The organism is Veillonella sp. T11011-6, from assembly GCF_002959755.1.
GTDB lineage: Bacteria > Bacillota > Negativicutes > Veillonellales > Veillonellaceae > Veillonella.
On record NZ_PPCW01000003.1, the window covers coordinates 1 to 57,671 of the forward strand.

The window sequence follows — 57,671 nt, forward strand, 5'->3', positions numbered from 1 at the left end:
TAAGTAAAGATTTTAAGGGCGTACGGTGGATGCCTTGGCGATATCAGCCGAAGAAGGACGCGGTAAGCTGCGATAAGCTACGGAGAGGTGCAAGCAACCTTTGACCCGTAGATTTCCGAATGGGGGAACCCGGCAGTGGTTATGCACTGTCACCCATAGCTTAGACTATGAGGAGGGCACCCGGGGAACTGAAACATCTAATTACCCGGAGGAAAAGTAATCAAACGAGATTTTCTTAGTAGCGGCGAGCGAACGGGAAAGAGGCCAAACCGGAGCGGGCAACCGCACCGGGGTTGAGGACAGTCATCAAGTGTAAATGAGGTAGAAGAATCGAGTTGGAAAGCTCAGCCGCAGAAGGTGAAAGCCCTGTAATCGAAACCTTGCATACATGGGACTGTATCCAGAGTACCACGAGACACGTGAAACCTTGTGGGAAGCAGGGGGGACCACCCTCCAAGCCAAAATACTGATATCGACCGATAGCGCATAGTACCGTGAGGGAAAGGTGAAAAGAACCCCTGGCGGGGAGTGAAAGAGAACCTGAAACCGTATGTCTACAAACAGTCGAAGTCTGTATATATATCAGGACGACGGCGTGCCTATTGAAGAATGAACCGACGAGTTACTGTTGCTAGCGAGGTTAAGTGGAAAACACGGAGCCGCAGCGAAAGCGAGTCTGAACAGGGCGTTTAGTTAGTAATAGTAGACCCGAAACCGTAGTGATCTATCCATGGCCAGGTTGAAGCACAGGTAAAATTGTGTGGAGGACCGAACTCGTGAGCGTTGAAAAGCTTTGGGATGAGTTGTGGATAGGGGTGAAATGCCAATCGAACACGGAGATAGCTGGTTCTCCCCGAAATAGCTTTAGGGCTAGCCTCGAGGTTGAGAGTATAGGCGGTAGAGCACTGATCGGGCTAGGGGCCATACCGGTTACCGAACCTAGTCAAACTACGAATGGCTATACTTATACTCGGGAGTCAGACAGTGAATGATAAGGTCCATTGTCAAGAGGGAAACAGCCCAGAACACCGACTAAGGTCCCAAATGTTACACTAAGTGGCGAAGGATGTGGAATTTCCAAAACAACCAGGATGTTGGCTTAGAAGCAGCCACCATTTAAAGAGTGCGTAATAGCTCACTGGTCGAGAGACTCTGCGCCGAAAATGTCCGGGGCTAAAGTGTAAAACCGAAGTCGTGTCATATGCAGCAATGTATATGGGTAGGGGAGCGTTCTCATTGGGTTGAAGCAGTACCGTAAGGAGTTGTGGACTGATGAGAAGTGAGAATGTCGGTATGAGTAGCGAAAAGAATGGTGAGAATCCATTCCACCGAAAGCCTAAGGGTTCCTGAGCAACGATCGTCGTCTCAGGGTAAGTCGGGACCTAAGCCGAGGCGGAAAAGCGTAGGCGATGGACAACAGGTTGAAATTCCTGTACCGGTGTGAATCGTTTGATCGATGGAGTGACACAGTAAGGTAGGTCAGCACGCGATTGGAAGTGCGTGTTTAAGCATGTAGGTTGAGCTATAGGCAAATCCGTAGCTCTAAAAGCTGAGATGTGATGACGAGTTACTAGCGATAGTAACGAAGTGATTGATCCTACACTGTCGAGAAAAGCTTCTAGGTAGAGACACATCGCCCGTACCAAAACCGACACAGGTAGGCGGGGAGAGAATCCTAAGGTGCGCGGGAAAACCCTCGTTAAGGAACTCGGCAAAATGCCTCCGTAACTTCGGGAAAAGGAGGACTCATGTAGTGTGAAGTGCAGCAACGCATGGAGCATGAATGAGTGGCACAAGAGAGGCGCAAGCGACTGTTTACCACAAACACAGGTGCCTGCTAAAGCGAAAGCTGATGTATAGGTGCTGACACCTGCCCGGTGCTGGAAGGTTAAGAGGAGGGGTTAGACTTCGGTCGAAGCTCTGAATTGAAGCCCCAGTAAACGGCGGCCGTAACTATAACGGTCCTAAGGTAGCGAAATTCCTTGTCGGGTAAGTTCCGACCCGCACGAAAGGTGTAACGACTTGCGCACTGTCTCAACGAGGGACCCGGTGAAATTGAAGTACCTGTGAAGATGCAGGTTACCCGCGACTGGACAGAAAGACCCCATGGAGCTTTACTGCAACCTAAGATTGAACTTAGTTAATGAATGTACAGGATAGGTGGGAGACTTAGAATCTAGGACGCCAGTTTTAGAGGAGTCGTTGTTGGGATACCACCCTTTCATTAATTGATTTCTAACGGGCCGAGTAACGACCGGCCGGACAGTCTTAGGCGGGCAGTTTGACTGGGGCGGTCGCCTCCTAAAGAGTAACGGAGGCGCCCAAAGGTTCCCTCAGAGCGGACGGAAATCGCTCGAAGAGTGTAAAGGCAGAAGGGAGCTTGACTGCGAGACGGACAGGTCGAGCAGGGACGAAAGTCGGGCTTAGTGATCCGGTGGTGCCGAGTGGAAGGGCCATCGCTCAACGGATAAAAGCTACCCTGGGGATAACAGGCTAATCTCTCCCAAGAGTCCATATCGACGGGGAGGTTTGGCACCTCGATGTCGGCTCATCACATCCTGGGGCTGAAGTAGGTCCCAAGGGTTCGGCTGTTCGCCGATTAAAGTGGTACGTGAGCTGGGTTCAGAACGTCGTGAGACAGTTCGGTCCCTATCCATCGCGGGCGCAAGAAACTTGAAGGGGGCTGCTCCTAGTACGAGAGGACCGGAGTGGACGAACCGCTGGTGTACCAATTATCCTGCCAAGGGTACAGTTGGGTAGCTACGTTCGGGACGGATAAACGCTGAAAGCATCTAAGCGTGAAACCAGCCTTGAGATGAGGTTTCTCATAGCATAAGCTAGTAAGATCCCATGTAGACGACATGGTTGATAGGCCAGGTGTGGAAGAGCCGTGAGGTTTGGAGCTGACTGGTACTAATAGATCGAGGGCTTTACTTAAATAAACATTAAGCAGAATGTGCAACAAATATATATAACTTCTATGTGGTTTTCAGAGTACAAACTCTGACAGATTCAGTGGCGATGGCTATGAGGATCCACCTGTTCCCATCTCGAACACAGTAGTTAAGCTCATAAACGCCGAAAGTACTTGGCTGGAGACGGCCTGGGAGGATAGGAAGCTGCTGATTAAGGAAAAGAAAAAGGTCTACCTAAAGGTAGGCCTTTTTCTTTTTGCTAGTCTTCGACTAGCTAACCCTACTAGAGCCGCCTCCAGCCAAGGTTGTAGAGGTTGTATCTATGTACGTGTCCGTGTAAGACGGCCCTGGGAAAAGCAGGGCAGTAGAAGATGGAGGAGTGAAACGACGACAGATTCACTGCATCGCTTTCTTCCGAACGTAAGATTTACCGAACTGCGAAGCAGAGAAGGAAAATCCACAGTGAGGAAGCAAGTAGGGCCACCGTACAGTAATTAGACCTAAGCGACGCATACGTCCATTGCATCAGGTTCGACGAAGCCCTAAAAAGTGTACCGTACATTAAACTATTGTATTATATATTGCCATGGGCGAGTGTGATAGGAAGCCGCGGCTAGTGGTAGTCAAAATCTTACAAAACGGTAACGCGGCACAACGTGCCAATGTTACCGAACTGTAAAGCAGTTGAGTAACTCCAAATAAAAGTAAATAAATTCCTTTATGTAGATATACCGTCCCAATGATCTGTAAACTAGTTGAGGTACTTTAAATTATGTAACCTATTTTAAATATAAAACCCCCTATAAGCCACATTATTGTAGTTGATAGGGGTTCTTTTTATACTAAACTAATCTTTACTTGTTTATCTAAAGCAAATGCAATTTTACACATAGTGCTTAAACTTGTATTGGCACCCTTTTCTATACGAGCGATTGTAGACTGTGGAACACCAGATTTTTTTGCTAAATCACGTTGTGTTAGTCCTGCAGCCTCTCGTGCTTTTAAAACAGCTAAGGCATTTTCTAATTTAGCTTTTTCCTCTAAATAACTTTCTGTTAAAGTAGGATTATTTCTATCTTTCTCAAATATCTTATCTAATGGTTTTAGTGGCATAATATTCCTCCTCAAATTCTTGTTTTATCTGCTTAGCTCTTATTATTTCTTTTATCGGTGTCTTTTGAGTTTTTTTAGTAAATCCATGTGTAATAATATATTGATTATTTTTTATGTGAAAATATAAAGCTCTTTGTATATTCGAAGATATTTTTGATCGTATCTCGTATATTTCAGAATTTAATTTTTTTACCCATTCAAGTTGTATTGCTGGTTGTATGCCTGCTTTTTCAATCATATCAATGGTGGCACGTAGTTTATTTCTATCTTTTGTAGGGAGTGAGTTATAAAACTCTTCAAACTCGTTACGACCATTTGGTCTAGTATAAGATATAAACTTAGGTTTCTCCATCCAAATCCTTCTTTCTTTAATGATAGCATATATGCTATCAACCTTCAATTTTAAATAGTTTTATATACTCTAAATTCTTATCTTTACTATATAGATACGTGAATGGTTTTTGGTAGCTTAAAGAATTAATGGGGATGATTTAACATCTTTGTAATTACTATTCAAGTTCATGTTGATTTGCCTATCTTTTAAGAGCATTCAACTAGAATTTCAAGTTATATCATGTTTATTGATAATACATATATAGTTATATATCTTATATTCACTTATGTGCTTTAAGATACATCATTTCTCAATACATATGTTATACTAAAGTTCAAACTATACTTTCATAGGAGGTTTTATGTCTAAAAAAATTGCAGTTCTCGTGAATGAGGATACAATGCAGCGCTGTTCTTGTGGCGGTTGTTTAAAAGCATTTATGAATAAAGCAGATTCTTTTGAGCGTTATGCTGATGAGGAGATTGAGTTGGTCGGTTTCACGCATAGTGGTGGCGATCTAGCTAAGAAAATTGAGTCTTTCAAGAAAAAAGGTGTTACTACGGTTCATCTTTCTACCTGTACTCGTGGTAAGAATGAAAATTATGAAAGCATCGCAGAGCAGTGTGCCGAGGCGGGCTTTGATGTAGTTGGCTATACCCATGGTGGTGCCGTTTCTAAAGATGGTAAAGAAGCGGTCGTACTTTCAGCTAAACCAGTAACATCAGATCAATAATCGTAACGATGAATCAATAGACAGTAATGACAGATGAATGATTGTTCCATTATTCATTCTATATTTACCATGAAGAGATACTATATACATAGTGTGTAAATCTAGTGTGATAATTTGTTTTATTACTATATGGTTAATCAATTCGAGAGGTTGAGAGAATGAACAAGAAACTTACAGCAGCTACGTTATCTGTAGCTATGGCAGCGACTATGGCGCCTGCTATTATGCAAACAGCACCTGTGAATGCTGCATCTAGCGCAGTACAAACATTGGCTGGTGGCGCTGTTGCCATGGCTTATGTATCTACTGCATTAAATAAAATGGATAACTCCGAACAAGGCCAACAAGAAAGCTTGGCGCGTACTAAGGAGAAAACAGGTTACTTAGACGATAGCGCAGCACAAGCGCGCGTACAACGTATCCTGAAAACCTTAGAGGCTTCTCCTAGCGTAAAACGTTCTTATGTTGTCTATGCCAACCCTGATACAGAGTTTAATGCCTTTGCAACGCTTGGTCGCGTTATGTCTGTTAATAAAGGTGCTTTGGATACCCTTGATGATGATCAATTGGCCTATGTAATGGCCCATGAAATTGCTCATGGTGAGCATAAAGACATCATCAATGGTGCTAAAAAGCAAATCGGCCTTTCTACAGCTGTAGGTATTGCAGCTGGTGGTAGCGAAGGGGCCGCGTTATTATCTAACGTAGCTGGTAACTATTTGTCTAACCAAGTATTTACAATGAGCCAAGAAAAAGCAGCCGATGAATTAGGCTTCAAGATTTTAAGCGAATCTCCATATAATGTGGGCGGTGCACCTGGTTCTATGGCGGTATTGCGCAACAAGGTTGGGGAGCACTATCGTGAAGGGCTTTCACAAGTAGTGGCACCTAATAACCATCCTAAGTTGTCTGATCGGGTAAATAATAATATTTCCCGCATGTACACATACTCTGGAAATCACGTAAATGTGTCTAATGGCGCCGTTTACGTCAATGGCGATAATATCTATAGCCCAGCAGGTAGCGGCCGCTATACAGGGGAAGAACGGGCGTATTACATGGCTGGTAAATTGGCACGATTGTACCATAACAACCAAATTACGCCAGGCTCTGCATCCTACAGCGGTGGCACTGTAACTGTAGCAGGCCAATCCATCGTATCTACGCCAAACTCTGACGTAGCACTACAAGTGGCGACAAACCTTAATAATGCTTTTGTAAAACCAGCAGGTGCGGCAGTTAATGCTAAAAACCCTGTGAAAGTGAAACAAGAGAAACCTAAAAAGGTAAAACAAGAAAAGGCTAAACCTGTGAAAGCAGAACAAGTTAAACCTGCTAAAGGTAAAGAGGTAAAACCTGTTACGAAGGCATCTACAACAAAACATACAGCTAAAGCTACAAAGAATACGAACACAAATGATCATGGACGTAAAACAATCGACAGATAATTTGATGATTTAACTGTTCGATTGTTGATGTATCATATAAGACCGAGCTTAAATGGGCTCGGTCTTTTCTTATTGTCTTTAGACTGGTTCGCGACGTAGTCGCGAATCATAAAACCACCCGCTATGCGGGTGCGGCAACGAAAGTTATACAAAAAAATCACCTTGCTTAAGTATAATGTAGGTGTTCAAGCCGCATTATATACAAAAGAAAGGTGATTTTATATGGCAACAAAGACACAGAGCCTTGCGCACACAAAATGGTTATGCAAATACCACATAGTATTTACACCTAAGTATAGACGTAAAGTTATATATAATCAATACAGAAATAGTTTACGTGAAATACTGAGACGTTTATGTGAATATAAGGGCGTCAAGATTATAGAGGGGGAGCTTATGGCAGATCATGTGCATATGCTAGTGTTAATTCCACCTAAAATATCAGTTTCATCTTTTATGGGATATTTAAAGGGTAAAAGTGCGCTAATGATGTTCGATAAACACGCAAACTTAAAGTATAAATTTGGAAATAGACACTTTTGGTCCGAGGGATATTATGTAAGTACGGTAGGATTAAATGAAGCTACCGTAAAAAAATATATACGTGAGCAAGAGTTACATGACCAAATGAAAGATAAACTTAGTGTAAAAGAATATGAGGACCCTTTTAAGGGTAGCAAGTAATACATATCCCCTTTAAGGGGACCGTTACGAGTCAATGGCTATGCGGCTTGAACGTAGTGAAAGCCAGCGCCTTTAGACGCTGGCCTAGTACTACGGGCTTATAGCCCGTGAGCAAACCACCCGTTTTACGGGTGGTTCTGATTTATGTACATGATAGGCTTATTTTTATAGTTTTTAGTAGATTTTCTATAGTAAAAGCACTATAATATTAGGTATCTATATATATCAATATATTAGTACTTTATCTTTGTAAAGAACAGAACTATTTGCGTAAGTAATGGTCTTGTTACTTTTACAGTTAATATAGCCTCCCTATCGAGGCAGTTTCTTTTTTAGAGGAGTTGGATCTGAATGAAACAACCAGAATTGTCGCCGTATATGATGGCTCGAAAGCCATCTGGTATTCGCCTAGGACAAATTAAATTCTTGGAACGTAAGAACCCACCAATCTTGGTGAATGGTTCTATTGGTAATGTAATGCGTCCTATGCATCCCGCCATGCAGCGTCGGTTGTTCGATTTGGGCGGTGTGGATAGCCCGTTCCATACAGGCATTGTACCGTATGTACCAACTACAGGTACCGATGAATGCCGTGAAGCATTCCTTCATATCCTACGAAGCCAAGGCTTTGATACAACAGGCCTTAATGTACTAGTAACAGATGGTGCATCCATGGCGATGGAAATCATCATGCTTGGCGTATGTGGCGGTGCTGGTGAAGAGGAACGCCCTCTTTTAATGTTCAACCCATCTTATACAAACTATGATGCGGTAGGTCTTCGAATCGGCCGTAAAACAGTTACTGTTGAACGTCAACTTAATGAAAACGGCGAATTTGAATTGCCATCCGTTGAAACCGTAGAACAACGTATCATCGATACAAAACCAGGTGCGTTGCTCATTATTCCTTACGATAACCCTACAGGTCAATTATTCAGTAAAGAAACATTGATTGAATATACAAAATTATGTGTTAAACATAATTTGTGGATTATCTCTGACGAAGCATACCGCGAGTTGGCTTACGAAAAAGGGAAAGAAACATCTAGTATTTGGGCGTTAACCAATAAGGATGTTCCTGGCATTGAAGGCCGTCGTATCAGCCTTGAAACAGCTAGTAAGGTATGGAACGCTTGTGGCCTACGCATTGGCGCCATCATTACAGATAATAAATTGTGCTATGAAAAATCTGTAGCCGAATATACAGCGAACCTTAGTGCTAATACACTAGGTCAATATATCTTTGGTGCGTTGGCTCATGAAAGCTATGCAGAGCTTCATAACTGGTATGAGCAACAACGTGATTACTACCGTCAAATGATCTTTGAACTCCACGAAGGTTTCAAAGCGGTCGAACCTGATTTCATTGTATCTCGTCCAGAAGCGTCTATTTACTTTGTTATCGACGTACGGAAGGTAGCAAAACCTGGCTTTGATGGGGTAGAATTTGCCTCTTGGTGCGCTGAACACGGTGCAGTTAGCCTTGATGATGGCAAAGAATACACACTTCTCATGGCTCCACTTAATGGTTTCTATAGTGGTAAAAAAGGCGAAGATAACCCAGGCAGAACACAATTGCGCGTATCCTTCTGTGAAAACCCAGACCTATTGCGCTTGGCACCTGAATTATTATCTAAACTATTCAGAGCCTACGAAGCACAACGATAGAAGAAGTATAATTCTAATATAATAGATGCCCTCCTTTTGGAGGGCATTTTTAGTTAAATTATTATTACCATAATATTGTTAGTAAAATTAATAAAATAATGATAAAATTATGATATAAGGAGGTGTATATATTGATTAATATTAGACCTGTATCAGACTTGCGTAATAAATTTCCTGAAGTTGAAGAAACCGTTATTACAACGAATTCGCCTGTATTTTTAACTAAGAATGGATATGGAACTATGGTGTTAATGAGTATTGAACAATATTCAGCATTAACAGATCCTATTGAGTACGCCTTGGATGAAGCTGATTCTGCAGCAAAAGAAAGTAAAATTCGATACTCTGGTGCCGATGTATTTCGTCGCGTAAGGGAGAGAATCGATGGAGCGGAAATATAAACTTACGATTTTACCATTATTTGAAGAGGAGCTTAATCATATTGTTGATTATATAACTTATGTTCTGCATAATAGAGAAGCAGCTCATCAGCTGATTACAGATATTGAGGCTGCTATATACACAAGATTAAGTTGTCCAGAATCTTTTGCCGTATATCCGAGTAAGAAATAACGTGAGTATCCATATTATAAAATTATAGTATGTAACTTTTATATCTTTTATGTAGTAATTGAAGATGTAATGGAGGTTCGTCATATTTACTATAATCGGCGAGATTTACAAAATATATTAGATGATTAAAAATCAAAAGAGCTATAATCACATGTATTATAGCTCTTTTCCTTTTATCCCTAAGTATGGTGAGTGAGGGAGTATTTTATTTCCTGTTTTCATCATGATCGGATCCCTTAGTATTGATTTCGGCCGCGAGTTGCTCGCTAGGCATAGAGGTTTCCTCTGTCAGTTCTGTCGTAGGATACGAAGTATCTTCTAAGTTTACCGTTTCTAATAATTTGTCGATATCGTCCGATTGGATGGATACCTCTTTGTTATACCATTCGCCGAACTCACGGATAACCTTTTCGTTGCGGCGGAAATAGGTATATTGGTCAATCTTACGAGATTCTACGAGCTCCGCATTTTCTAAGATGCTCATAAATGTAGAGATGGAAGATTGAGATACACCACAGCGCTTTTGAATACTCTTAACGCTTACACTGTTAGGGAAATCGATAAGAGTTTTAGTGTGTACTTGTACACCGAATTCTTTCTCTGGGTGCTTTAGCCACAATATAATATCTAACCGATGTGGATTTGATAATGCTTTCAAGATTCTTAACGGGTCCATATGGCCTCCTCTGGTAATTCCAAAATAATGAGTGCCTAACCTTGACCGTGGTCTTGCATTATGCGGTCGTATTATACGCGTGTTGCTCCGTATAGGGTTTTTCCTACTTTTATCATACGCTACTTTCACTGTGAAAGCTAGATAAACTTATAAATTTCACGAATTGATGAATTTTGTTGCACCTATTGGTAATAAATAGTATGCAATAGTATAAGCATATAATGAGTATATATACATCCTATAGAGCTATTTACAAGACAATGTTAAAAAATATAGAATATATTCATTTTTCTGTGGTAATTTTTAGAGGTATTTTGGTTCTTAATAGAGAAATATATATACTATATGAACTTATGTAAGTCTAAGCTTTGATTTAAAGGAGCTGAGTATATGGCAATTGATCGCAATGAAACATTTGACGTTATCGTTGTTGGTGCAGGCCCAGCAGGCTCTGCGGCGGCGTTACGCCTTGCGGAGCAACGGGTAAAGGTTTTACTCATTGAACGTGGTACCGCACCAGGCGCTAAAAATATGATGGGTGGACGTATCTATACGCATTCCTTAGAACGGTTAGTACCGGACTTTAGAGATCGTGCACCATTGGAACGTAAGGTAACAAAAGAACGCATTTCTATTGGCTCCGGCAATGAAATGACGACTATTGAATACAGCTACGAAGATGGACAACCGAACGAAGAATCTTACGTAGTATTACGCGCTAAATTCGATAAATGGCTCGCTGAAGAGGCTGAGAAAAAAGGGGCTCTTCTCGTATCCAATGTACAAGTAACAGATCTCATCACTGAAGGTGAAGGCAAGAAACAACGCGTTGTAGGTGTTCGTTGCCACGATGATGAAGTCTATGCAAAACTTGTTATAATCGCAGAAGGCTCTAATACAGTATTGTTAGAAAAAGCTGGCCTCACAGCTCCTACCGATCCAAGCACTATGGCAGTAGGCGTAAAAGAGGTATACAAACTTAAAAAAGAAGACCTTGAAAATCGCCTCATGTTGTCTGGTGATGACGGTATGGCATGGCTTACTCTAGGTGACATGACCTCTGGCTTATTGGGGGGCGGCTTTATTTATACAAATAAAGATAGCCTTTCCGTGGGCATGGTTGTAGGCCTTGAAGACATCGGCAAAGCCGATCGTTCTATAGACGATATGCTTTCAGCTTTCACAAGCCATCCAAGAATTGCACCATTATTGAAAAATGGTCAATTGAAAGAACATAGTGCCCACCTCGTACCTGAAGGGGGCTATAAATCGATGCCTACATTGGGTGGTAATGGTTATATTATCGTTGGCGATGCGGCGCGCATGTGTATGAATCTTGGGTATACTATTCGTGGTATGGACCTTGCTATCGAGTCCGGTATGTGCGCAGCAGATGCAGTTAACGTAGCCTTGCGCGATGAAAATATGGATCGCGTAGCTAAATTGTATGAACGTCAAATCAAGAGTTCTTGGTTACTGAAGGACTTGAAGCGTTACAAAAATATGCCTAAATTCCTCGCTACCCATCCGCGTATTTTCAATGAATACCCAGCATTTGTTAATAATTTGATGCGCGACGTATTCACTGTAAATGGTGATGGTGCAGTACCAATGATGAAAAAAATTATGCGCCGTGTCGGAGACATTGGCCTATTTACCTTGATTCGTGATGCTTGGAAAGGGGTGCGTTCCCTATGAAACTAGAAGAGCGTTTGGGCGCCAATAAATATTATGTAGATGAAACGTCTCCTCATATCTTGGTGGATGGCGCTGGTTTTAGCCTTGAAGAGAAAATGAAGCTCGTCAATGGTTGTCCTGCCGGTCTATATACATTGCAAGAAAACGGCGATTTAGCCTTTGATTTCGCCGGTTGCTTAGAATGCGGTACATGCCGTGTTCTTTGTGGTGAAACAATCGTAAAAACTTGGAAATATCCGCGTAACGCTAAGGGCGTAGAATTTAGACAGGGGTGAGTGTATGGAGTTATTAGTATGTATCAAACAGGTTCCAGATACATCTGAGATTAAGCTGGATCCGGAAACAAATAATCTCATCCGCACAGGCTTGCCTAGCATTGTAAACCCTGATGATATGCATGCGTTAGAGGCGGCATTGGCGGTAAAAGACCAATATGAAGGTAGTCGTGTAACAGTTGTCAGCATGGGGCCTCCACAGGCAGAAGAAGCACTTCGTCAATGTTTAGCTCTCGGTGCTGATGATGCGGTACTCGTTACAGACCGTGCGTTTGGTGGTGCCGATACATTGGCTACAAGCTATACCATTGCGTCTGCCATCCGTCATATTCAACGGACTATGAATCGTCAGTTCCAAATCATTTTCTGCGGTAAGCAGGCTATCGATGGCGATACGGCACAAGTAGGCCCTCAAATTGCAGAGGAACTCGGTATGGCACAAGCTACGTATGCTTGTGAATTATCTGTGGATCAAGCAGCTCAAAAAGCAGTTGTGAAACGACAACATGAAAATGGCTATGAAATCGTAGAGGTTCCATTGCCGTTATTGGTTACAGCCACAGCTGAGCTCAACGAGCCACGCCAACCAGGCCTTTGGAGCTCTATTTACGCAAAACGGTATACTATTACTCACGTAACATTGCGAGATATGCCGCATATTGATGAAAGCCGTATCGGTCTTAACGGTTCTCCTACGCGTGTGCGCAAGGTGTACCAACCACCTCTCCGCGGCAAGGTAGAAATGTTGCCATCCATCGAGGAAGGGGCTAAAAAGGTTCTCGAATTGGCTTATCATATTAAGCCAGAAAAATTTGCTCATCTATTAGTGCCAAATGATGCACCTGTTGAGGTGGCTGAGGACAATGATGAGGGTGTAGATGTAAAAGACCCTGTGCAACGGGCTGCGTCTGTTGAAAGCGTATCCCCTAGTGAGTTTAAGGCGGTAGCAGCTACTAAAGGTGATGAAGGTTCTAAAGGAGGTGACCGGTAATGGCCGTGACAAATTTTGATGAATATAGAGACGTCTTTGTCGTAGCTGATACCATCGATGATGTGGTACATCCGGTTACGTATGAACTGATTGGCCAAGCTCGCCGTATCGCTAAGGAATTGGGCCAACTCGTTCAAGTTATGCTATTGGGCGAGAATGTTCAAACCGAAGCAGAGGAACTCGTAGCACATGGTGCCGATATTGTTCACGTTTTTGAAAGCCCGCTTTTGAAATACTATACAACGGATGGCTATACGAAGGTCTTAACAGACTTCTTTGAAGATCATAAGCCTAATATTCTCTTGATTGGTGCCACTAACAACGGTCGTGACTTGGCGCCTCGTATGTCTGGTCGCATGCAAAACGGCGTTGTGGCAGACTGTACGATCTTAACGGTAGATACCAATGAAGGCCTTGTAGAATGGACACGTCCTGCCTTGGGCGGCAATATTTTGGCGGAAATTATTTCTCCAAACCATCGTCCTCAAATGGGCTCCGTACGTCCTAATGTATTTAAAAAGCCTGAACGTATTGCAGATAGCTGGGGCCGTATTCAAATTGAACAATTTGACCTTAAGCCTGAAGATATTCGCATGAAGCGTCTCGACTTCATTCCATTCAGTAAAGATGGTTACAATATCCAAGAAGCGGATATCATCGTAGCTGGTGGCCGTGGCATGGGTTCTAAAGAAAACTTCGATAAACTTTACGAACTTGCTGATGCTATTGGTGGTGTAGTAGGCGCTACACGTCCACTCGTTGAAAAAGGATGGATTGAACTGCCATACCAAGTAGGTCAAACAGGTAAAACTGTAAGCCCTAAACTATACTTGGCATTCGGTATCTCTGGTGCTATCCAACACGTGAGCGGTATCTCCGGTGCTGACACAATCGTGGCTATTAACAACGATCCAAACGCAGAAATCTTCCAACACGCTAACTATGGCATCGTGGGGGATTGCATGGAAGTGTTAAATGATATGTTGGCGCATCTGAAATAAAAGATGTGCATAAAGTGGCGTTAGATATTTAATAGAATAAAGATCGAGGATACCCTTCCTGAAAGCCTCCAAAGCCACCCACCCCGCTATGCGGGGCCGCTAAGTCGTTTTCAGAAAGGGTATCCTCTTTTTATTATCATATCCCTAAATCCATAAGCCACTTTATGTATTCTTTTAAATCCTATCTGCGCCGACATATCACTTAGGGGAAAAGGAGAGAATGCTACGCGTAGCGCCCAAGGCGGCTTCGAATAGGTATCCCTATTTGCTTTCTAGCTGTGGTAGAGTTCAAATATTTTTGTCTTACATACAGATGCGCCAGCATATCATTCTAGAGAATAGCAGAAGGCTCCAATGTATACACTATTTTTATCGATTATAGGGGGTAGGGTAGCGTTTTTTTATTTTCATAATGGTATAATTAACTTATTAGAATAAAACGGATTGATGATGTGGAGGCTTTTATGGCTCATAATATTTTTGTCACTGGTGCAACGTCTGGTATCGGTCTTTGTATTGCTGAGGCTTATGCAAAGCATGGCGATAATGTGTTGATTTCTGGTCGTCGTGCTGAGTTATTGGGCGAGGTACAGGCTCGTTTGTCTAAGGAATATGGCGTGCGTGTTGAGACTTTAGTTCTTGATGTGCGTAGTCGCGAGGATGTTGAAAGCAAGGTTCCTGCAGCTATCGAGGCTTTTGGTGGCGTCGATGTGCTCGTTAATAATGCGGGTCTTGCACAAGGGCTTGATCCTTTCCAAGATAGTGCTGTTGATGATGCGGTGACTATGATTGATACCAATGTGAAAGGCCTTTTATATGTAACAAAAGCAGTCCTGCCTTTTATGATTGATAAAAATGAAGGTCATATTGTAAATATGGGTTCTACTGCAGGCATTTATGCATATCCTAATGGCGCAGTGTACTGTGCTACAAAGGCGGCGGTAAAGACATTAAGCGATGGCATTCGTATGGATACCATAGCTACAGATATTAAGGTTACTACCATTCAACCAGGCATCGTAGAAACTCCATTTAGCGAAGTACGATTCCACGGTGATGCGGAACGAGCCAAATCTGTGTACGCTGGTATTGAGGCTGTTCAACCAGAGGATGTGGCCGATGTTGTACTATATGTAACAAACCAACCTAAACGCTTGCAAATCTCTGATGTGACAATCATGGCAAACCAACAAGCGGCAGGTTTTATGGTACATAAGAAATAGCTTAATACTTGATGTTTTGGGTAAAAGTAACTAGTCATATCATAGTTGATAAATGATTTTATTTACCTATATTAATAAAAATCGATATATAATGAATATTACTTGAATTCCCCAATTATTTAGGATATACTTATTAAGCATATTTTAATAAATATAATTTTACAAAATATATTTTGTGGAGTATATTATTATGACCTCGATACTAAAGAAATCTTTGTTGATGGCTTTAGCTTGCGTCTGTGTAGGTACTTATGGAGTTGTTGCGGCTCAAGGTGCTACGGATGCACAAACTAAAACTTCTGGCCCCCTAGAAATGTCTGTTGAAGCAGCTGTTCCTGGCGTTGTTATGCCAAGTCCTGTACATGTGTTTACCACTGTAGAAGCAGCGTCTAAATATATAGGGTTTAAACCTCAGATACCAAAGCTATTGCCTGTAGGATTTAATATTCAATCTGTCATCACTTTAGAGAAAGATATATTACAAGTTGTGTATGTCTACGAACCCGGTATAGATCCGTACGTAAATAAGGCCGGTGGTGCTCTTATTTTTTATCGTACCTCTACTACATTAAAAGGTGATATCAGCGATGACCGTAAGATTCATAAGGTTATAGAAACTGAAAGTGTAGATGGTACAAAGGTTACTTTCAAAGGTGGTAAGAAAATGGTTTATCTTGCATCGTGGATGAAAGATGGACAAAATCACTCTTTAGAATTTCAGCGTCCCGTTACACGAGATGTGGCGAAGGCTATTATCCATAATATTGTTGAGGAAAAATCACATACAAAATAAATGTGTTTTTAATAATTTTTTTATTGACCGAAGGGAGATTATACTCATGGTTAAAAAATTTGTATTAATGGCAGTTGCATGTGCTTGTGTAGGTTCTTACACTGTTGCTGGTGCACAAGGTACTTTTGATGTAAAGCCAGATCCAGCTAAACCTGTAGTTGCAGAACAGGCAGCGCCAATGGTTGGTATGCCAAGCCCAATTCATGAATTCGCTACTATTAATGAAGCTGCTAAATACATGAATATTATGCCTCATCTACCTAAAGTATTACCTGTAGGCTATAATATTGAGTCTGTAAGCACAATCAATAAAGATGTTTTGCAAGTTGTGTATGTTTACCAAGCTGGTGAAGATACAACGCGGAACCAAGCGGCAGGCAAACGTATTGTGTATCGCGTAGGTACTACAAAAGGTGATATCAGTGGTAATCATAAGGATTATCGCGTTACAGCTACAGAAAAGGTAAACGGTACAAAGGTTACTTTCAAAGGTGGCGAAAAAATGGTATATCTCGCTGGTTGGACAAAAGATGGTCAAAACCATGCGATGTACTTTGAACGCCCTGTAAATCGCGACATGGCAAAAGCGATCATTGCTAATACTGTAGCACCTACAGCACATACAGCATATACAAAATAATATAACAGTCCAGCCTAGTGGGATAGGCGTGCGAGCTGTAGTGAAACACTCGCATGGACACTGTAAGGGTTATATAAGAAGCGGCTCCTCCTATGAGGGGCCGTTTTAGTATATATGTTAAAATTTCATAATGAGAATCATTCTAATATACCCATATGGGTATATATAAAAATTTGAACCATTGTTAAAATATAAATATAGCTATTTTGTAATAAAGAAGGCAGGTGATGTATTGTATCGATTAATACTGCGGCGTTTAGCAAGTATTGTAGGTATTTTATTGGTGGTGACCATCGGTACATTTGTATTGATAAAATTATCTCCTATCGACCCCGTGTCGATGAAGTTTAATCTTGTAGGGGCTACACCTGATCCAGTTGTGGTTGCGCAGATACGAGAGCAGTTAGGGCTCAATGATCCTTGGTGGCAGCAATACTTACGTTGGTTAGGTCAAATTGTACAAGGGGACTTTGGTGAGTCTATTCTGTATGCTTTACCAGTGGTGACCATTCTTGGAGGCGCCTTGCCTAATACCTTAGGGCTCGTATCCTTAGCTCTTGTTATGGGGATAGTGGTGACCATACCGCTCGGTATGTTATCTGCAAAATATCAAGACTCATGGATTGATCATGGGATTCGTGTCATTACATTTTTAGCATTAGCAATTCCTGGATTCTGGGTTGGTTTATTATTACTGTACTTATTTGGTGTTAAACTACAGCTTGTGTCGGTAACGAATACCAATGGATTTTCTGCTTATGTACTGCCCGCAGTAACCCTTGCTTTATGGATTTGTGGTCTCTACATTCGTCGATTGCGAAATGCTATTTTAGAAGTCTCGCGACAGCCCTTTGTACAGGGGGCACGAGCATTAGGATTGCCAGAATGGATGGTCTACACTCGTTACATATTCCCGCATGTAGGACTTATGTTATTGCCTATGATGGGAGTAACGATGGGCGCCATGCTAGGTGGGTCTGCTGTTATTGAAACGGTATTCTCTATAAAAGGGATTGGTTACATGATGGTGCAAGGTATTATGGCTCGTGATTATGTATTGATGCAAGGCTACATTATTTGGATTACTATGGTGTTCATCGTGATTAATATCATCATTGATGTGTTGAGTATTTGGCTGAATCCAAAGCGAAGAGCCGCTATAAAAGGAGGCTCCTATGAATAGACAAAAGCCTTATACTTTATACGTTATGTTGGTATTAGCAGCTCTGTGGATCGCATTTTTCTTATGCGCTCCCTATATAGCACCATTTGATCCTGAAACGACGAGTATCGCGGACCGCTTACAAGACATTAGTAGTACCCATCTATTAGGTACAGACCAACTCGGTCGTGATGTGTGGTCTCGTATTTTGTACGGTGGTAAAGCCTCTTTAGGGATTGCTTTCACCATCATTGGCATTAGTGGGGCCATCGGTATCGCTATTGGTGGGTTAGCAGGGTTCTCTACACCTAGCATTGACCGTTGGTTATCTCGCTTGATTGATTTGGTACTAGGGTTTCCGAATATGGTGATTGCCATTGCTTTCATCGGTATTATGGGACCTAGCATAACGAATGTAATCATTTCCTTGTGCATTACGAAATGGGCGGAATATGCCCGTATCACGAGAGGCCTCGTACAGATTGAACGCCATGCGGAGTATATTACCTTTGCTCGTATGTCAGGTGCTTCAAATCTACGAATTCTGTGGCGCTATATTCTGCCGAATGTATTGCCACCGTTGGTGATTGTTATTATTCAACATCTAGGTGATGCCATCATTTTGGTAGCCAGTTTCTCGCTCATAGGCATCGGTGTGCAACCACCGGATCCGGAGTGGGGCGCTATCTTGTTGAGTTCCCGAGATTTTCTACAAACGGCGCCGTGGCTGCTAATTTACCCGGGGCTCGCTATTTTTATTACTGTTGTTTTATTTAACTATATTGGTGATGCGTTGCGCGATGCCCTCGATGTATCTCGTTAACCGTGCTGTGTATAGATTTTTTATGGTGAAAGCCTCTTTCACAGAGGCGATGTTCAAAAAAGGAGAAGTTATGAAACGTTGGTTATTAGTGTGTCTAACTATGCTGAGCATGGTAGCTCTCTTGGTTGGTTGCGGAAGTGATACGGCTAAACAAGACAAACAAGGGAAGCATATGAATGTTGGTTTGTATTGGTTTGGTGAAACATTAGACCCAACTCACGAGTGGGATGCGTGGACATTGACGCGTATCGGCGCTGGTGAAACATTGGCAACGGTAACACCAGATATGAAATTTACTCCACAATTAGCAGACTCCTGGGAAAATGTGGATCCTACAACATGGAAATTCCACATCCGTGAAAATGTTAAATTCCACAATGGCACTCCAATGACGCCACAAAAGGTAAAAGAGTCCATCGAGTACACAATGAAACAAAGTGCTCGTTCTGCAAAAGCTGTTAAGATTGAATCTATCGCAGTAGATGGTCAAAACTTGATTATTAAAACAACAGAACCTAATGGTTCCTTGTTATCTAGCTTGACTGAACCAGCTTTCGTTATCATGGACACTGCAGATCTTAAAGATGTAGCATCTAAACCAGTTCTTACCGGTCCTTACAAAATCACTTCTTTCAAAAAAGGTGAAACAATTGAACTTGCAGCCTTCGCAGATTACTGGGGCGGCAAACCAGGTCTTGACTCTGTAACTGTAAAAGACATCGAAGACAATAACAAACGCGCTATGGCGTTGCAATCTAAAGACGTAGATGTAATTCAAAAAGTGGACTCCGCTAACCGCAGCTTGTTCAAAGACGGTTTCAATATTCAAGACGTTGCTGGCGTTCGTGTGTTTATGTTGAAAGCAAACAACACAGAAGCATCTCCATTACATGATAAAGCTGTGCGTTCCGCTATTGCTCATATCATTAACTATGATTCCATGGCTAAAATCATTGGCAATGGCTCTACACCAGGGGCGGCACCATTCCCGCCATCTGCCAACTTAGGCTATGATGCGATTGCTAATAAGGCGACAACTGATGTAGCAAAAGCTGACCAAATCTTGACTCAAGCTGGTTACGCTAAGAATGCAAACGGCGTGTATGCAAAAGATGGCAAAGAATTAGCGATTACTATTGCTATTTGGGGTAAAGATACAAGCTTATACGAAGAAATTCAACAAGAATTGAAACAAGCGGGAATCAATGTAACACTAAAAAAACTACAAAGTCCTGATGAAGTAGATACACTTGGTACAGATGGTTTCGATTTAGTAGAACGCAATGTAGTGACTATGTCTACAAACGATCCTTACTGGTTCCTCAGCTTATTCTACAAAACTGGTGCGAAATCAAACGTTGGTGGCTACTCTAACCCTCAAGTAGATGCGTTAATCGATCAATTGTCCGTAACATTTGATCAAAACGAACGCTCTAATATTGCAAAACAAGCGCAACAAATCTTAGTTGATGACGTAGCAGATATCTATTTGTTGTATCCAAGTGCAACAGTTGTATCTACTACAAAAGTTAAAAATGTACCAGTACATCCAATCGATTACTACTTATTAACAAAGGATTCTACTATTGAATAAATCTGATTGTATCGTATTTGATAAGGTTACAATTTCATATGGTGCGGAAGAGGCGGTGCGTAATGTATCCTTCTCCGTACCTAATGGCGAGGTCTTTGCCATCGTTGGTGAAAGTGGATCTGGTAAATCTACCTTGGTTCGTGCCGCCTTCGGCATGTTGAAACAAGCTACCATTAGCGGTCAAATTTTGCTAAACGGAACCGATGTTTCTACATTGAGTGATGGTGATTGGCGACAATTGCGGGGCACGAAGATTTCTATGATCTTTCAAAATCCCAGCGCCTATCTAAATCCAAATCGCACCGTGGAAAATCACTTCAAAGATTTATTCCGTGCCCATGGTGAAAGCTATGATGTAAGCCGCGTTATAGATATGCTTAATCTTGTTCACTTAACCGACGGAGAGCGTATCTTGCAGTCCTATCCGTTTCAATTGAGCGGTGGCATGCAGCAGCGATTGGCAATAGCTTTAAGCCTTATCTTGAAGCCGAGCATCGTATTTGCCGATGAACCGACCAGTGCTCTGGATATGCTCGTGCAAGCCTCTGTATTAGATCTTATGAAAGAGGTAACACAAGCTCTTGGAGCAACGGTGATTATCGTAACCCATAATATCAAGGCGGCGGCGCGCATTGCCAATAGTATTGGCGTTATGAATAAGGGACAGCTCGTTGAAGTAGGCTCCACCGAAGAGGTTATGGCATTCCCAAAAGATGAGTATACTCGTATTTTGTTAGATTCTGTAATGAAAGTGGTGTAGTATGATTCAACTCGAGAATATCTGTAAACAATATACAAACCACAATCATACGGTTCGTGCTGTTGATGATGTATCTTTTTCTGTAGCGGAGAATGAACGGGTAGGTATTGCTGGTGGTAGTGGTTCTGGTAAAAGTACTCTGCTTAGGCTGATTGCCATGCTAGAAAAACCTACATCTGGTACCTTGCGACTCTTTGGTGAGGAAATCCATTCTATTCAAGACCATACCGACCTATATCGCTCTATGCAGATGATGTTCCAAAATCCCTTGGCGGTGATTCCACCGAGGATGAACCTAGAAGCATTTCTCCTAGAGCCGTATATTAACTATGGTCTCATGGATATAGCGACAGCAAAGGACGATATCCGCAAATGGATACAACGAGTAGACTTGCCCGAAAATACGGTGTATAAATACCCTCACGAAGTCAGCGGTGGTCAGCTACAACGTGTCGTATTGGCACGGATCATGTTGATGAACCCCAAGCTAGTACTCTTTGACGAACCTACATCAGCCCTTGATGCGGTGAATCAAAAACTAGTGTTAGACCTATTACAAAAACTCCATTCGGAACAACCCTTCGGCTACGTATTCGTCAGCCATGACATCGGACTTTTACAAGCCGTAACAGACCGAATCATCGTTATGAAAGATGGGCAAATCGTAGAAACCATCGAATCAAAACGACTTAAAGAAGCGGTACACCCATATACAAAATCACTTGTGGAAGCGAGTGTGTGAAAAGAGCCCCTATGCTTTGGCATAGGGGCTCTTAATTATCTTTCATAATCCTCCCTTACGATAAAAGAAATCATATATTTTTTTCAGAAAGAGGGGTTAACTATGACAGCAGTAAAGCATGAATGGCGCAAGCACGAAAAGGAATTGTATTGTCCGAAGCAGCAGGCGGTGCAGGTTACGGTGCCGAGCATGAAGTTTCTTGTGCTGGATGGCGTGGGAAATCCTAATCATGTGGCCTTTGCCGATGATATCGAGGCGTTATATTCGTTGCCCTACGGGATAAAGATGCTGCCAAAAAAGGGCGTGGCACCGAATGGATACTTTGATTATACGGTGTATCCTCTGGAGGCGCTTTGGAAGCAGATCGAGCATACGGAGCAGTTTGATAAGAATAATCTGCAATATCGGGTGATGATCAGACAACCTGATTTTGTGACTCCTGACGTGTTGGAGGCGGCCATTATGAATGTATCCAAGAAAAAATCGTTGTCTCGATTTAAGGATGTGCGGCTCGAATCAATTGAGGATGGGGATTGCGTGCAGATATTGCATGTCGGGCCTTATGATGATGAACCGGAATCGTTTATGAAAGTAGATGAATTCTGCGCTGCTCATAATTTACAACGTGCTAACGACGAGTGGCATCGGGAAATCTACTTGTCTGATGCGCGAAAGGTGGAGCCCGCTAAATTGAAAACTGTACTGCGTGTGCAAGTTAAATCAATGCAGTTTTAAAAATTTAATAGTGGATAAATTCTTGAGCCTTCTGTGTTACAATGATAGTAATATAGAAGGCTTCTTTTAATTTAACATATACTAATTTTAAGATTTGATATACATATATTGAATTACTATGGGCGTAATGGTAGAAAGGCTTTCAGATGAATAATATAATTATTTATAATACTGAAGATGGAAAAGCTAAAATAAATCTTATACTTGATGATGGTTCTGTTTGGTTAAGTCAAAGTGAAATAGCAGAATTATTTCAAACGACAAAACAAAATATTAGCAAGCATATTAAATCTATATTTCAAGATTTGGAATTGTCTGAAGAAGAAACTGTCAACTATAAGTTGACAGTTCAAAATGAAGGTACTCGGACAGTTGAAAGAAAGTTAGCTTATTATAATCTAGATATGATTTTAGCCATAGGATATCGTGTTCGATCGCCGCGAGGAATTCAATTCAGAAAATATGCATCAACCGTATTAAAGGATTATTTGATAAAGGGGTTTGCTATTGATGATGAGCGACTGAAAGAATTAGGTGGTGGCAGCTATTTTAAAGAGTTATTAGATCGAATTCGAGATATTCGCTCTAGTGAAAAGGTTTTTTATCGTCAAGTGCTGGACTTATTTTCTACTGCTGTTGATTATAATCCGATATCCGTAGAAGCAAAATCATTTTTTGCTACAGTACAAAATAAGATGCATTTTGCTGTTCATCATAATACGGCTAGTGAAGTTATTTATAAACGTGTAGATAGCAAAAAAGAGTTTATGGGATTGACTACTTTCAAAGGAGAATTACCTACATTGAAAGAGGCTCAAATTGCTAAAAATTATCTTACAGAAAAAGAATTACAAGGGCTCAATCAATTAGTTTCAGGATACTTGGATTTTGCGGAAAGACAGGCCCAGCGTGAAGTCCCTATGACAATGGCTGATTGGATAAAGCATATAGATGCGATTTTGTCAGCTACAGGCGAAGCTGTATTACAAGATAAGGGACATATATCTCATCAACAAATGCAAGCGAAGGTCCTTTCTGAATATCAAAAATACCAGAATCAAACTATTAGTCCTGTTGAACGAGATTATTTACGGGAAATAAGAGTTCTTGATACATATGTAAAAAAAGGTGGTAAATAGTTTTACTTGTGAACGAGGTATCTTATGGATCTGAATGGTTTTTTCTTATTATTCCCGAGCATTTTTATATTGCACGAACTTGAAGAGATTCTTCTATTTCCACGATTCATGCGAAGGAATCCTAAACTGCAACAACAATTTTTAGCAGCCACTTTTACACCCTTCAGATTTAATGCCATCGTCTGTCAGGAATTCATACTCTTGTTGATTGTGCTGGGCTTGAGTATGTATTTTGAAAGCTTCGACATTTACATCACTGTCATCATAGCGTATATATACCATGTGATTGGGCATGTAATTCAAAGTATTTTTCTGCAACAGTATATACCGGGCGTTTTTAGCGGTATTGTCACGGCTGGATATTGCACATATCAGATATATGATGTGGTATCGGCGAACTGTATGCTATTAGGCTATTCGTTCGTAACACTGTTGATTATTTTCGTTAATATCGCTGTGAGCTTTAAAATGCTTCAACGGATACAAAAGAATGTCTGAGTAGACTGTGGAAGTAAAGCTTTCACAAATATATTGTTCCGTAAAACGGCTTCCCCATGAGAGGCCGTTTTTGTATATAAAAAAGTGGTTATCAACCTTGAGTTGATAACCACTTAATGGAGTATAGTAAGCTACATGATTTCCGCTTTCAAATCGATAATATTTTTTGCGGCTACGCAGGCCTGGCAGTCACAGAATTCTGCGCCTTCTGCTTTGATGTCTTTAGCGTGTTGTAATAGCTTAGCTGCGCCTTCTTCGCCAAGGCTTTGTTTAGCACGTTCAGAGCGTGCATAGTCGATTACTTCGTCGATAAGTGCAATGTTTTGTTCTGCTACAGATACGAGTTGTTTCGTGAGTTCTTCTTGCTTAGGAGTATCCTCTGCATCGAACCAAGATTGAGCGAATTCTTTTACAGTTGGAGTGCTTTTTGGCGCATCTAATAAAGCTTGTACGAGTTGTGATAATCTCCTTGATATAACTAGTAAATATTAGTTTGAAAAGATGCACGCACTATCATATGAGCACCTGTTCATTTTTATAAGTTCATTATAGCACTTACAATAATTATGAATATTAGAATTATTTGCGATAGATACTATCAAATGTGATAGATTTATGATGATAACTGGTATAAATTTTTTGGGGAATAGAAAAGAGGAATGCTTTCACATTCCTCTTAAGCTTAGTTAGAATAAATCTGAGTGGCTACCCGTGCGAGTTAAAGATAATACTAATATGTCATCTTTAATTGCATAAATTAGAAGCCAATCTGGCTCGACATGTAACTCTCTAAAGCCTTCGTAGTTTCCTGTTAATGGATGATCTTTATAACTAGGATCTAATAGCGTTTGGTTCTGTAATTTCGTGATGATTGAATAGAGTTTATTGAGATCTTTACCGCGTTTTTTTGAGCGCTTTAGGTCCTTTTTGAACTTATTGCTAAGCACTAATCTCAACATAACTGATTACTCCAATCCTAAATCCTCAATCATTTCTTTTACATTAGCATATGATTTTGCTTTTATTTTTCCTGCTAATATATCTTTCGTTTCTTGAATAGCAGCTTCTGTTTCTGCATTATAACGAGGTTGTTTAGGTTGAAATGGGAATCCGCCTTCCATTAGTGATGTGTGGAGAAAAATATTAATCGCATCAGTTACGGAAATGCCAAAGCTAGCATATAGTGCTTCTAATTGTGCTTTTACAGCTGGCTCGATACGCAAACTGATAGAGGCCGTTTTAGCCATAGTATCACCTCCTATTACTTATATTGTAATGCAAATGCTTTATATTCGCAATCATTTTACTGCGAATTGCATGCGTGATGCTTATCTTTTCCTGGACGAAAAATACTTATGAATATAAGAATATTAGCTTTTTAGGTGATATAATTAATTTACTATATGTTGTTTATGGGCTTTGCATCTATTGGTTCTATATAAGTTTTTATATTGATATCAAGAAACAACGTAAAACTTTTAGCAAGCGATATATAAAAAATGGCTCCTTATAAGGGAGCCATTTTCTATATATTCTTATGCAATTTCCGCTTTCAAATCAATAATATTTTTAGCAGCTACACAGCCAGGGCAGTCGCAGAATTCTGCGCCTTCTGCTTTAATGTCTTTAGCATGTTGTAATAGGTTAGCTGCGCCTTCTTCGCCAAGGATTTGTGTAGCAAGTTCAGAGCCTGCAAAGCCGATTGTTTCGTCGATAAGTGCAATGTTTTGTTCTGCTATGAATACGAGTTGTTTTGTAAGTTCTTCTTGTTTAGGTGTACCTTCTGCATTAATCCAAGATTGAGCGAATTCCTTTACTGTTTCATTGCTTGTAGGTGCATCTAATAAAGCTTGTACGAGTTGTGTTAATTGTGTATGTGTCATGATTATTTCCTCCTTATAATTACTAACTATAGTTTTGGAATAGTGCATTTAGTATCATATGAGCACCTGTTCCTTTTGTTGAGTTCATTATAGCACCTACAATAATTTTGAATAGTAGAATTATTTGCGATAGATACTATCAAATAGGATAGATTTATGATGATAGCTGTTTCAAATTTTAATGATATAATTTAGTTAATAAATGTAGTTTGTTTGCAGGGGATTGTATCATGAAAAAGGTTGTATGTGCGTTAGCTACGCTAGCTTTTATAGGTTCCATTAATGTTGTGTTCGCAGATGATTTGATGAGATTCCGTCTTAATGGTAATTCGATTTATGATCAGCCTTATGGTGATCGAAATGAGTTTCCTTGTCCAGATAGACTTGGAAGTTGTACTATGACTGATGAGGATTATAGAAGCACTCGTAAAGGTCAATCTCTAGAGGTGTTTGATAACCTATATGAGGCTAAGCAACATTTGAACTTTAAACCGCAGTTGCCAAGTGGTTTAGAGGGATTACGTTCCGTACATGTATCCATTGTGGATCACGATGTACTACAAGTGGTGTATGCCTATCATGAGCTTTTAAAAGGAACATATTTTGACCGTGTAGATGATATGCCAAAGTATATTAAGTATCGCGTATCGACTCTATCTGGTAATATTGCAGGCGATTATAAGGATTATGTGCCTCAGAAGACGGATATTGTGAATGGTATGACGGTAACCTATCGAATGGTAGATGACGCTGTTTACTTAGCATCTTGGGAACAAGCGGGGCAGAGCCATGTGTTCTTATTTAATGAGCCTATTTCTATTGAGCGGGCTAGAGAAATGATTAACAGTGTAGGTACTAATTGAGTTTATTACTGTACTATCTTTTTAAGCTTGATTAGCTTATAATATACATATAAAGAGAGCCCATTAACGTGATTAGGGCGTTAGGCTCATCTAAAACTGAACAAAATTATGATGACGCCTAACGTGTTAGAGGACTGCACTCCTCTATACGTTAGGCGTTTATCGTTGTACTACTTAACTAGTGCAATGATAGTGACTACTGATAACAGAACTATGATAATTACATAGGTAACTTCATGATTTGTCATAATATCACCTCCTCGCGGAGATGAACCTAACTCACGTCAACGGACTCTCTTCGTAATAAGTATAGCAAAATACTTTTTACACAAATAGCGATATACAGTCCTCTTTGTTGTGGTTGATATTAAAAATAATGGAGCTTTTATGAACGCAGATAATTACAAGATTTCAACGTTGCCATATATAGAAAATGCTAGCAATGAGATAATGGAAAAGTACAATATAAAAGCGCAATATGAAACGGAACCACCTCATGGAGATGCTATATATTCTATTTCTATAAAGGGGAAAGTATTACCATTTTGGATTTATGGTAGGGATGTTACTTTCATAGGTAATAGTATGGTTATGGTCGAGTCTGTAAGATGCAAAACTTGGGATCCCATTGAAACCATTATTATTGATTTAGAGAATGAAGTGTATGCTAATTTAAAGGAATGGTATACTGATATTTCATTTTTTTATAATCAAATAGAGCTATCTAATCAAGTGGTAAAAATGGATAAACGAATTCTAAATAATTTTGAGAATTTAGAGTGGATAAGCTTTTAAGATTGATTGCATAGAGGGCGTATTGACTATACTATCGTGAAGTGTTATTTTATATGACAAGGGATGTCAATATGTGACATAGTCTCATATGAACGAAAAAATAGCAGGGTGGCAGCCCTGCTATTTTTATTGTGCTAGTTACTAACGAGAATGGGGTTATAGGACAAAACGTGTTGGTTTTATAGGCGATGGAGCCAGTAAATTAGGGTTATAGGACAAAAAGTGTTGCTAAAAAGTCTGAAACTCCTTGATTTTACTGACTCAAATGAGGTTTTATCTTTCTAAAGAGATATATTTTTTAGAAGGAGTATAATTATGAAACTAGTCAGATGCCCTAATTGTGGTTTCGTCTGTAAGAGAAATGGTAAAACAAATGCGGGTTCTCAACGTTGGTATTGTAATCAATGTTCTTGCTCATTCACAAATAAAGTGAATAAAACTAACAATAATTTACAGATGTTTTTGGATTGGTTATTTGGTAAACACACACAGTTAGATATGGCTGGCGATGGACGTTCATTTCGTAGAAAAACATCACAGTTTTGGGAGCTTTGGCCATTACCACCAAAAGTTGAATCATCAAGTAGTGTGGTATTTGTTGATGGTATTTATTTAGCTAAAAATGCTTGTATTTTAATCTGTTGTAATGAGACGCATGTCTTAGGCTGGTATGTTTGTAGATATGAGCATTCTAAGGCTTGGGAGGCTTTATTACGACGTATTTCATCACCTATAGTAGTTATATCCGATGGTGGTACCGGCTTTCAAAGGGCATTAAAAAAAGTTTGGCCGAAAGCCAAACTACAAAGATGCTTATTTCATGCATTTCAACAAGTAAAACGCTATACAACAATACGTCCTAAAACGATTGCTGGTTGTGAGTTATATGGAATTGCAAGGGATTTATTAACAATACACACGCAAGATCATGCTATAAAGTGGGTACAAAACGTTATGTCATGGAAAGTACGACATAGAGTATTCCTATCAGAAATAACAGTTGATGAAAATGGTACGATACGACCTAAACATGAACGACTTATAAAAGCAGAAAATTCCTTAGTTAAATTGATTAATAAAAGATGTTTATTTACTTACTTAGATGCATCGTTAACATGTACCTGCCCAGCTACTAATAATCGTATAGAAGGTGGTGTAAATGCTCAGTTACGCACTATGTTACGTAATCATAGAGGAATGTCTATTGAAAGACGAATAAAAGCGGTGTTCTGGTGGTGCTATATGCACTCACCAAACCCGCTTTCTAATGCAGAAATACTTAAGGTTATGCCGACCAACAAGAGTATTTCTGATATATATCATACCATACATGAACACTCTAGGTTAGAAGCTTCTATTCCGACTTGGGGTGATGCTATTGTTTGGAGTGATTTGCATAATTATGATCGCCTATTTACCAATCTTTGGGACTAAAATAGCAACACTTTTTGTCCTATAACCCTCAGATGAGATATTAATAGGTCGAGGTATTACCTCTAGAATTAATATATTCCCTCGTGCTATATTACATATGAGTAGTATTTTTACGTTCATATGTATAAGGAGATACTCTATGTTTAACTTTTATAGTGAGTTATTATTACGTTTACAGAAACAATTTGTATCCGAACATGAATCTGATTTCAAATCTATTGAGGATTTGTTAGAAGCATTTATGACTCAATATAATCGTGGTGATTTTAATAATACGATAGAAATGAAATTACGTGATTTATATGAGGCTGCAGAAGAGGCTGATACGAATGAGAAATCAAGGAAGTTATACAATGAAATCCTTGCATTATGTCCTGATGAAGTAGATGCTAAACGAGAACTCATAGCCCTTGAGTTGCATCCAAGCTTTCAAATTTATCAGTTGAAACAGCTAGTAGAATCGTTGAAAAAACCAAAGAAAATAGATTGGAATATAATAGAGACGCGTCCTTATATGCGTTGCCTCATCGACATGGGGATGATATATTTAGAATATAATATGTATAATGATGCGATTGCCTGCTTTACGCCAGTTTTTCACGGAGACAAGCAAGATCATTCGGGATTTCTTGTGTATATGATGGTTGCTTGTTGTGGAGCTGCCAACTGGGATCGCGGCCGCAAGGTATATCAGCGATATCTTGCATGTTGCGATGATATACAAAATGCATTTAATCAGGCTCCGGATATCATGTTGCCTATGCATATGCTGTATATTCTATTGGCTTTGCAGTGTGGTGAAAGCAAGATAGCCCATGATGTATTAGCAGATCTTGTTGATGAATATGAAGATATTGATTGGTTATTACAAGATGCAACGCGCTGGAACGATTTTGTAGAAGATCATTTAGAGGCTATTATGTATATGGTAGACCAAGTGAGCAATATAGATTCTGACCCACGAGAATTAATAAGCTTATATACTGCTATCTCATTTTTACCAACTCAATTAGTGGATTTTGAAAGTCCATTATGGCAGACTCTATATGATGCGTATGAACGTGTTACCGGTCGAACTGTTATAAATCGGTACTCTAATGATAGTTATATGGGAAAACGCGAGTCCGCTCATATGAGCCCCGTAGAGGTTGCTAAAGGTGGGGCTTTGCGTGGAAATCCGGTATATGACAATATACGGTTCGGTGCACAAATTACACTTTCACAAGCCGGCCTATACACAGTAGATGATTTTAAAACAATTACTAAACAAGAAGTATTGATGCTACCGGGCATTGGTAAAAAAACAGTGGAACAACTAGAGCATAATGGTGTTATATTTAAAGCCTAAGATGTGACTTGAATTTAATAGCGATCCTAGGATAACGAAGGGCTATTTGTCTTTTTCATAATTAATATAATCCCTTTGATGAGTATCTTGGTACTGATCAAGGGGATTTTAAATTACTACAGGGTTGTACTAATTTTTGTCCTATAACCCCATTATTACGCTAATGTTAGAGCGTTGGGCTAGTTGCTAAATAAAAGAGCTAGAAAAGCGTCTAACCACTTGCAAATGTAGTAGGCGAATACATTTACCATGACGGCTAGCCAAAACGAATAAAATAGCTGCCACAAATACGAAATAGACATCGTAATTTATGACAGCTATTTGGCAGTACATGGTCGATCTTATAGTGTAATTATTTAGTTATATTCTATTCTTTAAAAGCCTCACCGATGGAATAAATTCCGTCAAATAAGAAACCGAAAGCGATAAAGTAGATAAATACCTCACCGGAAGCAATCGGCTTGAATATGAGTAATAGGCCTAATAGTAAAAGAATTAGTGCAAGCCATTTTGCATTACGTCCCATGAGTGATACCATGCTGTCGGACTTTCTTGATTTAATGAAAATAAAGATGGCTTCAATTACCATCCAGATGCCGATTGTGATTGGGAGTACTAATGGTAGGAATGCAAATCCGCCGAATATTAAATAGATACCGAATAGAGCATTGATAATGCCGCTGATAAGATACCAGCCGCTACGTAATTCAGACGATAACGTAAAATAATTTATAATAGAGCTGACCGCACTGACGAAAAAGATAATAGAAAAAAGCCAGGCAAAAGCTATGAGATTAATAACGGGATTTAAGAGTAAGAATATCCCCAGGATAATGCTTACAATACCCGATAAAATAAAGAAGAATTTGCTTGAACCACTCATAATAATTCCTCCAATCATTGGTACTGCTTATTTACAGTATGCGTGAGATCATGGGGGATGTCAAATTGTAACGATAAAACTGTGTTTTCACAAAACTCACATGTCCATCCTGTTGACACAGTTCTATAGAATACCGTATAATACCTTTATATCTTAAATACGAGCTATGAATGGGTATAAAGGTTTACAGGTCCTGCTTTCAGAGAGTTGCCGGTTGGTGCGAGGCAATAGAGGTTGTACGCTGACACTCTCCCGTGAGCTTTGGTGGCGAATGCAGCAGTAGTCATCGACGGTGGTTCCGTTATACCCGCAACGAGTCCCAATTAGGGTGGTACCGTGTTATGAATATAACGCCCCTTTGAGCAACGACAGTTGTTCTGAGGGGCTTTTTTTATTGTAAAAGTCTAGTAAAATTACTGATTTGATGTATCTACGTTGGCATCAGCTAAAATAGCGTTGAAATCGGCGATTTTACTAAACTTTCACAATAGATAGATATAATACAGCGTTATGTTTTATTAGTATAGAAAAGGTGAAGATTATGGATCAAAATCGCGTATATTTCTTCGATACAACCCTTCGTGATGGGGAACAAACACCAGGTGTGTCTTTACAAACTCCTGAAAAAATTGAAATTGCGAAAGGCCTAGTACGCCTCGGCATCGATGTAATCGAGGCTGGTTTCCCAGCAGCATCCCCTGGAGATTTTGAAGCAGTACAAACGATTGCACGCGAAGTGAAAGGCGCAACAATTTGTGCGTTGGCACGTGCTAATGAAAAGGACGTACAAAAAGCGATTGATGCGTTGAAAGATGCGGAACGTAGCCGTTTGCATGTATTCATTGCTATTTCTGAACTTCATATGGAATATAAATTAAAAATGACTCGCCAAGAGGTATTGGATAAGGTTAAATCTGTATTGGCATATGCAAAAGGTAAGGTTGATGAAATCGAGTTCTCCGGTGAAGATGCGGCACGCTCTGATTTAGATTTCGCATGCCAAGTATTTGGTGTTGCCATTGCTGGTGGTGCAACAATTATTAATGTACCAGACACAGTAGGTTACATGAACCCTAATGAGTTCGGTGATAAGATTCGTTACATCAAAGAACATACACCAGGTATTGAAAATGCAATTATCTCTGTTCACTGCCATGACGATTTAGGTCTTGCTAATGCAAATACGTTAGCCGCTATTAAAGCAGGTGCACGCCAAGTAGAAGGCACAATTAATGGCCTAGGCGAACGGGCTGGTAACGTAGCGATTGAAGAAGTTGTAATGGCTCTTAAAACACGCCATGATTACTTCGGCGACCTTCAAGTGAACATTGATACAAAACAATTTACGAAAGTTTCTAAACTTGTGAGTCGTTTGACAGGTGTCGTAGTTCCTCCAAATAAACCAATCGTTGGCTCTAACGCTTTTGCTCATGAGTCTGGTATTCACCAACATGGTATGATGAGCAACCCTGAAACGTATGAAATCATGACTCCTGAGTCCGTAGGGGCTGAAAAAACAGACCTCGTATTGGGTAAACATTCTGGCCGTCATGCCTTTGCAGATCATTTGGCAAAACTTGGTTTCCAATCTTTCACAGAAGAGAAAATCAACGACCTCTTCGCTAAATTTAAAGAATTGGCGGACCGTAAAAAACAAGTATACGATGATGACATTATCGCTCTTGTAGTAGATAACTTACATCACAAAAAAGCATTCGAGCTTGTGGCTCAATACTACAAATTAGGTGAAAAAGGCTACGCATATGCTGACGTTCGCCTCATGACCCCAGAAGGGGAGAAAGCTGATGCTGCCGTAGGTGACGGTCCAGTAGACGCATCCCTTAAAGCAGTTGAACGTGTGGTTGGCTTGCCAATTAGCTTAAAAGACTACCAAATCCGCGCTATTACAGCCGGTAAAGATGCCCTTGGGGAAGCAACCCTTAAGGTAGAATATAACGGTCGTTTGTACCATGGTCGTGGTATCAGCACCGATATCGTTAAATCAAGTGTAAATGCATATATTAATGCAGTAAACTCAGTATTCCTAGCTATGGAGCTAGAACAAGAGGAGGAAAAATAATATGGGTATGACCATTACTGAAAAGAATATGGCTCGCCACGCGGGTCTTGATGTTGTAAAACCAGGCCAAATCATCGAATGTCATTTGGACGCTGTTTTGATGAACGACATCACATTCCCACCAGCGCGTAAAGAGTTCTTAAAAATCGGCAAACCTGTATTTGACCGTCATAAAATCTACTTGGTGCCTGACCATTTCACACCAAATAAAGATATTCAATCCGCTACACAAGCAAAAGTCATGCGCGACTTCGTACGCGAACATGGCATTACAAATTACTTTGAAGTCGGTAGAATGGGTATTGAACACGTTATTTTGCCAGAAAAAGGTCTTATCGGTCCTGGCGAAATGATGATTGGCGCTGACTCCCACACTTGTACATATGGTGCAGTAAATGCATTCTCCACAGGCGTAGGCTCCACTGATGCGGGCGTTGCTATGGCAGAAGGTAAAACTTGGTTCAAAGTACCTGAAACTATTAAGGTTGAGCTTATTGGCAAACCTAACAAATGGGTAACTGGTAAAGACGTAATTCTTGATTTGATCGGTCAAATCGGTGTAGATGGCGCTCGTTACATGGCCCTTGAATTCGCTGGTGAAGGCGTACAACACATGACTATGGCTGATCGCCTTACAATCTGTAACATGGCTATCGAAGCAGGCGGTAAATGTGGCGTATTCCCTTACGATGCAGTAACTGAAGAATACATCAAAGGTCGCGTAAATCGTCCTGTAGAACCTATTAATGCTGACCCTGATGCAGTATATGCCCAAACAATTACAATTGACTTGTCCAAATTGCAACCAGTGGTAGCATTCCCTCATTTGCCATCCAATACACATTACATCAACGAAATCGACAAAGATATTAAAATTGACCAAGTTATCATCGGTTCTTGTACAAATGGCCGTTACGAAGACTTGGTGGCAGCTGCAGAGATCTTCAAAGGTCGCAAAGTAGCTCCATTCGTTCGTTGTATCGTAATTCCTGGTTCCCAAGATGTATACGATCAAGCTATGAAAGATGGTTTATTGGACATCTTCATTCAAGCTGACTGCGCAGTGTCCACGCCAACATGTGGCCCTTGCCTAGGTGGTTATATGGGTATCATGGCTGAAGGGGAACGTACAGTTTCCACAACAAACCGTAACTTCCGTGGTCGTATGGGTCACGTTGATTCTGAAGTATATTTGGCAAGCCCTTACGTGGCGGCAGCAAGTGCTGTATTAGGCCGCATTGCAGGCCCTGAGGAGGTTTAATATGGATTTTGAAAGCAAAAAAATCTGGCGCTACGGCGACGATGTAGATACAGACGTAATCATTCCAGCTCGTTACTTGGCAATTGCTGATTGGAACGAATTGGCAGAACATGCGATGGAAGATATTGATACAACTTTTGCACCTAATGTGAAAGCTGGCGAAATCATGGTAGCAGGTAAAAACTTTGGTTGTGGTTCCTCTCGTGAACACGCACCAGGCGTTATCAAAGCAAAAGGCGTACCTGTTATCATTGCACACTCCTTTGCACGTATCTTCTTCCGTAATGCTATCAACATCGGTTTACCTGTAATTGAAATCGGTGAACAAGTTGATCGTATCGATGCAGGCGATGCTATCGGCGTAGACTTGTCTAAAGGTATCGTATATAACTTGACTAAAAACGAACAATACCAAGGCACTGAATTGCCACAATTCATTCAAGACATTGCGGCAGCAGGTGGTCTTGTGAACTTTGCGAAAAACCGCAAGTAAGGGTTTACTATATATTGGAGAGGTAATATGAGCGAAAAGAATATCGTATTGATCCCTGGTGATGGTATCGGTACTGAGATTATTGCTGCAGCGAAGGCTGTGTGTGATGTGGCTTTTGAGAAAGCCGGTGTAAAGGTTAATTGGATTGATAAAAAAGCGGGCGGTGCATCTATTGATGCATACGGTGTGCCTTTGACTGAGGATACTATCGAGGCTTGTAAAGCTGCTGATGCTGTGTTGCTAGGTGCTGTAGGCGGTCCTAAATGGGATAATGTAGATCCTTCTATCCGTCCTGAAAAAGCAATCCTTGGTCTTCGTAAGGAGCTTGGTTTGTTCTGTAACTTGCGTCCTGTAAAAATCTATCCATCTTTGCAAGAGTATTCTCCACTTAAAAAGGAACTCGTACAAGATGTAGATTTCGTTATCGTTCGTGAGTTGACTGGCGGTATTTACTTTGGTGAACGGGAAGAGGCACAAGGCGAAGGTGCTAACGAGTTCGCTTGGGATAAAGAAACTTACAGCCGTTACGAAGTAGAACGCATCATGGATATCGCTATGGAAACAGCTCGTAAACGTAACAAAAAGGTTGTATCCGTAGATAAAGCAAACGTATTGGCTTCCTCTCGTTTGTGGCGTAAAATCGCTCAAGAGAAAGCTGCAGCTAATCCAGATATCACAACAGATTACTTCTATGTAGATAATACAGCGATGCAACTCGTTGTAAATCCTGCACAATTCGACGTTATCGTGACAACAAACTTGTTCGGCGACATCTTGTCTGACGAAGGCGCTGTTATCTCTGGTTCCATCGGGCTTTTACCATCTGCATCCATGGGTACAGGCACAGCATTGTACGAACCAATCCACGGTTCCGCACCAGATATCATGGGCCAAAACTTGGCGAACCCATTGGGCACAATCTTGTCCGCCGCTATGATGTGCCGTCATTCCCTTGATTTACCACAAGTGGCTGACGCTATTGAAAAAGCCGTTGAACAAGTACTCGTTGATGGTTACCGCACAGGTGACATCTACCGTGAAGGTTTGAAGCGCGTTGGTACAACAGAAATGGCGCAAGCTGTAATTGAAAGTCTATAATCGTATATAACAAGGTTTTGAAAGTTCATAAAGTGAACTAAATCCTTTCAAAACCATATCATATGCTTTATAATATGAAAGTATTATATATTTAGACGTTATAAAAGAGAGGGCAAGTCCCTCTCTTTTTTGTAGGAGGGGGTTATGTTATCTTATTTTTTACTTGCCTTATCTATAGGGCTTGAGTTATTTGCAACGACAATGTTAAAAGCATCTGACGGGTTTACAAGGCCGTTGCAGACCATTGCGTGTGCGCTTGGGTACATAGGGTCGTTTTATACGTTAACCCATGTGTTGAAATATATTCCGCTGAGCGTTACCTATGCTACGTGGTCTGGCGTGGGGCTTGTTGTGACAACTTTGATTTCTGTCTTTATCTTTCACGAAGGCATTAATATTTACACTGTGCTAGGTATTGCTTTAATCGTAGTAGGCGTAGTGATCCTTAATTTGTGGGGAAATGTAGGACACTAGATATATTAACTAAGGAGGCCTTTATGAATTCTTCGATGTATCGAAATCTAACCATTACTGCTTTGTTGATGGCATTAGCCATCATGATTCCTATTATGATGCCTCTGAAAGTTGTCATTCCACCGGCGTCGTATACGTTGGCTAGCCATGTACCTATATTCCTAGCTATGTTCTTGTCTCGCAAGATGGCCGCTTGTGTAGTCATAGGTTCTACACTTGGTTTCTTTGTAGCCGGCTTCCCGCTTGTCATTGTTATGCGCGCGGCCTCTCATATCATCTTTGCCTTGATGGGGGCTTACTATATTAAACATCATCCAGGCGTATTGACTGGGGCGTTATCCTTTGCTGCTTTCAACCTTGTATGTGCCATCATTCACGCCATCGGTGAAGTACTTGCATGCCTCTTGTTCTATACTACGACTACAATGCCGAATATCGATCTTATCTACGTCGTATTCGTTCTTGTAGGTGGCGGTACCATCATTCATAGCATGGTCGATGGATATATTGCGTTATATATCTATAAAGCCATCCCTGGATTATCTAAGAATGGAAATCAATAGTCGGACGTTATCCTAGATTATCTAAGCTAGATAATAAACAATCCACTATTAAAACTGTATATAGTCGTAACCACTCATGGGAAATCCATTGTACGCTAATGTACAGCATATGATTTCCTATGAGTGGTTTTTTATAATAATTCTCAAATCTGTACCTACAGATACAGACTTAATAATGCGATATGGGTATAATAAAGCCATAGTTAATGACCAAGTTGTGATATATGCATAGCAGTATAGATAGTTCTATACATAGATACCACATAGGCCATAAATATTGTTGATTGTGAAAGACTTTCACAAGAATTATGGAGGTTATTATGAGAAAGCATATAAAAAATAACGTATCTTGGGTTGGTAAAATTGACTGGGAATTACAAGAGTTCCACGGTTCAGATTACAGCATTAACAATGGCTCTAGCCAAAATGCGTATTTGATTGAAGAGGAAAAGACAGTCCTCATCGATACTGTGTGGAAACCTCATTCCACAGAATTTATTGATAACTTGGAATCTGAAATTGATTTAAACAAGATTGATTTCATCGTATGTAACCACGGCGAAGTCGATCACAGTGGTTCTTTGCCAGCATTGATGGAGAAAATTCCTAATACTCCGATTTACTGTACAGAAAACGCTGTTAAGTCCTTGGTTGGTCAATACCATCATCCAGAATGGAATTTTAAAACTGTGAAAACAGGGGATTCCGTAGATATCGGCAACGGTAAATCTTTGGTATTCGTAGAAATGCGCATGCTCCATTGGCCTGACTCTATGGCAACCTATATGACTGGCGACAATATTTTGTTCTCTAACGATGCGTTTGGACAACATTTTGCGGTAGAAGAATTGTGGGCCGATAAGGCTGATCAATGTCGTCTATGGGCAGAGGCGATGAAATATTACGCCAATATTTTGAATCCATTCTCTCCATTGGTAAAAGCTAAGGTTGAAGAAATTCAAAAGCTGAACTTGCCAATTGATATTATCGCTACTAGCCATGGTGCAATTTGGCGTGAAAATCCATTGCAAATCGTAGAGAAATACTATGAGTGGTCTCAAGCATACCAAGAAGATCAAATTACAGTCGTATATGACACTATGTGGGATGGTACAAAGAAATTAGCCCATAAAATTGCTGATGAGATTGCTAAACAATCTCCTGATACACGGGTTAAGATCTTTAATATCAGTAAAACAAATAAAAACGACATCATGACAGAAGTATTCAAATCAAAAGCGATTGCCGTTGGTTCTCCGACAGTAGGGAATAGTGTTATCTCTTCTGTAGCTGGTTGGCTCGACTTTTTGCGTGAATTGAAGTTTAAAAATAAAAAGGCTGCCGTATTTGGTACCTACGGTTGGTCTGGTGAATCTACGAAGGTACTTCGTGAAGAATTAACTAAATATGGATTCTCTGTTGTTGAACCAGAAATTAAATGTAACTGGAACCCAGATGCAGATGATTTTGGTAAAGCAGAAGAACTTGTAAAAGCCTTGTTGGCTTAATATATAAAAGCTCCTAACGTTCATGTAACGTAGGAGCTTTTTGATTTTTATGATAGCTATGGAAAGAATATGGATGCTGTATATATAGATTAAGCCTTGTTTTGTAAACTTATGCGGATATTTTGGGTGATATATGTATACTTATTAACTTATTTAAGTAGATGTAGAATACTATTAAGAATAAATATAAAATTATTATAAAATTCAGAAAAATGATTAATTATTCTCTTATTAGAATTTCAGAAAGAGTTCATGAAATTAATATGAATAAGGACTGATAGGCTATTTGAAATATTTATAAAACTTATTAAAGCGACGATTATTTATAAGTTATACAAAATATATTCTGTAGAATCCTTAAAAAGCTGTGACTTTTCTTACTCATCATTAAAAATGATGAGTATATTAATACAACAAAGAATGCCAGTAATCATGCTATTTTTTGGAATTATGAAGAGTTATTAATGAACTTTATATGGGAAAAAGGCTTGTTTATATCGTAAAACTTTGATATGCTATGCGGGTAATCAACAATATAAATTTTTCTTAAATTGAATCGAATATATTTCTTATGTGAGACGTGAGAAGTATATTTTATCAGCCCGAGGAGAGAGGCGGAACTTAGAGAGGTTGAAAAATTGTATTGTGTTTGGTTAAGAATTTTAATTTAGTGAGGGTGTAAGATGAGAGAAAACAAACATTCCAAAAAATTAGCGTTTGCTGTATTGGCTGCTGCTGCAGCTGTAGGTGCTACTGTTGCTCCTGTAAGTGCAGCAACACCTGTATCTACAGCAGATGGTTTTATTTTTGCAGCCGTAGGTGATCAAGCTGGTCAAACCCCAGATACTACACATAATAGTATTTCTTATGGTACTGTTGCAAATGGTACAGCTACAAGCATTGCTGTAGGTCAAGGTAATTTAATTACAAGCGCTAATGGTTCTAGCAGTGCCTATGGTAACCAAAATACTATTAATGGTAACCAAGCTAATGCATTCGGTGATGGTAATAGCGTAACTGGTGCATTCGCACAAGCATTTGGTGATAGCAATGTAATTAGTGGTACAAATGCGATTGGTTATGGTTATAACAATACTGTAGCTGGTACAACTACAAACTACCGTGATCGTACTTTCGATAATGAACCAGATTCTGCTACACTTTTGAACGGCTCTTGGAATAGTAATTCCGTAGCAATCGGTTCTGAAAATACTGCATTAGGTAGCTCTGCATTAGCAGTCGGCAATAAGGCTCAAGCGAGTATGAGCGAATCCATTGCTATCGGTCATGAAGCTCAAGCTGACAAAACTTGGGGTATTGCAATCGGTACTCGTGCAACTGCTTCCGATGTACGTTCTTTAGCTCTTGGTCACCAAGCAAAATCTACTGGTTACAAAGCTAATGCAATCGGTGCTGATGCTACAGCAAATGGCAACCATGCTAATGCAATTGGTTCCTCTGCAACAGCTACTGGTGATCATGCACAAGCATTCGGCGCTGGTGCACAAGCAACAGGCGTACGTACTAATGTATTTGGTTCTGATGCAGCTGCAACTGCTGATTACAGCATTGCAATCGGTAACAAAGCTAATGCATCCACTGCAAACTCCATTGCATTAGGTGCTAACTCTACTACTCGTTCTGCTACTAACGTAACTAACGCAACAGTAGCTGGTCATACATATGGTGGCTTCGCAGGCACTAGCCCTGTAGGCTCTGTATCCGTTGGTAAAGCTGGTGAAGAACGCCAAATCCACAACGTAGCAGCTGGTAAAATTTCCGCTGACTCCACAGATGCTGTAAACGGTAGCCAATTGTACTCCGTAGCAAATGATTTGCAAACTCAAATCAACAATTCCACACCAGGTGCAATCAACAATAACATCAATAACTTGAATAACCGTGTTGGTAATGTTGAAAAACGTGTTAATAAAGTGGGTGCAGGTTCTGCTGCATTGGCTGCTTTACATCCATTGGACTTCAACCCAGATGACAAATGGACAATCGCTGCTGGTTATGGTCACTACCACAATGCTAACTCCGCTGCATTGGGCGCTTTCTACCGTCCTAACGAAGACACAATGTTCTCCGTTGGTGGTACTGTAGGTACTGGCGAAACTCAATTGAACGCTGGCGTATCTCTTCGTCTTGGTAAACGTGCCCCTGAGTCCCGCTCTCGCGTAGCTATGGGTCGTGAAATTGCTGAATTGAACGCACGTCTTCAAGATATGGAAAACAAATATAACAACTTGTTACAAATCTTGACTCCACATGCAATTGATCCTAGCAAAACTGCTGAATTCCCAGATGTTCCTCGTAATCACTGGGCTTACCAATACATTAGCCAATTGGCTGGTAATGGTATCCTTGTTGGCTACCCTGATGGCACATTCAAAGGCGATGTTAAAATGACTCGTTATGAATTCGCAACAATGTTGTACCGTGCACTTCAAAATGGTGCTCCTATCGATGACAACATGAAACGTGCTATGAACGAATTTGGTCCTGAATTACAAAATATTCGTCTTAACCACTACCGTGTTGACCGTATTTCTGGTGCTGACAACGATCGTCATAAAACAGAACGTGTTCGCGTTAACAACGAACCTAAAAACCAACGCGACGTATACGGTTCCCGTATTAACCAATAATACGTTGATAACAACTTCCCCTCGAGCTTGTGAAAGCTCAAAAACAGGATGTATCCTAGTGATACATCCTGTTTTTTTATGCTTATATAGAATTGATATATTAACCCTGAAATATAAATAGTGAAATTAATATTTATACATCTTATGTATGTTGGATAACTTTTATAATAGAAAAATACTAGTATTACAATATGTTATTCTGTGTTTTCTTATTGGGTATAAAAACTTCATATAATATTTATGTAAAAATCTTGAAAGTAAATACATATAGGTGTATAATAACGTTCATAAGTAATAAATATACATAGTTTATGAATAAAAATATAGATATGAGGGAAAGACCATGAAAGAATTTAGACAATTAACTGTAGCAGATACAGCGGAATATCATAAGGTATTAATCGACGGCTATGCAGCGATTAAGGACTATCCGATTACATTCGATGCTATCGATTTTACAGAGGAAGAATCCAAAGAATGGATCGAGACCTATCCTGTATATGGATTGTATATTGATGGACAACTTGTAAGCTCTATTACATTCTGTATGCCGTGGGTGAAATATTCTACACCGGATAAATTTCCACACATCGCTCACTTTGTAACCGCACCAGAGTTTAAAGGAAAAGGTTATGCTCGGGAAACTCTTGGCTATGCTGAAGAATTATTGATTAACCAATTTAAAACGCCTGCTGTTACATTGGGGACTGCAAAAGAACATCCATGGTTGCCTAAAATGTATGAGTCCTTTGGCTTTAAGGCCTATGACAAAGTTCATTTTAGAGGTAAACAACATACTACCATACTTTTCAAAAAAGATTTATTATAGAAAGCAAACCTTATACACTACTTACCTTTGATTTAGAATGTCTTTATAATTCGACATAATAACAGAATCAAATGTAATTGATGTATAAGGTTTATTTGTTTATGCAAAAAATACATGTTTGGGTATATAATGTAAACATATGTAGTATGTCTATGGACTATGGGATAGGGTCATGGATGTTTTTTGAAAGGATGTGAGACTATGTTAGTCTTATCTGGTATTTTAGTGATGGTCATCGGTCTGATGCTGCGCTTTAATGCCTTGTTAGTTGTCGTAGCCGCAGGTTTTGTAACGGGCCTTGCAGGTGGTCTCAGTATCAACGATATCGTTGGTGCCATTGGGGAGGCTTTCGTTAAAAATCGTTATATGTCATTATTTATTTTGATTTTACCTGTTATTGGTCTTATGGAACGTCATGGCTTACGTGAACGGGCAGAAATTTTGATCGGTAAGATCAACGCTGCTACGGCTGGTCGTATCTTTATGATTTACTTATTTGTGCGCCAAGTAACTGTAGCTTTTGGTATTAACATGTCCGGTATGGTTGCCATGGTACGTCCGTTGATCGCACCTATGAGTGAAGCTGCAGTAGCTCAAGGTCGCCCAGTATCTCAACGTACTCTTGATAAGGTGCGTGGTATAGCTGCTTCTGCAGATAATATAGGCAATTTCTTCGGTCAAAACTTGTTCCTTGCCGCTGGTGGGTTATTGCTTATCAAAGGTGTTATGGAACAATTAGGCTATTCTGTAGAGTTAACAGATATGGTGTTATACGGATTGCCAACTGCTGTTTGTGCCTATATCGTTAACTTCATTCGCTTTATTATCTTTGATAAAACAATTCAAGCCTATGTAGCTCGTGACGAAGCGGATATGAAAGCTGGTAAATTAGTACCTAATGAATTTAATATCCTTGTTACACCAGAAGAATTAGCGAAAGGGGGCAAATAATATGTTAGAACTACTCTATAAAATGCAGCCCTTAGATTATGTATATCTTCTCGTAGGGATTATTCTATTTATCTTTGCCATTCAATCATTTTTAGATAAAGAACATAAATATCGCATTGGTACAGGCCTATTCTGGTTATTATACAGCGTATCTTTTATCTTTGGTTCTTATCTCTCCAAGGAAATCAATGGGTGGCTCGTAATTGCCATGGCAGTTATTGTCTTGGTGAAACAACTTGGCAAAGGCAATTACTTTGAATCTGCTATCGAATTTAAAAAAGGCGAAGCAGTTCGTATTGGTAATGTTATCTTTGTTCCAGCTTTGCTTGTTGGTATCATTACCTTCGTAATCGGCTTCTTTACTAAACTAGGTGCTCTTGTAGGTCTCGGTATCGCCGCAATCATCGCTATGTGTGCCGCTCTTTACATCACTAAGGGTAACCTTAACCAAGGTTTCCATGAAGGTCGTCGCCTTATCGATGCAATCGGTTGGACTGCTATTTTGTCCCAATTATTAGCGGCTCTCGGCTATCTATTTAATTTGGCTGGCGTTGGTAAAATTATCTCCAGTGCTGTCGCAAGTGTAGTACCAGCTGACAATGTATTCCTCGTTGTTGTAGCATACTGCATCGGTATGGTTATCTTCACAATGATCATGGGTAACGCCTTCGCTGCGTTCGCAATGATTACAAGTGCCATCGGTATTCCAATGCTCGTCGTAGCTCATGGTGCGAACCCAGCTGCTGTCGGTGCTATTGCAATGCTTGCTGGCTATTGCGGTACGTTGATGACTCCTATGGCTGCCAACTTCAACATCGTACCGGTAGCGCTCCTTGAAATGCGCGACCAATACGGCGTTATTAAAGCACAACTTCCAATTGCATTAATTATGCTCGTGTTGAACATTCTATTAATGTATTACTTTATTTAACCCTTTTCTGTGAAAGAACGATATTCTTATGAGAGCGGATGTTATATACAATCTGCTGTGATATGGTTTTAGTGTATGATTGTCCTTATGAAAACATGTGCTTATTGATATAAATCATAGAATTTCGTTATGAGGTAGTGTGATGAAAACAATTTTGATTACCGGTTTTGATCCATTCGGCGGTGAACCTATTAATCCTGCTTGGGAAGCGGTAAAAACAATGGATGGTTATACCGATGGTGACTACAAGGTAGTGACTCAAATGGTTCCTACTGTACGTTACAAATCTGTTGATACTGTGAAAGCTGCGGCTGAAGAGTGCCAACCAGATTTCATTCTATGTGTAGGTCAAGCAGGCGGTCGCCCAGATATTACAGTAGAACGTGTTGCTATTAACTGTGATGATTTCCGCATCCCAGATAATGGGGGCAACCAACCGGAAGATGAACCTGTTGTAGCCGATGGCCCTAGTGCATACTTTGCGACATTGCCTATTAAAAACATCGTTAACGCATTGCATCAAAATGGTATTCCAGCTAAGGTTTCTAATACAGCGGGTACCTTCGTATGTAATCACTTGATGTATGGTGTATGTCATTATGCAGCGCAAAAGGGCAATATCAAGGCGGGCTTCATGCATATTCCGTACTTGCCATCCCAAGTAGTGGATAAACCAAATCAACCAAGTATGGCTGTTGAAACTGTACGTGCCACACTAGAAACCATTGTTCACGTATTAGGTCATGGTGAAAGCTACAAGGCACAAGATATTAACTATACAACACCGCACGAATAAAAATCTCAGAAGTACTAGTGTTTACTTCTGGGGAGTGTGTAGTGATAGATTTAGCTTTCAATCACTATATAATGTAAGATTTAGTTCTTGAGTACTATGTTATTTCGGTATGTACTTGAGTACATAAAATAAATTTAATATATGAGATATTGTGTGATATCTATATGAGAGAAGGTCTTTTTAATGAATAAAAAGTTGGTAGCAAGTTTAGTTTCCTGTATGGTATTAGGTTCTGTAAGTGTGTATGCAGCCAATCCATTTTCCGATGTAGATGCTTCTAGTTGGGCGTACCAATCTGTTGAGCAATTAGCGAATGCAGGGATTATTAATGGGTACCCTGATGGAACTTTCAAAGGTAACAATCCTATTACGCGATACGAAATGGCTCAAATGGTAGCTAAAGCTATGGCTAACCAAGATAAAGCCAATGCGGAACAACAAGCTATGATTAATCGCTTGGCAGACGAATTTGGAAATGAACTCAACACATTAGGTGTACGAGTAGCCAAATTAGAAAATCAAGTAGGGAATGTAAAGGTGACTGGTAATTACCGTTTGCGTTACCGCGGCAGCGAGTTGAAAAATGATACCTATGCGTATGGTAAACATTCCTCCTTTGATTATCGTGCTCGTGTGATCTTCAATGCTAAGGTTAACGATAAAACTGATGCGGTTGTACGTATTCAAGGTTCTAGTGAATTCGGCAATAGCAATGCTACACAAGGTAAAATTAATCTTGCCTATGTAGATCATCATTTTGGTAAAGACACTACATTGCGCGTAGGTCGTCAACTCTATACACCAGGTCTAGGCCTTATGTATGATGATCTCGTTGATGGTGCTCGCCTCATGTACAAACATGGCAAGCTCGATGTATCTGCTAGTTATGGTTACTGGTTGGGCGGCGCTCCTACTTACCAAACTAGAGAAAATACAGTTACTGCAGCTATGGTTGAAGTTAAGGGTAAACTTAATAAACATGTTACTCTTGGTGGTATGTATGGTCGTTTCCATGATGGTAAATTGTACCAAGGCCAAGATGTGGATGCGTTGACAGGTAAACAAGTTAAATCCTTTATTGATTCTCCATACAAAAATATTTGGGGCCTCAATACAAATATGAACTTTAACCGTTGGAATGTATTCGGCGAATGGCTTACAGCTCCAGGCGTTTCCGATTCTCATGCTTGGATGGCTAGTCTTGGCTATGGTAACTATGACATTAAGAAAGCTCATACCTATAGCGTACGCGGTCAATACTACTACCAAGAAGGAAACTCCCCAATCTTCAGTAGTGCCTTTGCGCCTGCCTATAGCTTCTACAATCAACATTATGTAGATAATAAGGGCGTAGCTCATGTACGCAATGGTTTCAAAGGCTTCGTAGCGAATGTAAACTACGTACCATTCCAAAACGTATCTATCGGTGCTTACTATGGCTTCGGTAATAAAGACATGGACGGTAATAAATTAGGCGATTACTGGCGTACAGATGTAAACTTCATGTTCTAATATATGTTGTTTTCATAACACAAAAATGTTATATAAGATACATGATGTTATTTAACGAATCATGAACGCATCATGTTTATATAGCATGTAATAGTTATATAGCACATAATCTAAATAAAGCTCGAGTTATATCTAGAAAAGATATGGCTCGGGCTTTTTTTACATATAGTTACTATTTTATATGTAATCGTTATTGATAGTTTGTATGTAGTTATTATTTTATATTTTCTTCTATTGAATCATGGTTTTTAACTATTTATAGACACTATTTCGTTAATACATGTAATGTTATAATAAATAAAAATGTTACTGTTTGTGGAGTGGGAATAGGATGTATGAAATCGTAAATGAACCAAATTTAACAATTGCCTTTGATATGGATGTAGAGCTATCTGAATTTGGTGTGTTTGGCGTATATATTAAACGAGGCTATAATATCTGTTCTGGCTATATTGATCCTAGCGACTGGTCCGGGATTCGCAAAGGCTATCAAGAATTAGTTGATTTGTATGAGAACTGTAAAGGCAAAGCAACCTTTACCTATGTATTAACTGGAGAAGGGGATACCCTAACATTCTCGTTAGATCAAAAGGGTGCTTTGGTGATAGATGTAACTATCTGTACTACTTATAATTATAAATGTAATATGACAATTGAAAGTTTAGATCAAACATATTTGCCAAAATTCATTGAATTTTTCAAAGAATTTCTGGAACGAGAGCCGAAATAAAAAGAGTCGCATCAAAGGATGCGACTCTTTTTTGTACCCAGTTTCTATTTACAATTATTTTGTAACAACTTTAAGATCTACAGGGATTTTAGCTTCTACAGCTTCGCCTTTGATAGCTTTTTGAGCTGTATCAATAGCGATTTTACCCATTTGGTCTGGTTGTTGCGCAATTGTTGCAGCCAATGTGCCGTCTTTAACAGCTTTGTCTGCATCAGCAGTACCGTCAAAGCCTACGATGAAGATTGTTTCGCTTGCCGCCGGACATTTATCCGCGAGCACTACAATATCCATGTTGCAACTACCAATAACAACAATGCGATTCATAATAACTCCTTAATCAGCCTCAGCCCTAAGTGGGACTAAAAATGGATATCGTTAATTTTTATACATGGATTTTGAAATGATTTATACAACAAAATGTATATATAAATAGTATCGATAACCGCATAGGCGTTTACTTTCGCATATCTATTAGTATAACTTAATCATTTATTAGTATAGCCTAAATACGAAAGTTAATCTATATAAATAACTATAAAATATGGGAATAAGAAAAGGTATATCCAAAATCTATATTACATGAGTAAAAATGTACCGATTAGATTTTGGATATACCTTATTATTTAAGAATTAATATAGTTATATATTAGTGAAAGCTTGGCTTGTCGTAGTGCGTGCCTGGTTCGCCAATACCGATGCTTGCACGGTGGAATGGTGTTTCATCATCTACATGTAAGATATCGAAGATGGCTTTTACTACTGCTTCCCGTGTAACTTGGGCATCGTTAAATTGAACGCCTTCAGGGATTAGTTCATAATTTGTGTTTTCTGGATCATTGTAGAGCCATGTGAGGCGTAAGATTGTGTAGTTTAAATTGGATTCGCGCAACACATTGCGTGCTTGTCGTTCGCCTTGAACATAGCTAATAGGCAAGCTGTCGAAGGTCCATTTTTCAAGTGCTGCAGGGAATTCACCAGAAAGACCAGCCATAGAAAGGCCGATAACACGGCGTATATTTTTACGGCTCAATGCTTTCACAATAGCCGCCATATCACTGCCAGATTCCATAGCGCCTACGAATACGATCTCTGCATTTGTTACAGCTTCCTCTAATTTAGCAGGGTTTTGGAAGGATCCCTCGATGACAGTAACCCGTTCATGCTCTAAAATTTCTGGATGTAAACGCGTACTCAATTGGCGACCATATAATGTAAGGTGCATATCTGTATATGTTAATAATGTAGCAGTCAACTTTTGTGCAATTTGGCCAGCGGCCCCTAAAATTGTAATATATTTGTACATATAGACCTCCTATGTCCTAGGCATAAGTATTTGTATGCATTATATCACAACTATATGACGAGAAAGTGAGAATAGAAATTTAATTATGATAGTAAAAGTTAGTTTTCTCAGCTATAAAATAAAAGTAGATGTGGTATAATACAAAACAAGAAGAGCCAATTAACGTTCTGGAATGCGTTAGGCTCATCTCCTGGGAAATAAGAAAATGAGAAATGGCCTAACGTCCAATTTGGGGTGTTAGGTCATTCTTATTTTACAATAAGAATGACTAATGTTGCGAACGCAATCATTAATGATATGGCTTCAAATGTTTAGGACGAAATGGGAAGGGAAGATATATAATTATGGACATTCAAGATCATGAACGTGTAATGGCTACGATAAAACTTATGGGCGCTTTAAAGGCAGGTCGTAAATCTGGTGAAGAACAAGGATGGATTTCATCAGAGGAACTAAAGAATGAACTGGGGATTTAATTATGAATAATCAAATTAGCTAAGCACCACAAGCTAGAAAAGGCGGTTTAATATTCTAAGGATATTAGAATGTTTTTATTTTAAATGGGGCAGGTATAACTGCAAAGTGTTATAATTCTTTATAGGAAGTTTACTTTTGTTTGGTGTATGGTTATCGTTGTTTTGAAGGGAGCGGCTGTATGTCAGATGGTCCATTTTTAACACCAAGAGAACAGGTAGAGCATAGTATATCTAAAGGTATTACCTTTAATAATATTACTGAAGTAGAAACAGAACAATATTTAGTAGAGAATAATAACTATTTTAAACTTAGAGCCTTTAGGAAGAACTTTTTAAAATCTACAAAATCTGGAAAATATGTAAATCTAGATTTTAGCTATTTAATTGATTTAGCATGTATTGATAATAGATTAAGACGAATCATGTTAGAGATGGCTATTGGGATTGAGCATTTTTCAAAAGTTCATTTATTATCTGTCTTACAGCAGAATAATATTGATCCATATGATGTAGTTGAGGATTATATGAATCAGCTAGAGAAATCTAATTTTGAACAATTACAGCATGACTTATGGAAAAATAGTGGTAGCTTATATTGTGGTAATTTATACGCTAAATATATTGATGATGAAAATAAACGTTGTCCTGTATGGGCCTTTCTAGAAATGATTTCTTTTGGACAGTATTTATACTTCTACAAATACTGTGCAGACTTATTGCAAAATACTGAGATTACAGAACGATTATACTTAATGTATACCGTTAAAAGTTTACGGAATGCATGTGCTCATAATAATTGTATTATTAATGATATAAACTCTACACATAATAAAAGCATTAATGTTGATTTATCAAGAGAATGTGCTAAATTTATAAAATCGCCATCAAGCAGACGTAGACATTTGAGACATATTTCTACTTATCAAATCTTAACTACGATGTATGCTCATCAGAGAATATGTATTAGTACTGGTGTTCATAACCATATATGTGGTGAATTAGATGAACTTAAGCAACGCTTTTTCCGAGATAATGATTATAGATTACATGATAATATAAAAGCTACATTTGATGTGTTTATTAGAGCTATTGACACATGGTTCCACATAAGGTAATATTTAGGTACATAGAAAAACCATTTTTGGTTTCAAGCGGCAGCATCGTTAATTCGGTGTTGCTTTATTTTTTTATAGGCGCCCTCAAGGGCGCTTTTTTACATCTAAAATAGTATTTGTTTGTAATGGTATAATATTGATATAAAATACGTAAAAATACATGCTTCAAAGTTATATATTGGGATTAACACTTTATATGACTTTGCATGTATTGTTGATGATGTAAGGGTTGGAATCGATGATTAATATACGAAAACTAGAAAATGAATTATGGGAAGCAGCAGATGCATTAAGGCAAGGATCTAAACTAACATCCAATCAATATTGTATGCCTGTATTAGGTCTTATCTTCTTGCGCTATGCATATAGTCGTTTCAAACTTGTTGAGGCTGAAATTTTAAAAGATAGACCTATGCGTAATGGCCGTGTTATGCCTGTAGAAGCTAGTGACTTTAAGGCTAAAAGTGCACTTTATTTGCCAGTAGAAGCACAATATGACTATCTCCTTAACTTACCAGAGGACATTAAAGGTGCAGCTTTAACTAGTAAGGATGGTCAAGTTATGACTAGCCTTGGTGAAGTGGTAAATAATGCTATGGCTTTAATCGAAGATCAAAGTGCACAGCTGACAGGGATATTGCCTAAGAATTATACAGACTTTTCAGATGAGCTTTTAGCAGAAATACTTCGTATCTTTAATAACTCTGCTCTTGATGAAGTAGGTGGAGATATTATTGGTCGAATTTATGAGTATTTCTTAAATAAATTTGCTAAGAATATTGCTTCCGATGACGGTGTATTTTTTACGCCTAAATCTCTAGTTAAGATGATTGTTAATGTTCTGGAACCAACTCATGGTACATTATTCGATCCTGCCTGCGGATCGGGTGGTATGTTCATTCAATCTGGTGACTTTGTCAATGCTCAGGGGATGAATGCAAATAGTGCGATGACATTTTATGGTCAAGAAAAGGTTGAGTATAATGCGCAGCTTTGTTTAATGAACATGGCGGTTCATGGTTTAACTGGTGTTATTAAATCTGGCGATGAAGGTAATAGCTTTTACAATGATGCTCATCAATTAGATGGTCGCTGTGACTATATTATGGCGAACCCTCCATTTAATGTTAATAAGGTAAAGGCCGAATCAACATTAAGTGCAGGGCGCTTACCATTTGGCTTACCAACTGTTAATGATAAAAATGAGATTAGTAATGCAAATTATTTGTGGATTTCTTACTTTTATAGTTGTTTAAATGATACAGGACGCGCTGGCTTTGTTATGGCATCTTCTGCTACGGATAGTCAAGGTAAGGATAAGGAAATTCGTGAACGCTTAGTAAAAACTGGTGCAGTGGATGTAATGTTGAGCGTAGGAAATAAATTCTTCTATACAAAAACTCTACCATGTTCTTTATGGTTCTTTGATAAAGCAAAACCAGAATCTATTAAGGATAAAGTTCTCTTTATTGATGCACGTAACTACTATACTGAATTAGATCGTAATTTAAATGAATGGTCTGAATGGCAATTAAGAAACTTAAATGCTATTGTTTGGCTCTATCGTGGTGAAGTAGAGAAATATATAAAACTCCTTAATGAATATCGCCATACATTAGGTGAAGATAAAACCTTTTTGGAGCATATAGAAGCTCTATCTGAAAAAGTGAAAGTAATTAAGGCAGAAGGTAAACAAGCTGTTGCTGATGCGGCCCGGGGTAAAAGCAAAAAAATTCAACAAGAATATGATGAAAAGGTAGAAGCTGTAAAAGAAACATTAACTATTGCCCAAGAAGCACAATGGTTATATGAAAAATTTGGCGATGGCGAATATGTAGATGTACCAGGTTTATGTAAGATTGCATATATCACAAACGAAGCTAAAGGTGATAATGAGGGTGTAAGTATTGAAGATAAAAATTGGTCTCTTACACCAGGTGCTTACGTTGGTGTAGCCCCTGTAGAAGATGATGGGGTTAACTTCAAAGAACGTATGGCTGAAATACATGAAGAACTGTTAGCATTACAACAAGAATCTAATATACTCATGGAAACTATCTCTAATAATATGAAGGAGATGGGATTATGATTAAATTGAGAGATGTTGCCTCATATGTCTCTGAAAAAGTTGATATAGGGCTTTTAAAAGTGCAAGACTATATTACTACCGATAATATGCTATCTAATCGTGGAGGTATCATAATTGGTAATGATTTGCCAAAAGCAGATAAAGTTACTAAATTTGAACGTGGTGATATTTTAGTTTCTAATATAAGGCCGTACTTTAAAAAAATCTGGTATGCAACCTTTAATGGAGGGTGTTCTAATGATGTTATCGTTTTTCGAGCAAATGGCATAAATTCCAAATTTTTATATTATGTATTATCTCAGAATGCATTTTTTGATTATATGATGGCCGGTGCAAACGGAACAAAAATGCCGCGAGGTAATAAGAACTTAATACCAGATTTTGAGTTACTTAATTTTTCACCTGTACAACAAGAGCATATAAGTTCAATTCTTTCCACATTTGATAGCCTCATTGAAAACAATCAAAAGCAAATCAAGCTCCTTGAAGAGGCTGCACAGCGTTTATATAAGGAATGGTTTATAGATTTGCGATTTCCTGGGAATGAAAATGTGGACATTGTAGATGGGGTTCCAGAAAGATGGAATATAAATTGTGCGGATCATTATTTTAAGATTACTATCGGGAAGACTCCATCTCGTGCTGAAAAACAATGGTTCACCAATTCTGGAGAAGGAACTCCGTGGATATCGATATCTGACATGGGAGAAGCTGGGGTTTTTTGTTTTTATAGTAAAGAAGATTTAACAGCTGATGCCATTGTTCGTCATAATATGAAGGTAGTACCAAAAGGGTCTATTTTAGTGAGTTTTAAATTGACTGTTGGACGAGTGGCAATTACTGGCGTCGATATGTGTACTAATGAAGCAATTGCACATTTTTATATTGATAATGATTTAGATAGAGCTTACACATATTGTTATCTTAAGAATTTCGAATATGATTCTCTTGGAAATACATCATCGATATCAAAAGCAATTAATTCGAAAATTATTAAGAGTATGCCGTTTATAATGCCTACGAGAGATATATTGGAACGATTCTCTTTGATTGTACAACCTATTCTTGATCAAATAGAATTTAAACAAATAATGATTTTCAGATTAACTGAAGCCCGGAATCGTTTACTCCCTAAGCTTATGAGTGGGGAAATAGAGGTGTAAAGGAGGTGTTACTATGAGCCATGATTATTCTGAAGAGAAACTAGTTCAGGATAGTGCGTGTGATGTGCTACAGAATAAATTGGGGTGGAAGGTTGCCTATGCGTATAATAGTGAGCAACTCGGAGTAGATGGTACATTTGGTAGGACTAGTTATAAAGAAGTCTTGTTGACTAGAGAAATTCGAAAGGTCCTTAAACGACTCAATCCTTGGATTAATGATCAACAAATCGTAGAGGCAATTACTAAATTAACTCGTAGAATATCAACAGCATCTTTAATACAAATCAACGAGGAGAAATACAATTATCTTCGTGACGGTATTTCTGTAACGGTTAAGCGCTCTGATGGGAGAACGGAGATTAAAAAGGCTGCTATTATAGATTTCAATAATGCACATAATAATGAATTCTTAGCGGTAAAAGAGCTTATTGTTCGTGGTGATTTGTATAATCGGCGAGCAGATATCGTTGGATTTGTGAATGGGATTCCTTTGCTGTTTATTGAAGCGAAACGGCCGGATATTGATGTGCGAAATGCATTTGAGGATAACTACAAAGATTATCTAGATACCATTCCACAATTGTTTTATTACAATGCCTTTATAATGCTTTCTAATGGATTAGAAGCGAAGGTGGGTACTGTTGGTAGTAAATACGAATTCTTTCATGAATGGAAGCGACTAGATGAGGATGAAAAAGGGAGTGTAGCTTTTGAAACTATGCTTCTAGGTATTTGTAATAAGGAAAACTTTCTTGATTTACTAGAGAATTTTATTCTCTTTGACCATTCTGATGGTCGTACTGCTAAAATATTAGCTCGTAATCACCAATACTTAGGTGTAAATAAGGCAGTAGAGGCATATGCTGATAGAGAATTAAAAGATGGTAAACTTGGTGTCTTTTGGCATACACAAGGTTCTGGTAAAAGCTATTCTATGGCTTTTTTTGCCCAGAAGATACGTCGCAAGATGGCAGGCTCACCAACCTTTGTAGTTCTTACAGATCGAGAAGAGCTTAATACACAAATTAGTGATACCTTTGAAAATTGTGGCATTCTTGGCAAGGATAGTAAGGCAAAACAATGTATTGCAACTAGTGGCGAGGATTTAATTGCTAAACTAAAAGGAAACCCTAGCTTTATTTTTACATTGATTCATAAGTTCAATAAATCTGATGTAGAGCCGATTTATCCTGATCATGACATCATCATTATGTCTGATGAGGCCCATCGCAGTCAGTATGGGTTGTATGCAGATAATATGATGAAACTATTACCGACAGCGGCACGTATTGGGTTTACTGGGACACCACTACTTTCATATGATAATATTACAGAACGTACCTTTGGTGGCTATATATCGATCTATGATTTTAAACGAGCCGTTGAGGATGGCGCAACGGTGCCATTATATTATGAAAATCGTGGTGCAAAGCTAGATGATTTACAAAATCCAGAGATAACTAATGAGATTCTTGATGCTATCGAAGCAGCAGATTTAGATAGTGCACAACAAGAGAAGTTAGAGAAGGAATTTGAAAAATCAATTCATATTCTTACTGCAGAGCCGAGACTTCGCTCGATTGCCAAGGACTTTGTACGACATTATTCCGATGTATGGACTAGTGGCAAGGCCATGTTTGTATGCTTAAATAAAGTTACCTGTGTTCGTATGTACGATTATGTACAGGAATATTGGAAAGAAGAAATTAAGCAGCTCAAAAAACAAATTAAAGCAGCAACACAACAAGAAGCACAAGAACTAGAACGCAAACTAAAATGGATGGAAGAAACGGACATGGCTGTTGTTATCAGTCAGGAACAAAATGAAATCCAAACATTTAAAGCGTGGGGACTAGATATTGAAACACATCGACGGAAAATGGTAAAACGAGACCTCGATAAAGAGTTTAAAGATTCAGATAATCCATTACGTATTGTGTTTGTCTGTGCTATGTGGCTTACAGGCTTTGATGTTAAGTGCTTGTCCTGTTTGTATCTAGACAAACCATTAAAAGCGCATACCTTGATGCAAACAATTGCTCGTGCTAATCGTGTTAATGAAGGTAAGAGTAATGGTTTGATTATCGATTATATTGGTATTGTAGAAGCACTTAAAAAGGCGTTGGCTGAATATACAGCAAATGTTGGAAATCATGATGGTGTAGATCCAACCATCGATAAAGAGAAGCTTGTTGCTCGTATACTAGAATTAATCGATATGGTGGTATTCTTTTTTAAACAAAAGAATATATTTATAGAAGATTTTTCTGATGCTAAAACTAATCCTTTCAGTAGATTATCTGATTTAAATGAGGCTGCTAATGCTGTTTGCGGTACTGTTGCAGATAAACAAACCTTTACTGCTTGTGCATCTGAGTTGCATAAGTTAATGAAATATATTGAACGTGATGATATTTCTGTGGATATACGAAGAGTGTATGAAACAATTGCAGCAATACATCGGATGTTAAAGCCTAAGCGCCGAGATGTAGATACTACTGACTTGATGGTTACTATTAATGCAATTATTAGTGAGCATATAGGGATGAAAGAATCTTTAGGGCAAACAGAAGATGCAACCGGTTCAGAGTATATAACTCGTATTGATATAAGTGCTATCGATTTTAATATCCTGCGTAAAGAGTTTACGAGGGTTAAACATAAGAATTTATTGTTCAACGATTTAGGTGAGTTTATTGAACGTAGTTTGGATAGACTGGTAGCAGCTAATCCTAATCGTAGGGATTACTTTGAGCGCTATAGACAAATTATAGAAGAGTATAACTCTGGAAAAGACCGTACTAATATAGAAAAAACATTTGAAGCATTAATACAGTTAGTAAAAGAGTTATCGGAAGAGGAATCTCGTTATATCCGTGAAGGGTTTACCACTGATGATGAATTAGCTATTTTTGATTTGTTAAAAAAAGATAATCCTAATAAAGCAGATATTAAGAAACTAAAAAGTACTGCTACAGAGATGTATACTAAAATAACAGAAGCTATTTCAAGGATGGATCACTGGACGGATAAGGATGAAACAACAGCAGAAATACAAAATCTAATTCGTGACATTCTTTGGCGGGAACTTCCAGAAAGCTACGATGAACAACAAATAGAAGTTTGTCGTGGAGATGTCTTTGAGTATGTATATACTAGATTTGGATATATGGCATAGGATTTCTAGTTTCAATATATTTTGATAGTCTATTAAAACAATGATAAGGGGCTACTTACGTAGCCTCTTTCTTTTGTATAAATGGGGAATGCAGAAAACTATTTCCTATATGTCTATGTATGAATTAGATGATTGTTCATTAACATTAGGGATGGTCTCTAGTCTTTCACAAATTCTCGAAGAATGATACAATATAGATTATATATTCATTTTTAGAAAAGAGGCTATTATGGAACGGATTCAAGATCTTGTGTACACGCATGTGCAGGGTGGCCAGTTTAGATGGGTTACTGTCAGCACATTGATGCTCGCATTGGGCACGATATTGCATTTGGTGAGCCCTAGTGTGGCTGGGGTAACGCCAAACTGGACGATTGCTACGTACTGCGTAGCTATTTTATTGACTCGCCCTAGTTTGAGTCAAACATTGGGGATTGGCCTTGTAGCGGCCCTCATCAACGTATTGACATCTAAGTCAGCATTCCCTTATGGTAACTTGTTGTCTGAACCAGGCGGTGCGTTGACAGCGGCTCTCGTAACACGTGCGATGTTATCTATGAAGTTCCGTAAAATCGGTGGTTTTGATTTAACACCAATCGTATCTGGTTTCTTAGCAACTGTTGTATCTGGTGGTATCTTTGTTACCCTCTTATGGCAAGTGCTTGGTTTACCAAATAATGTATACATGTACGGCATGTGGCCATTGGTGCTTATCGTAGGTGCTTTGAATGGCGCTATTACGCCAATCTTATACATTCCGGCGCAACGTCTATTCTCTAAACGCGGCATGTTGCCAAGTGCAGATCAATTGACGTCTGACCATAGTCATATGACGATCTTGCCTGAGCGCCAAGCTAAAATCTCCATTGAGCACGTAAATTACTATCATCCAAAGGCGACTACACCGTCTCTTGAAAACATCAATCTCGACGTACATGATGGGGACTTCCTCGTTGTGACTGGTCCTGCTGGTTGTGGTAAAAGTACCCTTTGCATGGCTATGGTAGGGGCTGTACCTAAATTCTACGGCGGCCGTCTTGAAGGCA

54 protein-coding genes, 2 rRNA genes, 2 pseudogenes and 1 other annotated feature (1 of these 59 running past the window's edge) are annotated in these 57,671 nt (G+C 39.2%); of the genes and pseudogenes, 47 read left to right on the forward strand and 11 right to left on the reverse strand.

Features of this window, described 5'->3' with window-relative positions:
• Positions 1 to 2 precede the first annotated feature (2 nt).
• Together VRHSUH10_RS04030 and rrf are read left to right on the forward strand one after the other, a co-directional pair.
• Positions 3 to 2,937, forward strand: a 23S ribosomal RNA gene (locus VRHSUH10_RS04030).
• A 74-nt stretch (positions 2,938 to 3,011) separates the two neighbouring features.
• A 5S ribosomal RNA gene (gene rrf, locus VRHSUH10_RS04035) occupies positions 3,012 to 3,128 on the forward strand.
• Positions 3,129 to 3,752: 624 nt separating this feature from the next.
• Here rrf and VRHSUH10_RS04040 read toward each other — a convergent pair.
• Together VRHSUH10_RS04040 and VRHSUH10_RS04045 are read right to left on the reverse strand one after the other, a co-directional pair.
• The gene (locus VRHSUH10_RS04040; protein WP_005387364.1) at positions 3,753 to 4,028 is read right to left on the reverse strand and encodes a helix-turn-helix domain-containing protein; all 276 of its coding nucleotides are present in this window, start codon (positions 4,026 to 4,028) and stop codon (positions 3,753 to 3,755) included.
• Positions 4,006 to 4,380, reverse strand: coding sequence for a type II toxin-antitoxin system RelE/ParE family toxin (locus tag VRHSUH10_RS04045; protein ID WP_039969462.1), 375 nt, complete (start codon positions 4,378 to 4,380; stop codon positions 4,006 to 4,008). Before VRHSUH10_RS04045 ends, VRHSUH10_RS04040 begins: the two co-directional genes overlap by 23 nt.
• A gap of 343 nt (positions 4,381 to 4,723) precedes the next feature.
• Between VRHSUH10_RS04045 and VRHSUH10_RS04050 the strand changes: the two genes are divergently transcribed.
• The 6 genes from VRHSUH10_RS04050 to VRHSUH10_RS09510 all read left to right on the forward strand — a co-directional run bounded on the left by VRHSUH10_RS04050 (position 4,724) and on the right by VRHSUH10_RS09510 (position 9,468).
• The gene (locus VRHSUH10_RS04050; protein WP_105089551.1) at positions 4,724 to 5,095 is read left to right on the forward strand and encodes a CGGC domain-containing protein; all 372 of its coding nucleotides are present in this window, start codon (positions 4,724 to 4,726) and stop codon (positions 5,093 to 5,095) included.
• Positions 5,096 to 5,253: 158 nt separating this feature from the next.
• Positions 5,254 to 6,543, forward strand: coding sequence for a M48 family metallopeptidase (locus VRHSUH10_RS04055; RefSeq protein WP_105089552.1), 1,290 nt, complete (start codon positions 5,254 to 5,256; stop codon positions 6,541 to 6,543).
• Between the two features lie 222 nt (positions 6,544 to 6,765).
• Positions 6,766 to 7,227 carry an IS200/IS605 family transposase gene (gene tnpA / locus VRHSUH10_RS04060; RefSeq protein ID WP_005380067.1) on the forward strand — a complete coding sequence of 154 codons (462 nt, stop codon included), beginning with the start codon at positions 6,766 to 6,768 and terminating at the stop codon, positions 7,225 to 7,227.
• A 351-nt stretch (positions 7,228 to 7,578) separates the two neighbouring features.
• Positions 7,579 to 8,895, forward strand: coding sequence for a pyridoxal phosphate-dependent aminotransferase (locus tag VRHSUH10_RS04065; RefSeq protein ID WP_105089553.1), 1,317 nt, complete (start codon positions 7,579 to 7,581; stop codon positions 8,893 to 8,895).
• Between the two features lie 131 nt (positions 8,896 to 9,026).
• Complete coding sequence (locus VRHSUH10_RS04070; protein ID WP_039969464.1) at positions 9,027 to 9,296, forward strand: type II toxin-antitoxin system Phd/YefM family antitoxin; 270 nt, start codon at positions 9,027 to 9,029, stop codon at positions 9,294 to 9,296.
• Positions 9,280 to 9,468, forward strand: coding sequence for a hypothetical protein (locus VRHSUH10_RS09510; RefSeq protein WP_199176265.1), 189 nt, complete (start codon positions 9,280 to 9,282; stop codon positions 9,466 to 9,468). Before VRHSUH10_RS04070 ends, VRHSUH10_RS09510 begins: the two co-directional genes overlap by 17 nt.
• A gap of 205 nt (positions 9,469 to 9,673) precedes the next feature.
• Here the strand turns inward: VRHSUH10_RS09510 and VRHSUH10_RS04080 are convergent, their stop codons facing one another.
• Complete coding sequence (locus VRHSUH10_RS04080; RefSeq protein ID WP_105089554.1) at positions 9,674 to 10,144, reverse strand: helix-turn-helix transcriptional regulator; 471 nt, start codon at positions 10,142 to 10,144, stop codon at positions 9,674 to 9,676.
• A 390-nt stretch (positions 10,145 to 10,534) separates the two neighbouring features.
• On the opposite strand from VRHSUH10_RS04080, the gene VRHSUH10_RS04085 reads away from it, so the two are divergent.
• The 15 genes from VRHSUH10_RS04085 (at position 10,535) to VRHSUH10_RS04155 (ending at position 24,218) form a co-directional block, all read left to right on the forward strand.
• Positions 10,535 to 11,842, forward strand: a complete 1,308-nt coding sequence (locus VRHSUH10_RS04085; RefSeq protein ID WP_105089555.1) for an FAD-dependent oxidoreductase — start codon at positions 10,535 to 10,537, stop codon at positions 11,840 to 11,842.
• The gene (locus tag VRHSUH10_RS04090; RefSeq protein WP_105089556.1) at positions 11,839 to 12,117 is read left to right on the forward strand and encodes a ferredoxin family protein; all 279 of its coding nucleotides are present in this window, start codon (positions 11,839 to 11,841) and stop codon (positions 12,115 to 12,117) included. The genes VRHSUH10_RS04085 and VRHSUH10_RS04090 overlap by 4 nt, the downstream gene beginning before the upstream one ends.
• Before the next feature lie 4 nt (positions 12,118 to 12,121).
• On the forward strand, positions 12,122 to 13,108 hold the full coding sequence (locus tag VRHSUH10_RS04095) for an electron transfer flavoprotein subunit beta/FixA family protein (RefSeq protein ID WP_105089557.1): 987 nt from the start codon (positions 12,122 to 12,124) through the stop codon (positions 13,106 to 13,108).
• Positions 13,108 to 14,109: an electron transfer flavoprotein subunit alpha/FixB family protein gene (locus tag VRHSUH10_RS04100; protein ID WP_060924160.1), complete on the forward strand. Its 1,002-nt coding sequence runs from the start codon at positions 13,108 to 13,110 to the stop codon at positions 14,107 to 14,109. The genes VRHSUH10_RS04095 and VRHSUH10_RS04100 overlap by 1 nt, the downstream gene beginning before the upstream one ends.
• A gap of 464 nt (positions 14,110 to 14,573) precedes the next feature.
• A complete protein-coding gene (locus tag VRHSUH10_RS04105) occupies positions 14,574 to 15,332 on the forward strand; it encodes an SDR family NAD(P)-dependent oxidoreductase (RefSeq protein WP_105089558.1) in 759 nt (252 codons plus the stop codon).
• 190 nt (positions 15,333 to 15,522) lie between these two features.
• Positions 15,523 to 16,125, forward strand: coding sequence for a hypothetical protein (locus VRHSUH10_RS04110; RefSeq protein ID WP_105089559.1), 603 nt, complete (start codon positions 15,523 to 15,525; stop codon positions 16,123 to 16,125).
• A 46-nt stretch (positions 16,126 to 16,171) separates the two neighbouring features.
• Positions 16,172 to 16,765, forward strand: coding sequence for a hypothetical protein (locus VRHSUH10_RS04115; RefSeq protein ID WP_060924163.1), 594 nt, complete (start codon positions 16,172 to 16,174; stop codon positions 16,763 to 16,765).
• Positions 16,766 to 16,997: 232 nt separating this feature from the next.
• Complete coding sequence (locus VRHSUH10_RS04120; protein WP_105089560.1) at positions 16,998 to 17,948, forward strand: ABC transporter permease; 951 nt, start codon at positions 16,998 to 17,000, stop codon at positions 17,946 to 17,948.
• Entirely contained in the window at positions 17,941 to 18,750 is an 810-nt protein-coding gene (locus VRHSUH10_RS04125; RefSeq protein WP_105089561.1) for an ABC transporter permease, read from the forward strand. The genes VRHSUH10_RS04120 and VRHSUH10_RS04125 overlap by 8 nt, the downstream gene beginning before the upstream one ends.
• A gap of 70 nt (positions 18,751 to 18,820) precedes the next feature.
• Positions 18,821 to 20,344, forward strand: a complete 1,524-nt coding sequence (locus tag VRHSUH10_RS04130; RefSeq protein WP_105089562.1) for an ABC transporter substrate-binding protein — start codon at positions 18,821 to 18,823, stop codon at positions 20,342 to 20,344.
• Positions 20,337 to 21,104: an ABC transporter ATP-binding protein gene (locus VRHSUH10_RS04135; RefSeq protein WP_105089563.1), complete on the forward strand. Its 768-nt coding sequence runs from the start codon at positions 20,337 to 20,339 to the stop codon at positions 21,102 to 21,104. Before VRHSUH10_RS04130 ends, VRHSUH10_RS04135 begins: the two co-directional genes overlap by 8 nt.
• A gap of 1 nt (position 21,105) precedes the next feature.
• The gene (locus tag VRHSUH10_RS04140) at positions 21,106 to 21,846 is read left to right on the forward strand and encodes an ABC transporter ATP-binding protein (protein ID WP_105089564.1); all 741 of its coding nucleotides are present in this window, start codon (positions 21,106 to 21,108) and stop codon (positions 21,844 to 21,846) included.
• Positions 21,847 to 21,948: 102 nt separating this feature from the next.
• Complete coding sequence (locus VRHSUH10_RS04145; protein WP_105089565.1) at positions 21,949 to 22,581, forward strand: GyrI-like domain-containing protein; 633 nt, start codon at positions 21,949 to 21,951, stop codon at positions 22,579 to 22,581.
• A gap of 146 nt (positions 22,582 to 22,727) precedes the next feature.
• Complete coding sequence (locus VRHSUH10_RS04150; protein ID WP_005387399.1) at positions 22,728 to 23,720, forward strand: virulence RhuM family protein; 993 nt, start codon at positions 22,728 to 22,730, stop codon at positions 23,718 to 23,720.
• Positions 23,721 to 23,744: 24 nt separating this feature from the next.
• The gene (locus VRHSUH10_RS04155; RefSeq protein ID WP_005387404.1) at positions 23,745 to 24,218 is read left to right on the forward strand and encodes an HXXEE domain-containing protein; all 474 of its coding nucleotides are present in this window, start codon (positions 23,745 to 23,747) and stop codon (positions 24,216 to 24,218) included.
• A 131-nt stretch (positions 24,219 to 24,349) separates the two neighbouring features.
• Here the strand turns inward: VRHSUH10_RS04155 and VRHSUH10_RS09535 are convergent, their stop codons facing one another.
• From VRHSUH10_RS09535 to VRHSUH10_RS04175, 4 genes are all read right to left on the reverse strand, one after another.
• Complete coding sequence (locus VRHSUH10_RS09535; RefSeq protein ID WP_105089628.1) at positions 24,350 to 24,694, reverse strand: hypothetical protein; 345 nt, start codon at positions 24,692 to 24,694, stop codon at positions 24,350 to 24,352.
• A gap of 210 nt (positions 24,695 to 24,904) precedes the next feature.
• Positions 24,905 to 25,177 carry a type II toxin-antitoxin system YafQ family toxin gene (locus tag VRHSUH10_RS04165; RefSeq protein WP_105089566.1) on the reverse strand — a complete coding sequence of 91 codons (273 nt, stop codon included), beginning with the start codon at positions 25,175 to 25,177 and terminating at the stop codon, positions 24,905 to 24,907.
• Between the two features lie 6 nt (positions 25,178 to 25,183).
• The gene (locus VRHSUH10_RS04170) at positions 25,184 to 25,465 is read right to left on the reverse strand and encodes a type II toxin-antitoxin system RelB/DinJ family antitoxin (protein ID WP_005387422.1); all 282 of its coding nucleotides are present in this window, start codon (positions 25,463 to 25,465) and stop codon (positions 25,184 to 25,186) included.
• A 288-nt stretch (positions 25,466 to 25,753) separates the two neighbouring features.
• A complete protein-coding gene (locus VRHSUH10_RS04175; RefSeq protein WP_105089567.1) occupies positions 25,754 to 26,101 on the reverse strand; it encodes a hypothetical protein in 348 nt (115 codons plus the stop codon).
• 230 nt (positions 26,102 to 26,331) lie between these two features.
• Here VRHSUH10_RS04175 and VRHSUH10_RS04180 point away from each other — a divergent pair, with 230 nt between their 5' ends.
• The 4 genes from VRHSUH10_RS04180 (at position 26,332) to VRHSUH10_RS04195 (ending at position 30,541) form a co-directional block, all read left to right on the forward strand.
• Positions 26,332 to 26,964, forward strand: coding sequence for a hypothetical protein (locus VRHSUH10_RS04180; protein ID WP_105089568.1), 633 nt, complete (start codon positions 26,332 to 26,334; stop codon positions 26,962 to 26,964).
• A gap of 387 nt (positions 26,965 to 27,351) precedes the next feature.
• Entirely contained in the window at positions 27,352 to 27,759 is a 408-nt protein-coding gene (locus VRHSUH10_RS04185; RefSeq protein WP_105089569.1) for a hypothetical protein, read from the forward strand.
• Between the two features lie 315 nt (positions 27,760 to 28,074).
• The gene (locus tag VRHSUH10_RS04190; RefSeq protein WP_105089570.1) at positions 28,075 to 29,193 is read left to right on the forward strand and encodes an IS256-like element ISVesp1 family transposase; all 1,119 of its coding nucleotides are present in this window, start codon (positions 28,075 to 28,077) and stop codon (positions 29,191 to 29,193) included.
• Between the two features lie 139 nt (positions 29,194 to 29,332).
• The gene (locus VRHSUH10_RS04195; protein ID WP_009352092.1) at positions 29,333 to 30,541 is read left to right on the forward strand and encodes a hypothetical protein; all 1,209 of its coding nucleotides are present in this window, start codon (positions 29,333 to 29,335) and stop codon (positions 30,539 to 30,541) included.
• Positions 30,542 to 30,908: 367 nt separating this feature from the next.
• Here VRHSUH10_RS04195 and VRHSUH10_RS04200 read toward each other — a convergent pair whose 3' ends face one another.
• On the reverse strand, positions 30,909 to 31,424 hold the full coding sequence (locus VRHSUH10_RS04200; RefSeq protein WP_105089571.1) for an HdeD family acid-resistance protein: 516 nt from the start codon (positions 31,422 to 31,424) through the stop codon (positions 30,909 to 30,911).
• A 157-nt stretch (positions 31,425 to 31,581) separates the two neighbouring features.
• Positions 31,582 to 31,785 (forward strand) — a binding site (T-box leader).
• A 180-nt stretch (positions 31,786 to 31,965) separates the two neighbouring features.
• Between VRHSUH10_RS04200 and VRHSUH10_RS04205 the strand changes: the two genes are divergently transcribed.
• The 14 genes from VRHSUH10_RS04205 to VRHSUH10_RS04270 all read left to right on the forward strand — a co-directional run bounded on the left by VRHSUH10_RS04205 (position 31,966) and on the right by VRHSUH10_RS04270 (position 47,301).
• Positions 31,966 to 33,504 carry a 2-isopropylmalate synthase gene (locus VRHSUH10_RS04205; protein ID WP_105089572.1) on the forward strand — a complete coding sequence of 513 codons (1,539 nt, stop codon included), beginning with the start codon at positions 31,966 to 31,968 and terminating at the stop codon, positions 33,502 to 33,504.
• A 1-nt stretch (position 33,505) separates the two neighbouring features.
• Positions 33,506 to 34,765, forward strand: coding sequence for a 3-isopropylmalate dehydratase large subunit (gene leuC, locus VRHSUH10_RS04210; protein ID WP_105089573.1), 1,260 nt, complete (start codon positions 33,506 to 33,508; stop codon positions 34,763 to 34,765).
• Between the two features lies 1 nt (position 34,766).
• Positions 34,767 to 35,258 (forward strand): 3-isopropylmalate dehydratase small subunit, encoded by a 492-nt coding sequence (locus VRHSUH10_RS04215; RefSeq protein ID WP_005387442.1) that lies wholly within the window; start codon positions 34,767 to 34,769, stop codon positions 35,256 to 35,258.
• Between the two features lie 27 nt (positions 35,259 to 35,285).
• Positions 35,286 to 36,356, forward strand: a complete 1,071-nt coding sequence (leuB, locus tag VRHSUH10_RS04220) for a 3-isopropylmalate dehydrogenase (RefSeq protein ID WP_105089574.1) — start codon at positions 35,286 to 35,288, stop codon at positions 36,354 to 36,356.
• Between the two features lie 144 nt (positions 36,357 to 36,500).
• On the forward strand, positions 36,501 to 36,830 hold the full coding sequence (locus VRHSUH10_RS04225) for a multidrug efflux SMR transporter (RefSeq protein ID WP_105089575.1): 330 nt from the start codon (positions 36,501 to 36,503) through the stop codon (positions 36,828 to 36,830).
• A 23-nt stretch (positions 36,831 to 36,853) separates the two neighbouring features.
• Complete coding sequence (locus VRHSUH10_RS04230; protein ID WP_105089576.1) at positions 36,854 to 37,393, forward strand: hypothetical protein; 540 nt, start codon at positions 36,854 to 36,856, stop codon at positions 37,391 to 37,393.
• A gap of 320 nt (positions 37,394 to 37,713) precedes the next feature.
• Positions 37,714 to 38,901 (forward strand): MBL fold metallo-hydrolase, encoded by a 1,188-nt coding sequence (locus tag VRHSUH10_RS04235; protein ID WP_105089577.1) that lies wholly within the window; start codon positions 37,714 to 37,716, stop codon positions 38,899 to 38,901.
• A 683-nt stretch (positions 38,902 to 39,584) separates the two neighbouring features.
• Positions 39,585 to 41,552, forward strand: coding sequence for an S-layer homology domain-containing protein (locus VRHSUH10_RS04240; protein WP_105089578.1), 1,968 nt, complete (start codon positions 39,585 to 39,587; stop codon positions 41,550 to 41,552).
• Between the two features lie 343 nt (positions 41,553 to 41,895).
• Positions 41,896 to 42,381, forward strand: coding sequence for a GNAT family N-acetyltransferase (locus VRHSUH10_RS04245; protein ID WP_005387448.1), 486 nt, complete (start codon positions 41,896 to 41,898; stop codon positions 42,379 to 42,381).
• A gap of 201 nt (positions 42,382 to 42,582) precedes the next feature.
• A complete protein-coding gene (locus tag VRHSUH10_RS04250) occupies positions 42,583 to 43,332 on the forward strand; it encodes a DUF969 domain-containing protein (protein WP_105089579.1) in 750 nt (249 codons plus the stop codon).
• Between the two features lies 1 nt (position 43,333).
• Positions 43,334 to 44,263 (forward strand): DUF979 domain-containing protein, encoded by a 930-nt coding sequence (locus VRHSUH10_RS04255; protein ID WP_105089580.1) that lies wholly within the window; start codon positions 43,334 to 43,336, stop codon positions 44,261 to 44,263.
• A 142-nt stretch (positions 44,264 to 44,405) separates the two neighbouring features.
• A complete protein-coding gene (pcp, locus tag VRHSUH10_RS04260; protein ID WP_105089581.1) occupies positions 44,406 to 45,059 on the forward strand; it encodes a pyroglutamyl-peptidase I in 654 nt (217 codons plus the stop codon).
• Positions 45,060 to 45,242: 183 nt separating this feature from the next.
• Positions 45,243 to 46,571, forward strand: coding sequence for an S-layer homology domain-containing protein (locus VRHSUH10_RS04265; RefSeq protein WP_105089582.1), 1,329 nt, complete (start codon positions 45,243 to 45,245; stop codon positions 46,569 to 46,571).
• 331 nt (positions 46,572 to 46,902) lie between these two features.
• Entirely contained in the window at positions 46,903 to 47,301 is a 399-nt protein-coding gene (locus VRHSUH10_RS04270) for a hypothetical protein (RefSeq protein WP_105089583.1), read from the forward strand.
• A gap of 54 nt (positions 47,302 to 47,355) precedes the next feature.
• On the opposite strand, the pseudogene VRHSUH10_RS04275 reads toward VRHSUH10_RS04270, so the two are convergent.
• The 3 genes and pseudogenes from VRHSUH10_RS04275 to VRHSUH10_RS09610 all read right to left on the reverse strand — a co-directional run.
• A pseudogene (locus VRHSUH10_RS04275) lies at positions 47,356 to 47,559 on the reverse strand (substrate-binding domain-containing protein); the annotation flags it as partial.
• A gap of 388 nt (positions 47,560 to 47,947) precedes the next feature.
• Entirely contained in the window at positions 47,948 to 48,604 is a 657-nt protein-coding gene (locus VRHSUH10_RS04280) for an NAD(P)H-binding protein (RefSeq protein ID WP_105089584.1), read from the reverse strand.
• 248 nt (positions 48,605 to 48,852) lie between these two features.
• A pseudogene (locus tag VRHSUH10_RS09610) lies at positions 48,853 to 48,915 on the reverse strand (putative holin-like toxin); the annotation flags it as partial.
• A 33-nt stretch (positions 48,916 to 48,948) separates the two neighbouring features.
• Between VRHSUH10_RS09610 and VRHSUH10_RS09575 the strand changes: the two are divergent.
• The 6 genes from VRHSUH10_RS09575 to VRHSUH10_RS04310 form a co-directional block, all read left to right on the forward strand.
• Complete coding sequence (locus tag VRHSUH10_RS09575) at positions 48,949 to 49,080, forward strand: hypothetical protein (RefSeq protein WP_255403552.1); 132 nt, start codon at positions 48,949 to 48,951, stop codon at positions 49,078 to 49,080.
• A 179-nt stretch (positions 49,081 to 49,259) separates the two neighbouring features.
• On the forward strand, positions 49,260 to 50,195 hold the full coding sequence (locus VRHSUH10_RS04290; protein WP_105089585.1) for an Abi family protein: 936 nt from the start codon (positions 49,260 to 49,262) through the stop codon (positions 50,193 to 50,195).
• A 238-nt stretch (positions 50,196 to 50,433) separates the two neighbouring features.
• Positions 50,434 to 52,284 carry a class I SAM-dependent DNA methyltransferase gene (locus VRHSUH10_RS04295; RefSeq protein ID WP_105089586.1) on the forward strand — a complete coding sequence of 617 codons (1,851 nt, stop codon included), beginning with the start codon at positions 50,434 to 50,436 and terminating at the stop codon, positions 52,282 to 52,284.
• Positions 52,281 to 53,447, forward strand: a complete 1,167-nt coding sequence (locus VRHSUH10_RS04300; RefSeq protein ID WP_105089587.1) for a restriction endonuclease subunit S — start codon at positions 52,281 to 52,283, stop codon at positions 53,445 to 53,447. Before VRHSUH10_RS04295 ends, VRHSUH10_RS04300 begins: the two co-directional genes overlap by 4 nt.
• 13 nt (positions 53,448 to 53,460) lie before the next feature.
• Positions 53,461 to 56,625, forward strand: coding sequence for a type I restriction endonuclease subunit R (locus VRHSUH10_RS04305; protein WP_105089588.1), 3,165 nt, complete (start codon positions 53,461 to 53,463; stop codon positions 56,623 to 56,625).
• A 229-nt stretch (positions 56,626 to 56,854) separates the two neighbouring features.
• Positions 56,855 to 57,671: the 5' portion of a tryptophan transporter gene (locus tag VRHSUH10_RS04310; protein WP_105089589.1), read on the forward strand. The gene runs 779 nt beyond the window's last position; only the first 817 of its 1,596 coding nucleotides appear in the window; the start codon lies at positions 56,855 to 56,857; its stop codon lies off the right edge, out of view.

Coding starts and splice junctions, on each gene's coding strand:
- tnpA (WP_005380067.1), top strand. CDS start 6,766: ATGGCAACAAAGACACAGAGCCTTGCGCACACAAAATGGTTATGCAAA.
- VRHSUH10_RS04155 (WP_005387404.1), top strand. CDS start 23,745: ATGGATCTGAATGGTTTTTTCTTATTATTCCCGAGCATTTTTATATTG.
- pcp (WP_105089581.1), top strand. CDS start 44,406: ATGAAAACAATTTTGATTACCGGTTTTGATCCATTCGGCGGTGAACCT.
- VRHSUH10_RS04240 (WP_105089578.1), top strand. CDS start 39,585: ATGAGAGAAAACAAACATTCCAAAAAATTAGCGTTTGCTGTATTGGCT.
- VRHSUH10_RS04095 (WP_105089557.1), top strand. CDS start 12,122: ATGGAGTTATTAGTATGTATCAAACAGGTTCCAGATACATCTGAGATT.
- VRHSUH10_RS04080 (WP_105089554.1), bottom strand. CDS start 10,144: ATGGACCCGTTAAGAATCTTGAAAGCATTATCAAATCCACATCGGTTA.
- VRHSUH10_RS04040 (WP_005387364.1), bottom strand. CDS start 4,028: ATGCCACTAAAACCATTAGATAAGATATTTGAGAAAGATAGAAATAAT.
- VRHSUH10_RS04130 (WP_105089562.1), top strand. CDS start 18,821: ATGAAACGTTGGTTATTAGTGTGTCTAACTATGCTGAGCATGGTAGCT.
- VRHSUH10_RS04045 (WP_039969462.1), bottom strand. CDS start 4,380: ATGGAGAAACCTAAGTTTATATCTTATACTAGACCAAATGGTCGTAAC.
- VRHSUH10_RS04255 (WP_105089580.1), top strand. CDS start 43,334: ATGTTAGAACTACTCTATAAAATGCAGCCCTTAGATTATGTATATCTT.
- VRHSUH10_RS04265 (WP_105089582.1), top strand. CDS start 45,243: ATGAATAAAAAGTTGGTAGCAAGTTTAGTTTCCTGTATGGTATTAGGT.
- VRHSUH10_RS04065 (WP_105089553.1), top strand. CDS start 7,579: ATGAAACAACCAGAATTGTCGCCGTATATGATGGCTCGAAAGCCATCT.
- VRHSUH10_RS04190 (WP_105089570.1), top strand. CDS start 28,075: ATGAAACTAGTCAGATGCCCTAATTGTGGTTTCGTCTGTAAGAGAAAT.
- VRHSUH10_RS04180 (WP_105089568.1), top strand. CDS start 26,332: ATGAAAAAGGTTGTATGTGCGTTAGCTACGCTAGCTTTTATAGGTTCC.
- VRHSUH10_RS04270 (WP_105089583.1), top strand. CDS start 46,903: ATGTATGAAATCGTAAATGAACCAAATTTAACAATTGCCTTTGATATG.
- VRHSUH10_RS04235 (WP_105089577.1), top strand. CDS start 37,714: ATGAGAAAGCATATAAAAAATAACGTATCTTGGGTTGGTAAAATTGAC.
- VRHSUH10_RS04280 (WP_105089584.1), bottom strand. CDS start 48,604: ATGTACAAATATATTACAATTTTAGGGGCCGCTGGCCAAATTGCACAA.
- VRHSUH10_RS04050 (WP_105089551.1), top strand. CDS start 4,724: ATGTCTAAAAAAATTGCAGTTCTCGTGAATGAGGATACAATGCAGCGC.
- VRHSUH10_RS04300 (WP_105089587.1), top strand. CDS start 52,281: ATGATTAAATTGAGAGATGTTGCCTCATATGTCTCTGAAAAAGTTGAT.
- VRHSUH10_RS04175 (WP_105089567.1), bottom strand. CDS start 26,101: ATGACACATACACAATTAACACAACTCGTACAAGCTTTATTAGATGCA.
- VRHSUH10_RS04170 (WP_005387422.1), bottom strand. CDS start 25,465: ATGGCTAAAACGGCCTCTATCAGTTTGCGTATCGAGCCAGCTGTAAAA.
- VRHSUH10_RS04250 (WP_105089579.1), top strand. CDS start 42,583: ATGTTAGTCTTATCTGGTATTTTAGTGATGGTCATCGGTCTGATGCTG.
- VRHSUH10_RS04205 (WP_105089572.1), top strand. CDS start 31,966: ATGGATCAAAATCGCGTATATTTCTTCGATACAACCCTTCGTGATGGG.
- VRHSUH10_RS04185 (WP_105089569.1), top strand. CDS start 27,352: ATGAACGCAGATAATTACAAGATTTCAACGTTGCCATATATAGAAAAT.
- leuC (WP_105089573.1), top strand. CDS start 33,506: ATGGGTATGACCATTACTGAAAAGAATATGGCTCGCCACGCGGGTCTT.
- VRHSUH10_RS04295 (WP_105089586.1), top strand. CDS start 50,434: ATGATTAATATACGAAAACTAGAAAATGAATTATGGGAAGCAGCAGAT.
- VRHSUH10_RS04110 (WP_105089559.1), top strand. CDS start 15,523: ATGACCTCGATACTAAAGAAATCTTTGTTGATGGCTTTAGCTTGCGTC.
- VRHSUH10_RS04305 (WP_105089588.1), top strand. CDS start 53,461: ATGAGCCATGATTATTCTGAAGAGAAACTAGTTCAGGATAGTGCGTGT.
- VRHSUH10_RS04125 (WP_105089561.1), top strand. CDS start 17,941: ATGAATAGACAAAAGCCTTATACTTTATACGTTATGTTGGTATTAGCA.
- VRHSUH10_RS04290 (WP_105089585.1), top strand. CDS start 49,260: ATGTCAGATGGTCCATTTTTAACACCAAGAGAACAGGTAGAGCATAGT.
- VRHSUH10_RS04085 (WP_105089555.1), top strand. CDS start 10,535: ATGGCAATTGATCGCAATGAAACATTTGACGTTATCGTTGTTGGTGCA.
- VRHSUH10_RS04115 (WP_060924163.1), top strand. CDS start 16,172: ATGGTTAAAAAATTTGTATTAATGGCAGTTGCATGTGCTTGTGTAGGT.
- VRHSUH10_RS09575 (WP_255403552.1), top strand. CDS start 48,949: ATGGACATTCAAGATCATGAACGTGTAATGGCTACGATAAAACTTATG.
- VRHSUH10_RS04225 (WP_105089575.1), top strand. CDS start 36,501: ATGTTATCTTATTTTTTACTTGCCTTATCTATAGGGCTTGAGTTATTT.
- VRHSUH10_RS04150 (WP_005387399.1), top strand. CDS start 22,728: ATGAATAATATAATTATTTATAATACTGAAGATGGAAAAGCTAAAATA.
- VRHSUH10_RS04195 (WP_009352092.1), top strand. CDS start 29,333: ATGTTTAACTTTTATAGTGAGTTATTATTACGTTTACAGAAACAATTT.
- VRHSUH10_RS04105 (WP_105089558.1), top strand. CDS start 14,574: ATGGCTCATAATATTTTTGTCACTGGTGCAACGTCTGGTATCGGTCTT.
- VRHSUH10_RS09510 (WP_199176265.1), top strand. CDS start 9,280: ATGGAGCGGAAATATAAACTTACGATTTTACCATTATTTGAAGAGGAG.
- VRHSUH10_RS04165 (WP_105089566.1), bottom strand. CDS start 25,177: ATGTTGAGATTAGTGCTTAGCAATAAGTTCAAAAAGGACCTAAAGCGC.
- leuB (WP_105089574.1), top strand. CDS start 35,286: ATGAGCGAAAAGAATATCGTATTGATCCCTGGTGATGGTATCGGTACT.
- VRHSUH10_RS04140 (WP_105089564.1), top strand. CDS start 21,106: ATGATTCAACTCGAGAATATCTGTAAACAATATACAAACCACAATCAT.
- VRHSUH10_RS04200 (WP_105089571.1), bottom strand. CDS start 31,424: ATGAGTGGTTCAAGCAAATTCTTCTTTATTTTATCGGGTATTGTAAGC.
- VRHSUH10_RS04145 (WP_105089565.1), top strand. CDS start 21,949: ATGACAGCAGTAAAGCATGAATGGCGCAAGCACGAAAAGGAATTGTAT.
- VRHSUH10_RS04055 (WP_105089552.1), top strand. CDS start 5,254: ATGAACAAGAAACTTACAGCAGCTACGTTATCTGTAGCTATGGCAGCG.
- VRHSUH10_RS04100 (WP_060924160.1), top strand. CDS start 13,108: ATGGCCGTGACAAATTTTGATGAATATAGAGACGTCTTTGTCGTAGCT.
- VRHSUH10_RS04245 (WP_005387448.1), top strand. CDS start 41,896: ATGAAAGAATTTAGACAATTAACTGTAGCAGATACAGCGGAATATCAT.
- VRHSUH10_RS04090 (WP_105089556.1), top strand. CDS start 11,839: ATGAAACTAGAAGAGCGTTTGGGCGCCAATAAATATTATGTAGATGAA.
- VRHSUH10_RS04215 (WP_005387442.1), top strand. CDS start 34,767: ATGGATTTTGAAAGCAAAAAAATCTGGCGCTACGGCGACGATGTAGAT.
- VRHSUH10_RS04230 (WP_105089576.1), top strand. CDS start 36,854: ATGAATTCTTCGATGTATCGAAATCTAACCATTACTGCTTTGTTGATG.